Source organism: Caballeronia sp. LjRoot29, assembly GCF_964252755.1.
Classification (GTDB): domain Bacteria; phylum Pseudomonadota; class Gammaproteobacteria; order Burkholderiales; family Burkholderiaceae; genus Caballeronia.
Genome location: NZ_CAXUPU020000044.1, coordinates 1 through 55792, shown reverse-complemented (window position 1 = coordinate 55792; position 55792 = coordinate 1). Strand labels below are relative to the sequence as shown.

Genomic DNA, 55792 nt, shown 5'->3' with positions numbered 1-55792 from the left:
GGAAAAGGAGGGTGTTTGCCAACGCCGTCATCGGTCGGTTCCGCCGATATATACGGTCACGAATGACCGCGTCCCGGTAATTTTTGAGCGCCTGCATTCAAGCTTATTTAGTAAAGCAGCGGTGAAAAATAAGTCTTGAATTAGTGCCCTGTTGGCGTTATTGGTGCTGATTGGAGAAACGTGTATTTGTGATGTACATAAAGAATGATTAGTGGTCGAGGCACTGGTTTCATCACGTGAAGTGACAAAGCTACTCCTGTAGAGGCGATGGAGTTCGCACCCGCGAAGGGAAGGCGTCGTCCTTAAGCGAGCGCTGCCTCCCGGGGGTGTTGAACTCCGTAACCCGTTCATGGTGCCCGGCATGCTCAAGCGAATCGTCGCCGCTTCCACTTTTGTGTTGTCGCTGGGATTGCCATTCGCCGCGCGCGGCACTGAAGGTGCATTAGGCCGCCCTATCTCCGGCACGGGCATAACGCCCGACGCGGGGATCGTGCCGCCAGAACCAGGGTGGTTTGCGAATCTGGCTGAGATTTATTTCGATGGCTCGATCAGTTCAGGGCGTTCCGTACCTATTGGCGGAAAGACGACATTCGGCCTCGAGGGTCAAGTCTCTTTTACGCTGGCAACCTTGCTGAAGGTGTGGGATACCGGCACCGGACCGTGGAACTTCGCGTCGAGCTTCACGCTCCCGTATGCGTGGACAAGCGCGAACGCGGCACTTGGAATCGGCAACCGCGCAGGCAATGTCAAGCAGGACGCATCCGGCCTGTTCGACCTGACCTTTGCACCGCTGATCGTCGGTTACCATTTTTCGAAGACCGATCATATTTCCTTTAGCGTCAACATCTGGGCGCCTACTGGAAAGTACGACCCGGGCAGCATCGCGAACGTCAGCCTGAACAACTGGACGTTTATTCCCACGGTGTCCTACACGAAGCTGGTACCTTCAATTGGCATGGAATTCGACGTTACCGCCGGCGTTCAGTTTTACACCCGCAATTCCGCGACCGACTATCAGAACGCACCGTTGTTCACGCTGGACATGTTGGCCCTGAAGCGCTTTGCGAATGGCTTGGGTGCGGGTTTGGTCGTTGCCACCGTCCAGCAGATCGGCAACGATAGCGGCCCGACTGCAGACAAGCTAAACGGCTTTCGGGGCTTCGACTGGTCCGTCGGCCCGATCGTGACGTACGACACCAAGATCCACGGCAAAAACCCGCTTAGCCTGACATTGCGGTGGGTTCCCACGGTGACCAGCAAGAACCGGCTTTCGAGCACGGCGACCGTGATGGCAACCGCGACCATCGGCTTCTAAAGCCTTCCCATTTTCCGCAAAATCATCTTCTTGACGCTTGCCGTCGTGCAACGCCGTGCCTGGAGCCGCGTTACTATGTTGTGACTTTCCGCCGCTCGGTGCTACAGCCCTTGGAGGTCCTTCATGGTTCGACTGGTCATGATCCTTCTCGGCGTCGACTATCTGCGCACGCGCTGGAAGGCGCTGATGGCGGCGGGATGGCTCAGTGTCGCGCTGGGCGTTGAAGTGTTCATCGACATGATGGACGGGTCGCTTTACTTTCCACTCAAGCCCTTCGCTTTCCTGCTGCTGCTGGAAGGGCTCTCGACGCTGGCCGTCGCGTGGACCGGCATGGGCGGCCAGCGCAAGTTGCGCTACGTGAAAGGCGCGGCGTTCACGCTGGCGGCCGCATTGATCCTGATCGGCACGCTGCACGCCAACTTTATCCTCGCGATGATCTTCGGCACGCTCTTCTTCGCCGACGGAATTCTGCAGATCATTTCCGCGAGAATAGTGCGATTCCGGCGCTGGCGTCTTGCCATTGCGGGCGGCGTGTTCGAGATGGTGGTGGCGTTCATCTTCTACTTGCCCTATCCCGTGCAGTACGCGGGAACGATCCCTTACTGCGTGTCGCTCGGCCTGTTGTTCAGCGGCTGGAACATGATCCTGCTCGCCATGCGCGTGCGCCGGATGGAGCACAATCCCGCGGTGGCGGATTCCGTGCCGATGCCTGCCGCTGAGACTGAAACGGGCGGGGTCAGTTCGAGCGGTTCGAGCGGTTCTAGTATTACGGAATGGGACGGTCCGCCATCGGATGACGAACGCGCGCTCACCATTCACATCTGGACACCCGCCGCGACTGCCAAGGCCGAGGCGCAGCCACGTGTGATCGTGAATCGATATATTGCGGCCGTCGACCGGAACGGCGCGATATCCACTGGGCACGCGGCACTGGAGTCGCCCGAGGGCATCTATATCAGCTTGTATCCGGGCACGGATATCGATCGTTCACCTGAGGAATTCGCACGCATCCTTCGCGCGACGCGGGAGAACGACATTCCGGGGGTGTTCCAGCCCGACTATCGGACCGAAGCGAAAGCGTGGTGCGAGTCGACGGTGAAGGTGCGTATCCGCAACTATGATCCGCAACGCTTGCAACGGTTTTGGGAGGCATATCGGCAGGACACGACTTATAACCTGACGTATCGCAATTGTTCGAGCACCGTGGCGCGTGCGCTTGAAGCGGCGATTGAAGGTGCGTCGGCGAGGGTGTGGGCGAAGTCGGGCGGCTGGAAACCGCTGATGCGGGTGATGTCGACGCCTGAATTGTGGGTCGCCGCGCAAGTGCGAAAACGCGCGGCAACGATGGCATGGACACCCGGCCTGACCCTCGACTACGCTCGCGCGCTGAGTATGCTCGCCGATCCGAGGCCGCTCGGCTGGGTCAAGATGGCGCGGCTCGCGCTCAAGACGATGGTTCGCTCGCGTCGGCGATGGCAGGCCGAGGAGGCTGAGCAGGCGAATGTGTCGGATATGGGTGAGACGCCGGGGCAGGGTGGTGCTCGTACGGAAGCTTGATGGAATGGTTTTGGGTGGTGGTGCGTGGGGCCGATGGCGTTGGTATTGCGATCGACCGGCGTTGATCTGCGCTCGGGCCGTCCGTGCCGTCCGCTCTCGACCCGAAAGCGACGTACGCTCAGTCCGACCGAGCGGCCGGTATTCGCGTGACTACAGTCGCTCAAATAATCTGATCTCCCGTCTCATCGCTCTGCACAGACCCGCGCAACGACATAATTTCGACAATACTTGAAATGTCGAATTGAATGCTCTATCGTTCCGTCCATGGACTCCAATCTCGTTGTACGCGCCCTGAGCGCGCTCGCCCATGAATCGCGTCTCGCGATTTTCCGCATGCTGGTCGTCGCCGGGCCGGACGGCATGGCTGCTGGTGAAATCGCGAAGCAACTCGGCCTATCCCCTTCAAGCCTGTCATTTCACCTCAAGGATCTGTCACATGCAGACCTGGTGAAGCCTCGTCAAGAAAGCCGCTTCATCATCTACACCGCTAATTTTGACGCGATGACGGGCCTGGTCGGCTTCCTGACGGAGAACTGCTGCGCGGGCGCGACCTGTGCCGCGAGCGATCTTCCCAACTGCTGCGGAGATACACCATGAAGCGCATGCACATCCATGTCGCGGTCGAAGACCTCAACGACAGCATTCGGTTCTACAGCGCCATGTTCGGCAACAAGCAACCCACAGTTCTCACGAGCGATTACTGCAAATGGGAACTGACCGATCCGGCCGTCAATTTCGCGATTTCGCAGTGCGGCGCGAAACCGGGCGTCGATCACATCGGCATCCAGGTTGAAACCGACGCGGAGTTGGAAGAGATGAATGCACGCTTCACTGCGGCGAAGCTACCGGTACAGGAACAGACGGAGACAACCTGCTGTTACGCCAAGTCGGACAAGGCGTGGACGGTCGACCCGCAGGGCGTCGCTTGGGAGACGTTCAGAACCCTCGAAGCCGCACCGGTCTACGGTGAGTCTCGCGATCGAACACAAGCACAAGCCCAATCAACGGCCGCATGCTGCTCGCCTTCTGAATCCATCGTGACCATCCGGAGCCGCTCGTGAGCGATAAACCTTACTCGATTCTGATTCTCTGCACTGGCAATAGCTCGCGCAGCATCATGGCCGAGGCACTGTTCAACGTCTTGGGCAAAGGGAAGTTCCGGGCGCACAGCGCTGGTAGCCATCCCTCTGGTGCGGTCAATCCGTTTGCCATTGAACGATGTGAAGCGCTCGGCTACGACACTTCGGAGCTGCGCAGCAAGAGTTGGGATGAGTTCGCAACGCCTGATGCTCCCCACATGGATTTTGTGATCACGGTCTGCGATCAAGCGGCGGGCGAAGTCTGCCCGATTTGGCCGGGCAAACCGATGACGGCGCATTGGGGCTTTGAAGATCCAGCCGCGTTCGAGGGCAGCGATGAAGACAAGCGCAAGGTGTTCACCAAGGTATATCGACAAATCATGAGCCGGGTGAGCCAGTTCGTGAACCTACCCCTCCATGTGCTTGATAGCAACGCGATTCAGCGCGAAATGCGCGCCATCGGTGAAAGACCTGCAGAGGAATCAAATGAGCAGCACTGATACGGCGGTCGTCGGTGCACGGCCGGCGATCGGATTTTTCGAGCGCTACCTGACAGTCTGGGTCGCCCTTTGCATCTTGGGCGGCATCCTGCTCGGGCAGGTGCTTCCCCAGCTCTTTCAGGCAATCGGCCGCATGGAGGTGGCACAGGTTAATCTTCCGGTCGGTGTTCTCATCTGGGTGATGATCATCCCGATGCTTGTCAAGATTGACTTTGCCGCGATGACTCAGGTCAAGAGTCATTGGCTTGGTATTGGCGTCACGCTATTTGTGAACTGGCTCGTCAAACCGTTCTCGATGGCGTTGCTCGGCTGGATCTTCATCCGTCATGTGTTCGCGCCGTGGCTTCCCGCCGATCAGCTCGACAGCTACATCGCCGGTTTGATCCTGCTGGCCGCAGCCCCTTGCACAGCAATGGTGTTCGTCTGGTCGCAACTCTGCAAGGGCGATCCGTATTTCACGTTATCGCAGGTAGCGCTGAACGACTCCATCATGATCGTGGCCTTCGCGCCGCTCGTCGCTTTGTTGCTCGGTTTGTCGGCCATTACGGTGCCGTGGGATACGCTGATTATTTCGGTCGGTCTCTACATCATCATCCCGGTCATCCTTGCTCAACTGCTGCGCCGGATGCTGATGACGAAGGGTGAGGCGCATTTTCGGAAGACCGTTGCACACCTCGGCCCCTATTCGATCTGCGCGCTGCTCACGACGTTGGTGCTGCTCTTCGCCTTCCAAGGGCAGGCGATCATCAAGGAGCCACTCGTTATTGCGATGCTCGCAGTGCCGATCCTCATTCAGGTGTTTTTCAATTCCGGCCTCGCCTACTTGTTGAATCGGCGCCTCCGTGTCGCGCATTGCGTCGCGGGACCGTCCAGTCTGATTGGCGCGAGCAATTTCTTCGAGCTGGCGGTGGCCACGGCAATCAGCTTGTTCGGCTTTCACTCCGGTGCGGCGCTGGCCACCGTGGTCGGCGTGCTGATCGAGGTGCCGGTGATGCTGCTGGTTGTCGGTGTCGTCAATCGATCGCAGCATTGGTATGAAGCAAAACACAGCATCAAAGGACAACGGGTATGAGCGTCGCGATCTTTCACAATCCGGATTGCGGCACGTCGCGCAACACGCTGGCTATGATCCGCAATGGCGGCATCGAGCCAGTCATCATCGAATATCTGAAAACTCCGCCGAGCCGGGACGTTCTCAAAAATCTCATCGCACGCGCTGGCCTGACGGTGCGCGCCGTGTTGCGTGAAAAGGGGACGCCTTACGCCGATCTAGGTCTAGGCGATCCATCACTAGGCGATGAGCAATTGCTCGACGCGATGCGGGAGCATCCGATCCTCATCAATCGCCCGCTTATCGTCACACCGCTTGGCGTACGCCTGTGCAGGCCCTCTGAAGTCGTTCTCGACATCCTGCCCGCAGCGCAAAAAGGTGCTTTTGCCAAAGAGGACGGCGAAAAGGTCATCGATAGCGAAGGACGCAGGGTCCGCGAATGACACAGGATCGCTCCGATGACAGCAAAACGAAGTGACGGCGCTCGCGGCGCTATCGCGACATGGGCGCTCGCAGCCGCGCAACTCGTGTCATGGGGTTCGATCTATTACGCGTTCTCCCTGTTTGTCGTGCCGATGGAAAGTGCGCTGGGCTGGAGCCGGACCGCCACAAACGCAGCGCTCTCGATCGGTCTGCTGATCTCGGGACTCGCGGCCTATCCCATCGGAACTTGGATCGATCACGGTCACGGCCGGCGCGTCATGGTCTGCGGGTCTATCCTCGCTGCAGCGATGTTGGCGCTATGGTCGCAGGCTCATAGCCTCGCGATACTGTTCGTCGTCTGGGCCGGTCTCGGCGTTGCGATGGCTGCCACGCTCTACGATCCGGTCTTCGCGGTGGTCACACGCGATTTCCCTGAGAGCTTTCGCACCAGGATCACGCTGATCACTTTGGTAGCCGGTTTTGCCAGTACGGTTTTCATCCCGCTAACCCAAGGTCTCATCGAATGGTGCGGTTGGCGGGGCGCATTGCTCGTGCTGGCCGCGTTCAATCTGGCGATCTGCTTGCCGCTGCACATTTTCGCCATCGGCCGAGATGCACCCCGCGATGACGAATTAAATTACAGGGCGACGCAGAAAGCTGTCAATGCGACGGCTACACAGCGCGCACTTCACACGCCAACATTCTGGGCGCTCGCGGTGTGCTTCACAGCCTACTACGCGACATTCGCCGCGCTCACGTTCCATCTCGTACCACTGATGGCGGAGCGGCACGTATCGCCGGCACTGATCCTGACGACGATGGCTGTTATCGGCCCGGCACAGGTTCTGGCGCGCGTGCTGTGGTTCACGATAGGCCGCAACCTACGGCCGTCGATCGTGGGTATCGTGATTACAACCGCCTTCCCGGCTTCGGTCATCGTTCTGATGTGCGCCGGGACGTCGCCGGCGTTGCTTATCCTGTTTGCGATCGTCTACGGCGGCGCCAACGGCATGATGACGATCCTGCGCGGGACGATCGTGCAGGATCTGATGTGGACAGACGGCTATGGGGCCGTGAGCGGACTGCTCTCGATGCCCTCGAATATTGCCAAGGGCATTGCGCCGATTTCTGCCGCTGCGATCTGGACGGTCGGTGGAAACTATCTCCCGGTAGTTTGGACCGTGTTGCTGGTGTCGCTGGCTTCAGCGGTTGCGTTCATCCTGGCGACACGTCTCGCCTCCGATAAAAAGCTCGGCGGCCGCCAAGTCAATTTCGAGTGAGCATGCTGCTATGCAGATACGAATGGCCGATGAGGCAGATCTGTGCGAGATCCAAAGCCTTTTACGCGCGAATGACTTGCCTGTAGAAGATATTTCGAAAACGCTCATCAAAGGATTTCTGGTTGCGGAAGGTGCGAGCGCATCAGTTATCGGCGTTGGCGGACTTGAACAGCTCGGCGCTAGCGTGCTGTTGAGATCACTTGCTGTAGCACCGGACGCGCGCGGAATAGGAACCGCACGTGCACTGGTGGCACGCCTCGAAGACAACGCACGCTCCTGCGGGCGACAGGATGTTTGGCTACTGACAACGACGGCGGAGCGATTTTTCGAGCGGGCCGGTTACGAGCGGGTGAGCCGCGAAGACGTCCCGGCCGAAGTGCAGTTATGCAGACAATTCGTGGCGCTGTGTCCGTCGACGGCGTCCTGCATGCGAAAGCGGCTGCGCACCACATCTTCCGTACCCGTCGCCGAGCGGCCGGTATCGAACTGATGTCCGACGCTCGACGCCAGTTCGTCACCGACTCTTGTTGGCCGCTTCCCGCCTGACGGCGAGCATCAGCAGCTGACCGACAAGTGGCCAGCGGGGTGAGCAAATAAGCAAACTACTCCCAGAAATCGTAAATGCTTAGTAAGCTGCTGTTGTCGTGCTTAAGGAATGAGCGATTATGCGGACTCTAAAAACATGGTAGAACTCTGCCTTCTGTGACGTGCCGATTCGGACCAGTCCCACCCGAGTTTTTTTACACGGCTTGATGGGCAATTCGCCATGATCGACACCCCAAAATACGATCCCGACCTCGTCTCCGCTCATACAACCGCTGCCACCGCGTCTGTCGCCCGCTGGGTAGCGCTGCAACATGGCTTTCCAGTGCAGGAGTGCCATCTGATTCGCCGTGGTCTGAACGATAATTATGCACTGCGTGCAGTCGACGGAACTCGGTACGTGGCACGCCTATATTCGATCCGCCCGCGCGGTGGCTTCAACATCGATTTCGAAGCCGCACTACTGGCGCACCTGGCGACCAAAGGAGCAGGGGTGGCGACGCCAGTATCGGCCGCAGACGGGCGGACGCACATCCAACTGCAATTCCCCGAAGGTCCGCGCGCACTGGCTTTGTTCCGCCATGCAAACGGCACGACGCCCGACACGCTGGACGAATTCGAGTTGACCGGCAAAGCGTTGGCCTACATACACAATGCGGCGCGCGACTATGCTGGGCCGCCAAGTCGTTACACAATTGACGGTCATCACCTTGCTGGCAGGAGCTTGGTCTATTTGAAGGGGCACCCGGAACTAGATGCAGAGCTGTTTGAAACGTACCACCGGTTGGTATATCGCCTGCTTGCAGAATTAGCCGTGGTCGAGGGCGGCCTAACGCGGGTCATCTGCCACGGCGACACGCACGGCTTCAACAATCATGTGGCCATGAGCCGGGGCGACACTAAGAAAACAGTGTTCTTCGACTTCGACGATGCAGGCCCGGGCTTCCTCGCATACGACTTGAGCGTGCTGCCGTGGTCGTACTTGTTTCGTAAAAGTCTCAAGGAACCCGACGACGCGCTCCGCGAGCGTTGGACGCACTACTTGAGTGGCTACCGCGCCGGTCGAGGCGGGGTGAGCGAGCATGACCTAGCGGCGTTGCCGCTATTCATTCAGCTTCGGCATCTATGGAACCTTGGCGAGGCAGCCGGGCGGTTACATCACTGGGGGACGAGTTCTGTGTCTGCGGATTGGCTGCGAAAACAGGTCGAGATGTTCGAGGCATGGAAAGAGCTGGATTTACGCGCCTGACGAGCTACCGTTGGCCCCGCCGCTGCGGGGCAGACGCCCTACAACCCGACTGTCAGCAATTTAGATGTAGCCCTCGACCGTCGCTTTGTGGCCGGTGCTAGCCGCACATGGTCCGATACTGAACCGGCTCATTTGGAGCCTGCAACGACGCCTGACCAGGCATCCCGTGCAGGCCGCGAACCTCTGCGACGGGCCTATTTCAACGCCGGAGATCGGCGGATATCCCGATTTCTTCACGGTTGCCCGCTTCTGATCGAAGTTCGACTTCGAGTCGAATGCTTTTATAAATTGTTCGCGCGTGAGCGTGTCGGCATGATCACTCCCTGGCAAGCGGAGGGTAGAAATGATGTCGAACGTGTCGTGATCGAGCTTCGTCATGAACTGACTGCCGTTCGTCCAGACCACCCGCTTGCCATCCGTGTAAGTGCTCAGATCGTCACTCTGTTCCCACGCAATTCTTTCGCTCTGTGGAGGCCGCAAGCGCGGCGAGAGTTTCTCCAGGCACTTCGGTGACGGCTGTGCTCTCGTCGCCATTGACGCCACCGCCACGCAAAAAAACGCTTTCGAATCGATGTCACAGCGCCGCAGTCAGGCGCTCCACGGTTAGTTGGAGCGAGAGGCAGCGTTGCTGCGTCTGGAAGGCTTCATGCCGACCAATATATGGTTTATGACGGCGCATCTCGTTGAGCGCGATAGTCGCTGCGGGCAGCAACTTCGGGCCTTACACGCAGGCAGGGCAGTGGTGGCGTCTGTTGACGTCCGTGTTCATCCACGCGGGGTTTTTTCACCTGTTTTCAATATGCTTGTGCTCGTGCAAAGCGGACGCGTCGCCGAGAGGTTGTTCGGTACGGCGCGCTTCACCGTGCTCTACGTGTTCGCTGGTCTGACGGGCAGTCTCGCCAGTCTTCTGTGGCATCCAGGCGTCAACAGCGTGGGTGCATCGGGCGCGATCTTCGGTGTGCTTGGCGCCATCGTCGCGTATCTCCTGCGCCACGGCAGCGCTGTGCCGCGCGCGCTTTATCTGCGGCACCTGCGTCTCGCGCTGGCCTTCATTGTCTATACATTGCTAAGCGGCTTCAGGCATCAAGGCATCGACAACGGGGCGCATCTTGGCGGCCTGTTCGGTGGCTTGACGCTCGGGCTGCTGCTTGCACCGCCGCCCGATGAATCGACCGAAACGCGCGACCAGCGCACAATGGCGCTTGGCATTTCCACAGTGCTCGCGTGTGGTCTTATCGGCGGCATGATGTGGTCACTCGGTGATCTGGCGACGCGCCCATATCGTCAAGAAATAATGCAGTTCTCTAAAGTCATCGTGCAGTCGAGCGATCTGGAAAAGCGCGCAATCGCAGATGTGAATACGCTAAAGCGTTATCCGACGACAACCGACGGCGGGAGGGCTGTGGCCGGCCGGATTCGCGGCAAACTCGTGCCGGAATGGTAACGGCTCTACGACTCGACGGAAGCCGCGCAGGTGCCACCGGATTCCGCCGAATGGAGAACACGCAAGAGTCTGCTGACCTATTACGGCGATACGCTGAAGCAGCTTGAACTCACGGCGAACATGATCGAGGCGAAGCAGCTCGACGACAAGGTGTCGACAACGCTCGTCCAGTTGCTCGTGCAGAAAGTGGATCACGAACGGGCGGATGCTGAAGCGCGGCGTGACTTCCTAGCACGGCGGCTTTGCAATCAAACAGACGCGAAGACGCAGCGAGTGTCGTGACTTTCGGCTAGAGCGTTTGCGCCGCCGCACTCGCAGCGGAAAAGCCAGCTACTTGGGCGCTGCCGGCGAAGGATCGATCCTGGCCGAATTCCTGACGAACTGATCCGTCATCGCGGCCGCGACCGGGTTTGCGCCCGAGCCTGGCTTCGAGCTACGTTGGTCCGTGGCGGCGCGAGCGGCGGACATATTCGGCGGAGGTAACGATGGATCGAGCTTCGCCGATTCCCTGACCAGTTCATCCGTTTCCGGTGTCGCGCCTTGAGCGGCGGTAGCACGACGATCGAGACCGTCTCGTCCTCGCTGGCCGCGCTGCGCTGAGACGACCTTCGGCGCACCCGAGTCCTGCACATTCACCGACGCGACTGCCGTCGACGGCGCTTTCTTTGCTTGTGCTTCCGGTTTCGGTTGCCCGGTGACTTGCGCGGTCGCAGGACTGGACGCGAGTGCGGCCGTCTTGGGCACAGGTGCTACTGCCGGACCAGAAGGCGCCGGCGGCTGCACGATGCCTGTACTTTGCGTGATTGCGCCAGACGGCTGTGTTTGGCCGATGCTGCCTTCCGTCACGTGGTCGCCCGCGACCGGATCGGCGACGGGAGGGCGTGCGGATTGATCCATGGCGGCCGAAACGTCTGCCATTGCACGGCGGTCAGCCTGAAGGAACACCAGGTAAGTGGCCCCTGCTGCACCGATCAGGAGCGCGCCAATAATCATCAAAATCTTTCGGTTATTCATCATGCTCACCGATGGTCCTGCAACGATATGGACTAGCTATGGTAAACGAGTAATCGCGGATTTCGTCAGACCAATCCAGTGACACGGGACCTGCCAAGCAGGAAGGGGCGGGGCGGTATCCAGAGCATTTCAATCCGGACCAGTTATGGATTGAAGTAGTCCCAAGCGATTCGCGTGGTGACCTTTCACGTCGCAGGGGTCCCGACGCGCACGCTGGAGCTTAGCGCAACCATTTTCGCGATTGTTATGGTGAAGGAGATCCGTAGCGAGCCGAAGACGCACGCTCTCCTCGGAACATCTTCACACGCTCATGGCCTGCTCGCCGGTCATCAGCAAGCCGAAGGCATCGGCGCTCAAGGGCCTGCCGACGAGAAATCCCTGGATCTCGTCGCACATCATGCTTTGCAGCTTGCCCAGTTGCGTCGCGGTCTCCACTCCCTCGGCCACCACATCCATCTCGAGGGAATGAGCGAGCGCAATGATCGCCGATACGATCGCGCTACCCTCGTTGCCCGGTTCGTCCAGCCCGTTGGTGAAGAAGCGGTCGATCTTCAGTTGCTTGACCCGGAACCGCTGGAGGTAAGCGAGGCTGGAATAGCCGGTGCCGAAATCGTCGATGGCGATATCGAAACCGTTTTTCTGGAATTGGCGAATCATCTCGATCGTGCGCGGCGCGTCCTGCATCGCGACGGTTTCGGTGATCTCGAACATGATCTGCTCGCACGACACTTGTTCTTCCAGCACGATCGCCGTCAGCCGCTCGACCAGATCCGGTTGCGTCAATTGCCGCGGCGACAAATTGATCGCCACCTTGATCGGCGGCCGGCCCTCGAGCGCCCAGCGGCGGATCTGCCTGCATGCTTCTCGCAGCACCCAGGCGCCGATCGCGACAATCTGCCCGGATCGCTCGGAGATGGGGATGAACTCCATCGGCGGCAACGAACCAATCTGCGGATGGTTGAGCCGGATCAGGGCCTCGGCGCCGACGAGACCGCCGCTCTTGCCGTTGAATTTAGGCTGGAAATTGAGCGAGAAATAGCCGAGTTCCAGCGCGTCGTGCAGTGCCTGCTGGATCTGCAGCGTGCGCGTAGCGGCCTCGTTCATGCTCGCCTCGAAGAAACGATAACTGCCGCGGCCGCCACGCTTGGCCTCGTACATCGCGGCATCGGCGTTCATGAGCAGCGTCTCGACCGTCGTGCCGTCCTGCGGATAGAGCGAAATGCCGACGCTCGGCACGACCTGCAGCGGCTGGCCGTCGGACCACACGCCGTGGCGCATGCGCTCCAGCATGCTCGAGGCCATGGTCTCGGCATCCTTGGCCGACTGGATGTCCGTCAGCATCACCACGAATTCGTCACCGCCGAGCCTCGCGACCGTGTCGCCGCCACGCACGCAGCGCAGCAGCCGCTGCGAGAACGCCTTGAGCACCTCGTCGCCTACCGAATGGCCGAGTGAGTCGTTGATCATCTTGAAGCCGTCGAGATCGAGGAACAGGACGGCGAACAGGGTCTGGTTGCGGCTCGCGGTAGCGACGGCGACTTCCATGCGCTCGGTCAGCGTGCGCCGGTTTGGCAGGTCAGTCAGCGTATCGAAGGTGGCCATGCGCAGGACCTGGCCGTTCAGCGCCGAGACGGATCCGGCGAGAAGCATCGCCCGGGTGTCCAGGCGTGACAGCACGAGCGTCACGATCAGGATGGCGAAGGTAAAGATCGTCACGGTGGTTGCGAGCCACTGGGCGTTCACGCCGTTGGCCGCCGCGCAGATCGCGCCGAGCGGAAACGCGGCAGCGGCCATGCCGGTGTAATGCATGCCTGTGATCGCGATGCCCATCACCAGCGCCGCGCCGACGCGCTTCCCGATAACGTAGCGCTGCGAGCTGTCCGAGAGATTGCGTGCAATCCAGAGCGCGGCGATTGAGGCGACGATCGCAATGCCGATCGACGCAGCGAACAAGACCGGATCGTAAATGATGCCGGGCTCCATGCGCATCGCGGCCATGCCGGCGTAGTGCATGCCCGCGATGCCAAGCCCCATCAGGATGCCGCCCACCACGAGGCGGCGCGTCGACATGCTCCTGCCGGCGATGATGTTGAGCGCGAAATAGGAGACGACGATAGCGATCAGCAGCGACGCCCCGGTGATCTTCAAGTCATAGCCGAGCAGGATAGGCAGCGAAAACGCGATCATGCCGACGAAGTGCATCGACCAGATGCCGAGCCCCATGGCCCCTGCGCCGCCCGCGATCCATGCACGGCGCTGCCGATTCGTTTCGAGCAGGGAAATACGCGCTGATATGTCGAGGACGGTGTAAGACGCAAGTGCCGCGACGATCAGCGACAGTACGACCAGCCATGAATCATAAGCGCTTTGCATGCTCAATTCCGTAAGAGTCTTGTGTCCTTCTCTTAGCGGCATGCGTCAATAAAACTTAAGCAAACACATAGGGAAAGTGGAATTTTTCGCTCTGTTCAGGCTATGTTCACCGTTTATTTAGTTTCTGTTGGACAGGGAGCGGATGGAATCGCGCTGGTGGGCGGGTTGTCGATCAGTGATGGAGCTCACTTTGATGAGACGTGAGCTGACAACTCAGGTCCGCCAGCCCGGACCGTCAGGAAAGTCATATTGATCGAGCGAAGCCGCGTGCATTTCGATGCTATATCCCGGCCGCTGCGGCGGCATGTATCGGCCGTTTTGAATCACGACCGGATCGACGAAATGCTCGTGCAGATGATCGACGTATTCGAGCACCCGGTTTTCCAGCGACCCCGACACGCAGATATAGTCGAACAGCGAAATATGCTGGACGTACTCGCATAAACCAACGCCGCCCGCGTGCGGGCACACGGGCACGCCAAATTTGGCCGCCATCAGCAACACGATAATCACTTCATTCAGCCCGCCCAGGCGGCAGCTGTCGATCTGACAAAAATCGATTGCCTGCGCCTGCAGCAACTGCTTGAACATCACCCGGTTCTGGCAATGCTCGCCCGTCGCGACGCCGATCGGACGAATCCGTTCGCGGATGGTCGCATGGCCGAGAACGTCGTCGGGGCTCGTGGGTTCCTCGATCCACCACGGATCAAATTCCGCAAGACGCCGCATGTTCGAGACGGCTTCATCGACTTCCCACACCTGGTTTGCATCCATCATCAGCTTGCGGTCATCGCCAATTTCTTCGCGCAGGATGCGAGCCCGGCGCATATCTTCTTCGATATTGCCGCCCACCTTCTGCTTGAAATGCGTCCAGCCTTGCGCCACGCCTTCACGCGCTAACCGGCGGATCTTGTCGTCGTCGTAACCGAGCCAGCCGGCCGAAGTGGTGTAGGCCGGATAGCCCCGCGCCAGCATCTCCTTCTCGCGTTCGCCGCGGGTCTTCGCATGGCGGTGCAGGATGGCGATAGCTTCGTTCGGTGTGATTGCATCGGTGACATAGCGGAAATCGAGGCAACGCACGAGCGCTTCAGGGCTCATGTCGACGAGCAGTTTCCACACCGGCTTGCCTTCCGATTTGGCCCACAAGTCCCAAGCCGCGTTAACCACGGCGGCCGTCGCCAGATGGATCGCTCCCTTATCCGGGCCGATCCAGCGCAGTTGGCTATCGGAGGTGATGGCGCGCCAGAACTCACCCATGTTCGCGGCAATATCCTCAAGCGTCTTGCCGACAACAAGGGGACTAAGCGCCTTTACCGCAGTCACGCAAATCTCGTTGCCGCGCCCGATGGTGAACGTGAGGCCATGACCTGTGAGTCCCTGCGGTGAATCGGTTTCGAGCGTTACATAGGTGGCCGAGTAATCCGGCGCGGCATTCATCGCGTCGGAGCCGTCGAGTGAACGCGAGGTCGGAAACCGGATGTCCCGGACGGACAGCTTGGTAATCGTGGTCAATTGACTTTTCTCCTCAGTAAACAAGAAGGAGCAACGAGGGTCGCGGCGCCGGCCAAGCGCCGCGACCCTTCTTCCTCTCTCGTCGCGCTTTGAAAGCGACGGTTAATCGTAGAGAACGGCTGAGATCTTCGGATCGTTGATGTTGCTCTTGTCGTACCAGTAGAAGCCCGTGTCGACCTTCTTGGGCAGCGTCTCGCCCTTCAACGCCTTCACTGCGGAGTCGACCACGCATTTGCCGATGCCGATCGGGTTCTGCGTAATGGCGCCGTACATCAGGCCAGAATTGATGTCGTCCTTTTGCTCCTTGCCGGAGTCGTAACCGATCAGGATGAGCTTCTTCCCCGACTCCTTCACGCCGATAGCAGCACCTTCCGCCGAGCCTTCATTCGAGCCAAAAATACCCTTGAGGTTCGGATTGGCCTGGATCATCGTCTTGGCGATTTCAGCCGATTTCAAATGATCGCCGCCGCCATACTGGACCGAGACGATTTTGATGTTCGGATGCTTCGATTTCATCTCGTTGAGGAAACCATCGCGTCGATCAACGCCGGTGCGGCTGGTCTGGTCGTGCACGATCAAACCGACTTCGCCGGAATTGCCGACCGCTTCCGCCATCTTGTCGGCGGCGAGTGCGGCCGCGGCAACGTTGTCCGTTGCGCAAGTGGTCAGCGGAATGTCGCTGTCGACGCCGGAGTCGAAGGCGATGACCGGTATCTTGTTGGACTGTGCGCGCTTGAGAAGCGGAATGGCCGCTTTGCTATCGAGCGCGGCAATGCCGAGGGCTTGGGGCTTCTTCGCGAGCGCGGCCGAGAGCATGTCGATCTGCTTGTCGACCATGGCCTCGGTCTCCGGACCCTCGAAGGAGATCCGGACGTTCTGCGCCTTCGCCGACTGTTCCGCGCCGGCTTTGACGGCCTGCCAGAACTGGTGCTGGAAGCCTTTCGAAATAAGCGGAATATAAGGTTCGTCCGCGCGCACCACACTGGTCGCGCCAATGAGCGCACCCACGCCGACTACGACACCGATCAGTCTTCTTTTCAACATGGTGGTTCTCCTCCTAAGGTGGGCTATTAACCTTCAGCCGTTGGGGGAGCCTTGGCGCTCCCTTTTCTTGATTTTTGGGTTCTGTCCCGCGCGGCGTCAGCCTTTCTTGCGCCGCAAAATGTCGGCATAGACCGCGAGAATGATGATGAGGCCGGTGACCACGATCTGCCATTCCTGAGCGACCGACATGATGCGCAAGCCGTTGGTCAGCACGCTCATGATGAACGCGCCGATGATCGTGCCCAGGATCGTTCCCGACCCGCCGCTGAGCGATGTTCCGCCGATCACCACGGCGGCTATTGCTTCAAGTTCGTAACCTTGGCCGAGCGCCGGCTGCGCAGAATTCAGGCGCGACGCGATAAGCAATCCGGCGATGCCGCAAATGGCCCCGCTCAGGCCGTAGATAGCAATCTTCCACCTGTCGACATTCACCCCGGAAAGGCGCACGGCTTCCTCGTTGCTGCCGAGCGCAAAGGTATATCGGCCAAGCGCAGTACGGTTAAGCGTGATGGAACTCACGACCGCCAGGAAGAACAGGATCAGGACCGCATTTGGAACGGGCAGGCTCGGGAATACATAGCCGATCAACGAATCCTGGGAGATCCTGTAGAAGTTTTCGGTGTCGGTGAAATAGATGGGTTTGTCGGCCGAGACGACGAGCGAGAGTCCCTTCAGCAGCAACATCATGCCCAGGGTGGCAATGAATGGCGGGATCTTCATTTTCGCCGTGAGCGTGCCGGAGAGGGTCCCGCACAGCGCGCCGGTGACAATGGCAGCGATCACTCCGATCGACATCGGCAAGTGCCAATAGGTCAGGAATACGCCGCAAATAACGGCCGTAAAAGTCATCAACGTGCCGACGGACAAGTCGATGCCGCCCGTGATAATGACAAACGTGCAAGCGATCGCCAGAACGCCGTTGACCGCCGTCGCCTGCAGAATCCCGAGCATGTTGTCCATCTGCATGAACGCGGGCGAGGCGAAGCTGAAAAACGCCAACAGCAACACGAGGCTCCCGAAGGCGAGCAGCTTTTGCAGGGCGGTCGGCGAGAAGAGGCGGGCTCTCAGCGCGGACGCCCGTCCTTGATTACCCAGCGCCGAAGTATCCGATGGCAGTGTCATAAAACGGACCGCTCCTCTAAAGACTTATGCCGCTTTCAAGGTTTCACGCTGCGTCGCCAATTGCATGATGCGCTCCTGCGTCGCCTCCGTGGCTGAGAGTTCGCCGGTAATGCGGCCCTCGCACATCACGACAATACGGTCGCTCATGCGCAGGACTTCCGGCAGTTCCGATGAAATCATGACGATCGCCTTGCCCTGGTCCGCGAGCGAGCGCAGCAGCTTGTAGATTTCGCTCTTGGCGCCGACGTCGATGCCGCGCGTCGGTTCATCGAAGAAGAGCACATCGCAGTCGCGCTCAAGCCATTTGGCGATGACAATTTTCTGCTGATTGCCGCCCGACAGCAGCCGCACTTCCTGGGTTGCGGAGGGCGTGCGAATGGCGAGCAGATTGATGAAGTGGGCGGCTGTCCGGCGTATCTGGTTGCGGCGCAAGAAAACGTTGAGCGACAGGAACTTGCCGAGATTGGACATGACAATATTCGATTCGACGTCCATTCCCGTTGCAAGGCCGAAGCGCTTGCGGTCTTCCGAAAGATAGCCAATGCCGCGCGCCACCGCGTCGGCCGGCGTCCTGATCGTCGCCTTTGCGCCTTTCACGACAATTTCGCCGGACTCGATCGGATCGGCGCCGAACACCGCGCGGGCGACCTCGGTTCGACCGGCGCCCATCAGTCCCGCAAAGCCCAATATCTCGCCTTTGCGCAGCACGAAGCTCACGTCCCTGACCAGCGGGCCGGCGTTCAGGTTCTTGACTTCGAGGGCGACCTCGCCTGCGCCTGCGATGCTTTGAGAAGGCGCGGCGTCGGTCAGCGCTCGCCCGACCATCATGCCGATAATCGATTCGACGCTGGTGTCGCGAGCGTTGACCGTGGCCACGTATTCGCCATCGCGCAACACGGTGACGCGGTCGGAAATCTGCTTCAGCTCGTCCATCTTGTGCGAGATATAGATGATGCCCACGCCCCGGCTCTTGAGCTCCCGGATGATGCGAAACAGCTCGGCAATCTCGGTGTCGTTGAGCGCCGAGGTAGGTTCGTCCATGATCAGGACACGTGAATCGAAGGACAGGGCCTTGGCGATCTCGACCATCTGCTGGCTGGCGACGGTGAGAGTGCCAACAAGGGCACGCGGGTCGAGATTCACGTGCATGCGGGCGATGATGTCGCGCGCTTGTGCGTTAAGTTTGTCTTCGTCGAGGAACAGGCCGAGGCGTCCGCGCGGCTCCCGGCCGATGAACATGTTCTGGGCGACGGTCAGATGATTCATCAGCTGGAGTTCCTGATGAATGATGCAGACACCCATGGCCTGCGCCTCGCCCGGGCTTGTGAAGTCGACGGGCTGGCCGTCATAGAGCATTTCGCCGGAATCCCGGGTGTAGACGCCGGCCAGGATTTTCATCAGCGTCGACTTGCCGGCACCGTTTTCGCCCATGACCGTGTGGACTTCACCCGCCATGAGTTCGAACTGGATTTCGTGAAGCGCCCGCACGCCGGGAAAGCTCTTGTTGAGCCTCTTGACGGAAATGAGCGGGGTCATGGAGCGGATTTGATGACAATTTCGCGAAGGCCGCGGGCCTGATCGCGAGAAGCGGGGCGGAAAAGCGCCAGGCGTTGATACCCCGGGCGTAGCGAGGTATTGCAGTGAAAACTGCTTGTGAAATCGCAACGAGAAGCCAGACGCATTGCTAAGCCCCCAAACCGATGTGCCCCGATTCTACGATGCCGGACGGCAGCGGCTCAACGGTAGGCATTCCCTAGTGTCTGACGTAAACGGCTCTAACGTCGCGCTTTCACTTTCGCCCTGACTGTTCGCCGAACGCCGGATCAAGGCAGTCCTAAGCATTGAATTCGCGAAGATGGCGACATTGTTGAACGTGGGTAAGCCGACCGATGCGATCGAAGAATCCTGATCCATCGCGGTGACCCCGCCCTTTCGTTTGCACGCATCTCCTCCGATATTTCTTTCCTCTTTCCCCACCAGCCCCGGAATAAATACGAATCGAAATCCGTTTAGCACTGCATTCCGGAATGCTAATGCGAATGATTGGCATTGTCATGTGCGTAAACGAGCGGCGATCGTAATTAAAAAATAGGGAATATGTAAACATCATGAAAGTGAATCAGAAATACTTGAGAACGGGATTGCTCCTTCTGGCTGGTGCGGCGCAAATAGATCGCGCTATCGCGCAGCATATTCAAGACGCGTCTCAACCGGCAACCTTGCCGCCCATTCAGGTTCATGGCGCTGCGCTGTCGAGCTACAGTCCTTTCAATGGCGACGACACCATCAATGACCCGAAGCAGGTCAGCGCGGCCAGCAAGACCGGCACAAAACTGGAGGACCTGCCGTCCAACGCGCAGGTCATCCCGCGCGCGGTGCTCTCCCAGCAGGGCGCGACCATGTTGCGCGAAGGTTTGAATAACGCGAGCGGGGTCAACGTAGGCGGTCAGGACACGAAGGGCTATTACGATCACTTCCTGATCCGCGGCCTGAACGCCCAGATCTACAGCGATGGCTACTCCGATGGCGACCTTCTCGGCGGTATCTCGCACTCGCTCAATGGCGTCCAGCGCGTCGAAGTCCTGGAAGGGCCTGGGTCGGCACTCTTCGGCAGCGGGCCGCCTGGAGGCACGATCAACATCGTGCATTACACACCTTCGCCGGAGCTGCACTATGGCGCAAGCGTGCAAGCCGGGTCGTTCGGCACTGTCTCGAACAATGACTACATCACGGGCCCGACGGGCATTGCGGGTCTTAATTATCGGGTCGATGCCACCTTCTCGCATTCGGACGGGTTTCGCGACCTGAGCAGTCACGACTATGAGGTGAGACCCGCGCTGCAGTGGGAACTGGATAATCACACGATCGATTTCGCACTGGACCTGCGCGAGATCCATGAAACGCCCGACTCCTATGGACTGATCTATCTGAACGGCACGCCGATTAACAACGTGTCGATCGATTCGAAATACTCCACGCCCTTTGCCTTCGCTCACGGAAACTACATCCGTCCGACGCTTTCAGATAAGTGGCGGATCAATGATTTCCTTACTATCAACAACCGGTTCTCGTACCTGCATCGCTCGCTCGACGTGCTGGGAAATGGCGACAGTACGAGCACGAAAGTGAGCAATGGCGAGGTGGTAGGGCGTCAATTGCGCCAGCAGGATGATTCGGACAATACCTTCGACTACCAACTCGAGCCAGTCTGGCGCTTTGGAACTGGCAGCGTCGCTCACACGTTGCTGACGGGCTTCGAATACCAGCACCAGACAATCGACACGAAGCGCTCGACCGCTGACCTTCCCAACATTGCCGATGCCTTCGCGCCGGTTCCGCCGGAAACCGCCGTCGGCAACCTGACATTCCTCTGCGACGCGAAGCATTCCTGCGACGACGATCATCTCACCGCGAACTATTACAGCATCTACGCGACCGATCAGATCGATGTAACGGACAAGTTCAAGGTGCGTGCAGGGGTGCGCAAGGACTGGTGGGACACGTCGCTGACGCCGCTGATCTCCGTGCCCGGGCGCTTCGGGACCGGCGGCCAGCCGCTCCTCGCCGGCGTCACGGACAGCCGCGACGATGCCCCGGTGAGCTGGAATATTGGGGCGCTGTATAAACTGCTGCCGTGGATGTCTCCGTATGTTGGCGTATCGAAGAGCCATCTCGCCAACTTCAATTCCGAAAATACTCAGAACGGCATTGGTGCACCCGAGTCCGCGCTGCAATATGAGGCGGGCATCAAGTTCGCGTTCCTCGACGATCGCCTGATCCTCAACACGGCGCTCTTCGATGTTTCGCGAGACAACGTCGCCTCGCTCGTCACCCTTAACGGCGCGGAATCCGTCGTGTTCGACAGCCAGAAGACGAAAGGCGGCGAAGTGTCTCTGGATGCCGCCATCACGGACCGCTGGCATGTGTCGGCGAACGTGACGGCTCAGCACGCGGTTATTACCGACAATCCTCAGGGCATCACGTCGGTGGGAAATCATCCGCAAGGTGCGCCGGCGTATATGGCAAACCTGTGGACTACGTATGATTTTGCAATCGCCGGAATTTCAGGGTTCCACGTGGGTGCGGGCTTGAACTATCTGGGCAAGAGTTATAGCGATATCACCAACGTTAACTCGATCCCTTCCTACGTGATCGCCAATGCCGCGTTCGGCTTTGAGGCGCGTCATTGGGGTGTAGACCTTAACGTGCACAACATCACTGACCGTCGATATTTCATTGCCGCCAACGCCGCGGGTGCGTATGTGGGTCAACCGCTAAGCGCTTTTGTCACTGTTCATTCGGATTTTTAGTCTAACGGGACCTTTAATTCGCAACACACGCGAATGGCCGTTTGCTTTGCTCAGGCGAACGGCCTCTTGAGCTGGCTCATTGCATGAAGTACGTCGAACGTCTCGCACACGAGAGGCATCGATTCATCCACGACACGGCCGATCCGAAGACACTCACTAGAGAAGAAACGCCAGTGCTCCTTCTGCCAATACGATAAGGACAGATCCCCTTCACCTTCACTTGCCGCAAATTCGGCCGATACGCGCGCAAAGGGGGTGATCTCTACCGTCGCTGTCTGCAGAACTAGCGCTGGCTGACCATGCCAATCAAGAACAATTTCGATATCTCCAGCCTTCGGTAAAGCGTCGCCCTCGAATTCCCACGACCACAGCAAACTACACGTCGCTCGCTTGATGCCTCCCGCGATAAGCAAAATGAGCGCCTTAGAAAGCGCCTCGGAATCGCCAAAACTGCCAATCCGAACGTCGCCATCCGGCAGGCGGATACCCTGTTCGTGCAATGCATCCACGTGCCGTTCGACGATCGGGTTCATGCCTTCACAATTTCAGGTCGCGGTGCCGGAACTGCGACTTGGCAGCGAATCATTCGAGCCTGAAGAGGGACGAGAACGAAGGTCATCGATCGCCAGAAGCATCCGTCTTGACGCTTGACCGCCACGGCGCCATCGCTTCAAAAACACCGTCACGTCGCACCAGCGCGTGCAATAACGCGGCCGCCAGATGAAGCAGGATTAGTGCAAAGAAGCACAGCGCGAGCACCCTGTGTGCATTCCAGAGCAGCGTGTGTAGCGCGTTGCTATGCGGCAGGATGGCAGGCAAATGGATGCCCAACACCACGACAGGATAGTCCGCGGCCGAGAGCATGCCCCATCCGATTAGCGGAAGCCCGATCATCAATAAGTAAAACGCAAGATGCGATAAGCGGGCGGCGAGTTTCATCGGTTCCGGCATTGACGCCGGCAGCGGCGGCGCGCCGCGCGTCAACCTCACCACCAGACGAATCAGCGCGAGCACAAGAATAATCACACCCAGCGGCTTGTGGATGGACACGAGCGTCAGGTAATCCGGGCGAACGGTGGACACCATTCCCACGCCAATGAACAGCATCGCCAGAATGCAAATCGCCATGAGCCAGTGAAGCGCGCGCTGCAGCGGTGTAAAGCGATTGTGGATCGGGGTCATTGCGTGGCTCCTCCCGCCGGATGGCGCGGATAGTCCTTATCCTCAGCGGTCCGCCGATCGAATGAGACGGCATACGCGGCCGAACGCGCGGCGGGAAACGGATCGTCGGAGACGTGCATGCCGGGCGGCAGGACAGTAGGATCGAAGTTGATGTCCCGGCACGGCCCGTCATCCTCGGGTTCGATGGCGCTGACCACCAACGTTCCCGCCTCCACCTTGCGTCGGTCATCGGGCCACGCTTTGGTTGGGTCGGCGGTCGGGTCGCCGGGATTGGCGACCGTGAGAACCAGCGTCCATTGTTGCGGTGCGGCTTGCACGCGCTGCGTGATGTCGGCGGCGAGGAAGTCGGCGGCGCGCGCCTTCAGCTGATCAGCGGGGACGGCTTCCGGCTTCGCGGCCGGCACGAAGGACCAGCGCACGGCCTCGTCCTGTCCTGCAGCATTGGTGAAGATGAAGCTGTTGAGGCCGTTATATTGCTCCTGCGCGTAGGAGGCTGTCCACGGCGCGCTGCCGGCCCAGGCCGCAAAATGACCGAGTTCCGGGTGTGCGGCGGCAAAATTCTTCATCGCGTCCGGATCACTCGTGTTGGCCGATGCCTGCAGCAGTCCGTAGAAGGCCTGCGGCGTGGCGACGGCGAAGAATGGCGCGTTGATCATCGCCGTGCGCCATTCGCTGCCATCGGCGGCGACGATGCGCAGACTCAGGCCACGGACGCGAACGGTGGCGTCGGGCGCCTTGGGGTCCGCCGTAGCCAGGTTGAAACGTCCCGTGACTGGATACGAGCCAGACGCGAATACCGGCGCCTTGGACAGGGCCACGGCCGCGCCATTCGATTCGAAGTTGCCGGTAAAGCAGACGCCCTTGGCGTGATTGCGCCGAAAGCCTAGTGCCGGGCCGCCCGGCGGCGCCAGAGCGTTGACGATCTTCGTGGGCGTCAGGCGCGCCGGCGAAAGCCAGCCGGCTGTAAAAGCGAATGCGGCGACCAGCACGAGCACGACGACAGCAATCAGCAACAGCGAACGCACTGTGGATGTGTTGGAAGTCGGTCTGTCGACCATCGATTTCTCCCGGTGGGGAATGCCGGGTACGTGTGCCCGGCACAAGTGAGAAAAAGGGACGTCACCTGACGCCCATGCAGTCTACGTAAAAAGCGGGTCTTCAGACAATCAAAAATCGTTCTTCTTATATTCCACAGTGGAATACCGGGTCGCGACGCCAATCGTCGCGGCGATGGTATCGGAATATTGTCTCTAAGGCAGGGAGCCCGTGAAGAGGCATGGGGAAGTGGCTAGCGACAGCGCGTTTTATCCATCGCTTAGCATGGCGAATAAATAAATCGGAGCGGCTCGCGGGGACTTCAAGGATCGAAAAGCCGCGCCTGTTAAATCACCGGTCAGTGTTGGATGACCTCGGCGCGCGTTCATCCGCGGTGAGTTTGCGCACGATCGCAATGGTCTCGGCATCGGCGGGGAACAGCATTTCAAGCGCCAGCTCGGAAAGCGTGACGTCGGTAGGCGTACCAAAGACCGTGGTGGTATTGAGGAACGACAGAACACCCTGATCCGTCGCGATCCTGAGCTGCGTCGCAAAACGCCGCGAGCCTTAGCCGGCATCGGCAACCGCTTCCGCTTCCACCTGCGGATAAGCGAGGATCTCCGCGAGCAGCGCCTGGACGCCGGGATCCGCCCTGGCTTCGATCTGTTGACGCAGCACGGTGATCACATGTGCGCGCCACTCGGAAAGATTGACGATCCGCGGGGCCATCGCCCGCGGATGCAACATGAGACGCACTGCGTTGACCGGCGGCCGAAGAAACTCCTCTGCAACATCGACGTACAACTGTGGCAGCACAGCGTTCGACAACACGATGTTCCAATGACGGTCGACCGCGAAGGCTGGATAAGGTTTGTGCGCCTGTATGACTTGCTCGATCGCTTGCCGCGCGGCGGCGAGTTCCTCGAACGACCGCTCCTGATAGGCCGGCGCGAAACCGGCCGACAGGAGCAGGAGGTTGCGCTCGCGAAGCGGCACATCGAGGTGTTCGGCAAGACGGATGACCATCGGCATGCATTACGTGGGAGCCCGGGAAGTCCGGGGCTACGATGCGCTGGAGCAGCGCGTCACCGGCTCGCATGAGAAGAACGTTCGCGATGGCGGTTATCGTTTCAAGGTGAGCGCCGTGCACGCCTTGCAGGACGCAGTCATGGTGGACTGGAGCATGGTCCCGCGCACGGGGGACGCCATTGTCGCCGCTGGCCGCGACATCTTTATAGTCGATGCGAATCATCGTATTCTCATCGACTATCAGTTCATCGTTGGCTAGGGCGATCACGCGCGATGACTGTCATCTCTCCCGCGTCCAGAGGGCGGCGTGCCAAGGCGAAAAAGCTGTGCCGGAGTAGCCCGCGATCTCGCCTCGATTGTTGATCGAGGTCGCCACGCTGCTGTTGCCACCGGGGAGCATGCCCAAGTCGGTCATCACGCCATGCTCGTACAGAAAGGCGCGAAAATTCCCGCTTGCATCGGTCGACTCGCCGACTACCTGACCGCGATCGTTGATCCCGAGAGCAACACTGATGGTGCCGCCCGGGAGGGTGCCCAGGTCGGTCATCACGCCGTGTTCATACAGGAAGGCGTGCTCGTAGCCGTTTGCGATGGCCGCCTGGCCGACCACCTGGCCGCGATTGTTAAGCGCGAAAGCGGTGCTGCTGTTGCCGCCGGGGAGCCAGCCGAGGTTGGTCATCTCGCCGTGCTCGTATAGAAAGGCCTGGTCGGCGCCCGAGGTTGCACTGGTGGACGAGCCGACCACGTCGCCGCGTTCGTTGATCCCGTAAGCGGCGCTGAAGTAGCCGCCGGATAACGTGCCCAGGTCGATCACCTTGCCCTTTTCAAACAGAACGGCGTGGGTCGCCGTGAGTGCGTTGACCGCCCAGCCGACCACCTGACCGCGCTCGTTGATTGCGTTAGCGACACTGATATTGCCATTGGGAAGTGTACCCAGGTCGGTCATTTCGCCGTGTTCAAACAGAAACGCTTGCTCGTTCAGAGAGGCCTGCTCATTGCCGCCGATTGCCGACCAGCCGACAATCTGGCCGCGCTCGTTGATGCCGTTAGCGGTGGCATGGGTGCCACCGGTCAGCGTGCCGAGATCGATCACCCTCCCGTCTTCATACAGGGTAGCGTGCTGATCCCCGTTCGCGACGTTCGAGAAACCGACCGCTCGGCCGCGCTCGCTGATCGCGCTAGCCTGGCTGGTGTTGCCTGGGAGTGTACCGAGATCCTTGATGACATAAATTGGGGCCTCGGGATGATGGCGTGCGCTTTGGGCTGCGGCAGGCTGGAGTGCAGCCGCCGAGAGTAGGGCGACAGCAATCAATACGTGGTGAACAGAGTACGGGTGGCGAATTCTCTTGCAGGCAAATTCCATAGTGATCCCCTTTATGATCCCGCTACTGAAACATGACCTGAATCGCCATCGCCGATCGGGCCGCAGGCGTGCCACATGTGCTTTGACATGTAAATCGACAAGGACGCAACCGATAAATAGGACGCCATGCTAACGGTCCCATCAGGGACAGGCAGGCGCTAAATGCCTTTTCAAAATTCGCTGAATTTTTGACAACTCACTTCATGACCGCCGAGCAGATATGCACCATTCCCGGTCATCGACTGAGGCACGACTTCTATTCATTCGCAGCGCAAAGCGTTAGGACTTGAGTCTCTACGTTGGTGGGAGGGCGACTGGACTTAGCGTTGTTTTATAACTTAAGGGAATCCATTATTTTTGTCTTCCAATGTGTCCGTACTGCATTGGTCAAGTTCCGGTGTCCTGCACCGAAAGAGGAGATGATCTCATTTGAAAATGTACGCAGACAGAGGCTATGGATCAGTCTAGTCTAAGGAATAGTTTTTTCAACCTGTTAACTGGTGAGGCAGATTAATGACAATGCAAATCGCGATTACCTGCTTTTGTCCAATATCGATTTTCCCAAGGTCTATAGAGGTCTGTCGCGCTCACTGACTTGCGGTCGCCAACGCGTTCGCTGCAGCATGACCTTCCCTAAGCGCAGTCTGCAGTGCCGTCGCATCGCGTTTCGGAGACGTGCCGAACATGCGAGCGTACTCACGGCTGAATTGCGAGGGGCTCTCATAGCCGACTTCAAAAGACGCCGTCTCAACATTGGCGGCGCAGGAAATCATCAGCCGCCGTGCTTCGAGCAAGCGCAGTTGCTTCTGATACTGCAACGGCGTTAGCGAAGTCAGCGCCTTGAACTGACGATGAAAAGCCGAAGTGCTCATCTGCGCAACATCGGCCAGGTCCTCTATACGGACCGTTTCCCTGAAGCGGCTGCGCAAGCTGTGCATGGCGCTGATTACACGTTGCGAGGGTCCGTTCGCCAGTGCCAGTCTGGCGACATCATCGCCATGTGGACCGGTGAGAAGCCAATAGCAAATCTCGCGCAGGATCAGCGGGTGAAGCATGGGAATTGCCTTGGGCGTATCAAGCAGGCGCACCAGACGTAGCGCGCAATCCGCCAGCGGACCCTGAAAGTCGGTGACGAAGATGCCGCGGCTTGGTTCCTCGCTCGCGATGGGCGGTGCATCCAGTTCGTCCGCGACGCTTCGCATGATTGCAAGATCCAGCTCGAACGCAAGAACGAGACAAGGCTCGCCGGGACTTGCCTCCACGACACGGCCTATTGACGGCGCCTCGACACCGATCAGCAGCGCCTGCCCAGCACGGTAGACGAGCCGGCTGCCGCCGAACGTCGCCCACTTCGCACCCTGCGCCACAACGCACAGAGCCGGCCTGGAGATCATGTGCGTGGGTTGCTTGGGGTGGTTTGATCGAAGAATGGCCAAGCCGTCGATCGCCGTCATGAAGGGGCTTTCTCCGGGCTGGCGATTCGTATAGCGCAGAAGCGCTTCAGCTAATTCATCCGGCATCACGGGACTCCTTTCACGCTGATTCTGCACCCCGCGCTGGCAGGCCGGGCATTCATAGCCGCGCACAGCCAGGAATAGGCAGGAAATCGAATGGTTTCGGCATTCTCGCGCCAGTATGCCGTCGACATAATAAGCCCATACGTCGGCAGCAAATGACGGAGTCTAAAAGGAAATTAACCTATGTCAGCCAGCAAAGTAGCGATCGTTACCGGCGGTAGCCGCGGGATCGGCCGCAACGCTGTATTGCGCCTCGCCAAGCAAGGCGTGCATGCCATCTTTACCTACAGGTCCAATCGGACGGAAGCCGATAATGTTGTCGCGCTTACCGCCGAGTCAGGCGCACAGGCCATCGCGCTACCGCTCGATACAGGCGATTCGCGCACGTTCGACGGCTTCGCCGGAGAGGTCCGCAAAGCGCTTGCCGAGCTGGGTGTCAAGCGTTTCGATTTCCTCGTGAACAATGCGGGCATGTCGTCCAGCGCGAGCCTCGAAACGATCACCGAAGCGGAGATGGACGCACTCTATGACGTCCACTTCAAGGGCGTGTTGTTCCTGACGCAGAAGCTGCTTCCGCTCATGAAGGACGGCGGCCGTATCGTCAATATATCGTCGGGACTTGCTCGGTTTGCGATGCCAAATCGAATCGGCTACGGGCCAATCAAGGCGGCTGTGGAAGCGTTGACGCGCTACCTGGCCGTAGAGTTGGCGCCGCGCCGGATCACCGCCAATGTCGTTGCACCAGGGGCCATTGCCACGGACTTCAGCGGCGGTATCGTGCGCGACAATCCGCAGGTCAACAAGATGGTCGCAGATCATACGGCGCTAGGCCGGGTCGGTGTCCCGGAGGATGTTGGACCGGTCATCGCTGCACTGCTCTCCGATGATTTCGGCTGGGTGAACGCGCAGCGGATCGAAGTCGCCGGTGGCATGCATATCTAGGGGGTGAGATGTCGAGAGAGAGGTTGCACGCTGGTCGAACCAGGCGGGGCGCGAACGAACTTTCGATATCAAAGCGCGCAGCCATCGCCAAAGCTCGATGCCTACGATGTGTCGCCGGCGCGCATGGCGCATCGGATGATCGAGGAAGGGACAAACATGCCGGTTGGAGACCCGGCGAAGGTGGCGGCGATCATTATTGCAAGCGCCGACCATAACTCTGTTCCTAAGCGGATAGCCTTGGGTAGCGATGCTTACGGCGTCATGTGCGAGCAATTAAGCGAGCGTCTCGCTGCGCTGGAAGCGCTCGCATTTTCAACCGATTTTCCAACGGAAACGTAGGAATACGTATTAATTGCCGCGTGACATAGCCGAAGCTTCGCCCACGAGACGCGACCATAAAAATGTTTCGTGATGAACTGGGCGCTACTCATGACGCACGATGGCATGGGCCATAGTGGTCGGTCTAACTAACGCTTCCCAGCCGCAAAAACAGGGTGGGTCGGAGTGACTCTTGCGTCCCATCTCCATCGAGGTGCTGGTCAATCCTTGCACTTATTCGCGGCTGGTTGTCATCTTTACAAGCGTTATTGACCGGCCGGTGACTTTACGCTCGGGGTTGCCAGTGTATTGTTGCTCGGCGGAGCGGCGGTGGTGCTATTCGTGCTGCTCGGCAGGCCGGAGTTCGGCTTGCCCATTCCGCTGTCCGAACCGGGGGTACCCGGCGTGCCGTAGCCGCCCGTTGTGCCATTCATCTGGTTCCCCGGATTCACCTGGTTTGCGGGGCTGGCCGTGCTGCCCGACGAACTACCGCCGGCTGAGCCTCCACCTGCGCCTCCAGCCGATTGTGCATAAGCGCCACCCGACAGTGCGAGGGCGGCGACGGCCGCGATTACTGTGCTGGTTACCTTAATCATGATGCGTGCCTCCTTGGTTGGAATGAGATAAAGACGCAGACGGTCGCCGCCTGCTCGCCTACGAATAAAGCAGTTACCGTGCCGCGTCGGTCCTATTCGTCATAAGAACTGGGTATGTCGCAGGACGATGTGAGCCTGGTCAATCTTCTCAGTCCGGATGGTGTAAATCCCTTACGCAACCGCTTCAAAAATCCCTCGAACCCACTGCGCAAATACCCGGACTCTCGCCGATAACTGCCGGTTCTGCGGATACAAAACTGAAACCGGCATGGGCGGCGGCGGAAACGCACCGAGCACGACCTTCAGTTTCCCCGCCGATAATTCCCCCATCACCCGATACCGCGGCACCTGCACCAGCCCCAATCCCGCCACCGCGGATCCCGTATATAAATCCGCGCCTGTGACGGAAACCACCGCGGCGAGTTGAATCTCGATCACGTGGCCATCGACGGTAAATTCCATCGGCAAGACCCGCCCCGATCCGCTCGACAGGTAATTCACCGCCCGATGCGTACCCAGCGCTTCGAGCGTCTCCGGCTCCCCAAACTGCTCGATATAAGCGGGGCTCGCCACCGTCACCTGCTCCATTAACGCGACGCGGCGACCGACCATCGATGAATCCTGCAGCGTCCCCGCCCGCAGCACGCAGTCGATACCCTCGCGCACCAGATCCACCAAGCGGTCGTCTTCGCCAATCTGCAATTCGATGTCCGGATACTGCGCGACGAACTCAGGCAGTGCCGGCACGACGAAATGCCGGGCGAGCGTCCCTTGCAAATTCACGCGTAGCAAGCCCTTCGGCGCGACATTGCGAAACGACCCCTCCGCTTCCTCCATGTCCGCGACCAGCCTCACGCAGCGGCGATAGAACGCCTCGCCGTCGTGCGTCAGCCGCACCGTGCGCGTAGTGCGCTCAAGCAGCCGCGTCCCGAGCCGCTCCTCCATGCGCTTCAGCAGGTTCGTGACCGTGGCGCGCGGTATCTGCAAGTCGTCGGCGGCTTGCGTAAAGCTGCTGCGCTCAGCGATACGGATAAAAACCTGCATTTCTTGAAACCGGTCCATGGGCGACTCGCGGGTCTGGATTGTTAAAGTAAATGGAATGATATTACTAAATTTCCACTAATTATCATTCGATGTGAATGATCGATACTTCAATCACGCACTTCACCACCTCAAAAGGAGCGAATCATGAACACGGTCAAGAACAGCCAGGTAGCGATTGTCACGGGCGCATCGCGCGGTATTGGCGCAGCAGTGGCGCGTCGTCTCGCCAACGATGGTTTCGCGGTAGCCATCAACTACGCATCGAGCTCGAAAGAAGCCGACGCGCTCGTGGTGGAGCTCGCCGCGCAGGGCGCGAAAGCCGTCGCGATCAAAGCCGATGTGGCAAACCCCGACGATGTCCGCGCCTTGTTCGACGCGACCGAGCAGCAACTCGGCAAGGTCGGCGTGCTGGTGAATAACGCCGGCGTGCTGAAGACGTTGCCGCTGGCGGAGACCTCCGACGCGCTCTACGACCAGACCTTCGGTATCAACGTTCGCGGCACCTTCAACACGCTGCGCGAAGCGGCGGCGCGGATGAACGACGGTGGCCGCATCGTCAATTTCTCGAGCACGACGCTCGCCCTGAACATGCCCGGCTATGCCATTTACAACGCGACGAAAGCAGCTGTCGAAGCGTTCACGCATGTGTTCGCGAAGGAATTGCGCGGCCGCAATATCACGGTGAACGCGGTCGCTCCTGGTCCGGTCGCCACCTCGCTATTCCTCGATGGCAAGACCGAAGAACAGATCCAGGCCTTCGCGAAAATGCCGCCGCTGCAACGCCTCGGCCAGCCTGAAGATATTGCATCGGTCGTATCGTTCCTCGCCGGTCCGGATGCGGCCTGGGTCAACGGCCAGATCCTGCGCGCGAATGGCGGCGTCGCCTGATAAAGCATAGACCTTAGTTTAACTGAACATTTCGGAGAAGCATCATGAAGTCAGTCATCTTGATAACGGGCGCAGGAACCGGCATTGGCAAGTTGAGCGCATTGGCGCTGGCCGAAGCGGGGCACATTGTGTACGCGAGCATGCGCGATGTGGAAGGCCGCAATTGCGCACGGGCCGAGGAATTGCGGGCTATATCGGCACAGAAGGGCATTGCGTTGATGCCGCTGGAACTCGACGTCCTCTCGCAGGATTCCGCCGATGCCGCTGCCGCAACCATCGTCCGTGAGCAGGGCAGGATTGACGTCGTGATGCAGAACGCGGGGCATCTGGTGGTTGGCCCGTCGGAAGCGTTCACGCCGGAAGAAATGATGAAGGTATTCGACACCAATCTGTTCGGCGCGCAGCGCGTCAACCGCGCGGTGCTGCCTTATATGCGCAAGCAGGAATCCGGGCTTGTCCTGTGGATCAGCAGCACGACGACCAAGGGTGGTTTCCCGCCGTTCATGGGACCTTACGGCGCAGCCAAGGCCGCGATGGATTCGCTTGCCGTCACATTGGCGTATGAACTGGCGCGCTTTGGCGTGGAGACATCCATTGTGGTCCCGGGCGCATTCACCAGCGGCACCGACCACTTCCCGAGCGCGGGCAAACCAGCCGACTCGGCGCGCGCTGCAGCCTATGCCCGATACGACGGCGTGATGGACAAGATCGGCGAGCGCCTGAGCGCACTGACGCCGCCTGACGCCGATCCGAAGGCGGTCGCCGATGAGGTGGTGCGCATCGTCGGGATGGAGAAGGGCACGCGGCCGATGCGCTCGGTGATTGATTTCGTCGGCGATGGCGCGGCGCAGGTGCTGCAGGTATCGGAGCGGGTGCGGATTGATTTTGCGAAACGCATCGGCATGGGCGACTTGCTTGAAGCGAAGGTCTCACGATGAAAGCCGCCAGGCGTATCGTTCGCGGCGCCTGGCTTGGCCTTCTTATGTTGACCGCCGCATGCGGTCAGCAGGGTTGCGCGCAGCAGGAGGGCAAGACCATGAAAGCATCGACGACGTATTTATATCTGCTCAGGAAGACGCCGTTTTTTACCGCACTCGATACCGGGCAGTTGCGCTGGACCATAGGTCACTCGCGCGAGTGGGAAGCGCAGGCGGGCACGGTGGTCACGAATTGTTCGGCGACGGATAAGAGCGATGACTTCTGGATCCTGCTCGATGGCCGCTGGCAAGTGGAACATGATGGCCACGCGTACCCGGCCGGTCATGCCGATGCGGGCAAGTGGTTCAGCGCATCGGAGGTTTCAGGGGACTGCCGGCTGGTCACGACCGAGCATAGCTACGTGATGAAAATCACGCGCGCCGATATGAACGACATGCTCAGTGGTGGATTCGGTTTTGAATCGCACATGCGCGAAGGGCGGGCTTATTATCGGACGATGTTTGCGGCGGTGCCGGAGAAAACCACCGTAATCCCCTAAACCCGAAACACCGCCACCGCGACGTCCAGCTTCTCCGCTTGCTGCTCAAGCGACGCCGCAGCCGCAGCTGCTTCTTCCACCAGCGCTGCGTTCTGCTGCGTTACCTCATCCATCTGCGCGACCGCGCGATTGATCTGTTCGATACCACCGGTCTGCTCGTTCGATGCCGCGCTGATCTCGCCAATGATGTCCGACACGCGCTTCACCGCCGCGACCACTTCGCTCATCGTCTGGCCCGCTTGCCCCGCCAGCACGTTGCCGGCTTGCACCTTGCCCGCCGATGCATTGATCAACTCCTTGATCTCTTTCGCGGCCCCGGCGCTGCGTTGCGCGAGGTTGCGCACTTCGCCCGCGACTACTGCAAAACCACGTCCTTGTTCGCCCGCCCGCGCGGCTTCCACCGCTGCGTTCAGCGCAAGAATATTCGTCTGGAATGCGATCCCTTCGATTACGCCAATGATGTCCGCGATCCGCGTCGAACTCGTCGCGATATCGTCCATCGTATGAACGACCTTGCCCACCACGGTGCCACCACGTACGGCCGTTGCCGATGCATCGATAGCCAGTTCGCTCGCTTGCCGCGCGTTGTCGGCGTTCTGGCGGACGGTCGCCGTCAACTGCTCCATGCTCGACGCTGTCTGCTGCAACGAAGCCGCCTGTTCTTCCGTGCGTTGCGACAAATCGATGTTGCCCGCCGCAATCTCACGCGCACCATGCGAGATCGCGCCCGTGCCGCCGCGCACTTGTTGGACCGTTCCCACCAGCCCTTGCTGCATCTTGCCGAGCGCTGCAAACAAGCGGCCCATTTCGTTGTCCCGCGAGGCGTCGATACTCGCCGTCAGGTCGCCCGCCGCAATCTGTTCGAAGTGGTGAATCGCCGACTCGATCGGCTTCATCACGGCAGCGCTCAGCGCCGCCCGTGCGATGAACCCGAGCACCAGCGCCAACGCCGCGACAATCACGGCGGCCGTCGCCATCGTGTGGAACTGAGTCTGTGCCTGCGCATAACGGTCTTGCTGATGCGCGATCTGGAATGCTTCCAGCGCGGACATCGCGTGATCGTAGGTCGCGTATAAACCGTCCGCCGTCTGAACCTGGAGCGTGCGGAAAGTCGTGAAGTCGTTCTGCGCGAGGGCATCGAATTCAAGGTTGAGCGCCTTCGCAATCAACGCGTCGCGCGCCGATTTGGCGGCTTGCACAAGCGGCTCTTCTTGCGGATCGCGCGGTTTGGCAAGGTACGCATCGAACTCGCTATCGCTTGCTTTCAGCGTCTTGCGCGCGTTGGGCAGCAAGTCATCGCCCGCCTTGCCGAGCATGAACAATGTCTCGAAGCTGCCGAGCGCAAGGCGCACTTGCAACAGCCGCTGCGAACTGGTCTTGAGATGCGTGATGGCGACGGTATCGGTGGCGACCATCTGTTCGAGCGCCTGGTTGCTCTGGCGCAGGCACAAAGCGGCTGCAAGCAGAACCGCGACGAGCGCGAGCGTGTAACCGGCGATGGTAATCGTGAGTCCGCGACGAATAGTAAAGTTCTTGAGCATGGTCTGGATCGCGGCAAACACGGCACGCGTGGGGTTTCCTCGGTTGGGTCTCTGGCCGGTATCGTTTAGTTTTCGAGAATAAACAGCGAACGATGCCGGTCGCGGCTCAGGCGAGCCAGGCTGACCGCCAGAATGGCAGGCTAGTCGACAGGGCTCGTTACGCGATTCTCAAGCACGTGACGCAATAGCGACATCGGGAAATGTGCGCCTTCAGATTCGCGTGTTCGTGCCGATAAACGGGGGATGCTGCGGGCAAACCGCAATAGCGCTTGTGCAATGTCCGCTCAGCTGACCCGTGTCGTGAATGCGTAACCGTTCTTGCCGTTGCGCTTCACCTGGTACATGGATTCGTCGGCGGCGGCGACGAGCTGATGGTAGTCGCTGACAGGATGTGGAAAGCTCGCTATGCCGATGCTGGCGTGCACGAAACCAACGCCCATCTGCTCGCCTGTCTCGACCACGCAGTCGATCAGGCGCTGCGCAATCGCCTCTAATTCAGCTCTCGTCGAAAATTCTCGGATGAGTACGACAAACTCGTCGCCGCCGAAGCGGGCGACCACATCGGCCAGACGCACGGTCTTGCGAAATCGCTTTGAAACCGCAATCAGGAATTCATCGCCCACTCGATGGCCGAGTGAATCGTTGACTTGTTTGAAGCCGTCCAGGTCAACGTAAATCACGGCGATTTTATGCGGCCTTGCACCGTCCGATGAACTCGCGGCCGTTTCCGCCAGCGTAGCGAACAATTTGCGTCGGTTGGGCAGGCCCGTCATGGCGTCGTGAAGCGCGGCATGCTCGAACTTGTGCGACTCGCCCGCCAGTTGGCGCGTGCGCTTTGCATACATGCCGAGGGCGGTTATCAGCGCACCGAATACACATGCCGACAGCACGATCAACGTGCTCGCCACGCGCGTTATGCGGGTGCGTGCGTCGGCGCCGTCATGGCTGCGCTGCGCACGCCAGTACACGGATTCGACGGCGAGCAGCGCGTCGGTATCGTCGAGACTGGTGCTGGGCGACAGAGCGGATTGAGGGATACGCGGCGCGGCCGACGGGCTTGCGTTCACCAGCGCCGCGAGCGACGCGAGGCGGTCGGCGAGGTCGATTCGTGCTTGCCGATAGTCGCCGGATGGTGGAGATCGTCCCGCTTGTCCTGATTGCCCCGATCTCGCGACGCTGTTATCGGCCTGCGGCTGCCAAACGCGGACCAGGTTGCGAGCGCTCTCCGCCCGTTCGATTCCTTCGAGAACGAGTCCGCTGTATTCCTGCTTCAACTGGTCGGAAAAAATTGTCCGGATTTCGAATGCGAGCGACAGCAGGCCTATTAGCAGGCAGAGGAAAGAAATGCAGGCGATCGTAGCCGGACCTGGCCTGTAACGCATCGGACGGACAGGTTTGAGGGCGCGCGGCCGCTCACGGATGGGCGTAGATATCTCGCTGGCTTTCAGTTCCATGCTGCCGGTAGCTTACGCGATGAAAAAATGAACCCATGCGGGTGAACAAGTTGCCGCTCGTCTTGACGCGCGGCGCCGGGCGGCGGCGTTCAACGCTCGTGGAACAACTTGCTCGAACAGGACGAATGACGACGAGTTTGGGCGCGGCCGAATTGGGTGGCGCTGCGCGAGAATCCAGTTGAGCGGAAGACACGGGGTCGTTCAGATCGGCGCTGGCGAGGGCGACAGGACGAGCCGGAGCCACGGGCGCCGCGATGTTATCGGACAAGGCCGTTTGTTGCACGGTCGGCGCCGTAACTGGTTCTGCGGCCGCCGGCGCCGGCGCCGGCGCTGCAAGCCAGAGCGTCTGCCGTGCGTGCTCCATGGCTTCGGCGTAAGCATGCTGGTCCTGATTGAACCAGACGCCATACCCGACCGTTCCCATGACGCCAATTGTCAGTGCACTCGCCGAGGCAATCCAAAGCGCAAGCCGTCCGAATCTGACGGGCGTTGGCGGAAAGGAAAGGTCGGCGTCAGGATCTGTATCGGTTCCGTCGGTCTCCGATGGCAACTGGTTACGATTGGACATGACAACATTCTCCGATCATTTCGTCTGATATTTCGACGAAATTGGTTCATACGGTTGAGCGAAATTTGGAAGTGGGGAACTGCAAAAAGAATGTACCCCGCAAAGAGCGGAGGTAACGTGATCAAGCAGCAGTTAACGTGCCTGCGTTGTGCGAAAAGGCGCTAAGCACTCAAGCCCCCAATTTTGAATCAGCGCGAGATTTCATGCATGCGACAAGCGGAGCGGTGCGCGCTGGTATCGATCTGAAGGTCGAAGTTCGAATATGTCTGGTCGACGTCGGGAAACGGCGGACTAAGCTAAGGGCAAGATAGTAGGAATACTGATTAATAATTCCATTCTTTTTCCAATCTGTTGCCCGGCTGCGTTGGGCTCGTAATAGCCCTTGGGGTTGTTCGATGCGGCGTTGAATCGTTCGGACCCCGTGCGCTTATCGTTCGATCCGATCATGCGAGATCCCCGCACCACCGCCACGCGCAGGAAACAATTGCGCTCCAAGGAAGTCGATAAACACGCGCATCTTCGCCGTGAAATGTTTGCCTGAAGGCCACATGATGCGAAACGCGGAGCCGGCTTCCGAGCACGAGGTCAGCACATGGATCAACCTGCCGTCGTTTAGATGTTGTGCGATTGCAAAGTCCGGCAAATAGGCGATCCCTAGTCCGGACAACGCGAAAAAAATCCGCGTTTCAAGGTTGTTGCAGACAATCGATGTCGGCAGCAGCGATGACAAGATTGCCCGCGCGCTTGCACTCGGTGCCCGTCACGGGATCAATCGAAACAGGACGCCCGAGTGGCAGCACGAGGTGCTGGCGTTGACCGATGGCCGCGGCGCCGAGCACATCCTGGAAATGACAGGCGGCAAAAACGTCGAACGCTCCTTGCAGGCTGTGGTGCAAGGAGGACGCATCTCGGTCATCGGCCTGCTGGATTCAGACACGCTCAGCTTGCCTATTCTTCCGCTGCTTGGCAGCCGTGCATCGATTGTCGGTATCGCCGTCGGACCGCGCCGCGCGCTCGAGGATCTGGTGCGCACGATCGACCTGCTCGGCATCAAGCCGGTGATTGACGCCACGTATCCGTTCTCACAGGTGCCGCAAGCGTTCGCCCATTTGCAACGCGGCGCGTTTGGCAAAGTGGTCGTCCAGGTGAGCGAAGCATGAAAGCCTCCATAAACAAGGCTAAGACCATGCGGCGTCCACTCCACTCGCCGGAAGGACGACGTCGATGAGCCCGCTCAAGTCCGCTGCGGCGATGCCCGCGATCATGCTGGGTCTGTTTGGTTTGTACACGCTTGAATTCGGCGTAGTGGGCATTCTCCCGGTGATCGTGGAACGCTTTGGCGTCACGGTATCCCAAGCCGGTTTGTTGATGGGTTTGTTCGCGTTGATCGTTGCGATCTTCGGTCCGTTCCTCGTGCTGGTTTCTTCACGCCACAACCGCAAAAAGGTCCTGGTTTTTGCACTGGCGGGGTTTTCGGTGTGCAGCGCGCTGTCGGCCTTCGCGCCGAATTTCTCGAGCTTGATGGCGTTGCGCATCGTTCCAGCACTGTTGCATCCGATCTTCTTCTCAGCGGCATTCACAGCGGTAGCTTCGCTGCATCCGAAGGAACGCGCGGCACACGCCATGGCGCAGGCGTTCGTTGGAACAACGCTCGGACTCGTGCTCGGCGTTCCCGCAACAACCTGGTTCGCCGCACACTTTTCCTACGAGGCGTCTTTCCTCTTCTGCTCCGCTGTGACGGCGATCGCCGGAATCGGTTTGCTCCTGATGTTGCCGGCGCAGGGCCGCCCGGTGGCGATGAGTTTTGCGCATCAGCTTGGCGTGCTGCGCAAGCCTGCGCTTTGGTTGAACATCGTGGCGACTGTGCTCGTCTTTACCGCCATGTTCTCGGTGTACAGCTACGCCGCCGAGTACCTTAAGAGCCAGACGGGCATGGATGGCAGCACGATCAGCATGATGCTGGTGATATTCGGAGTAGGCGGGGTGTCGGGTAATTTGCTGGCGGGTCGGCTGTTGGGGAAGCACCTGTTCAAGACGACACTCCTGCATCCCGTCGCGCTTGCGGGGGCCTACCTCGTGCTCTATGTACTTGGTAGTGCCAACATTGCAAGTATGGCAATCATCACCTTGCTATGGGGAGCCACGCACACCAGCGGCATGGTCATTACGCAGGTGTGGCTGACCTCGGTAGCATCGGAAGCACCCGAATTCGCGACCAGCCTTTTCGTGTCCGCCGGGAACGCCGGCGTGGTTCTGGGCTCGGCGGTCGGTGGTCTTTTTATCAACAGCCTTGGGATGCCCGGCGTAATTCTTTGCGGGCTTATATTCGCCGGGCTGTCGGTGCTTGCTATTGGTGCGAAGGCATTGATCTATCGTGGGCAAGCGGGGCGCGTCGAGAGGATTAGCGCGGCGCATTGAGCAGGCCGGGCGTGGCCGTCGCCGCTCGGCACTCCACGCCGGCTCACCATGCGTCACGGCTGCAACCCTGTAGTAAACACCGTGCGTGCCTGGTTCTCATTGGTCCAGTGATCCTCGACTTGAGACAAGGGCACCACGTTCGTCGCGATCTCGAAGCCGCCGGGGACTGTCGCATTCAACAAGTGTTCGATTGCACCGAGGAGACGCGGCATGGGAATACTGCCAATACCACTGCCCATGAGTTCGATTGCCGACGACCGAAGCGCTGCACTTGGAAGCGTGATGTTCGCTGCGCTCATGGCGCCAATCTGCACAAACCGGAGCGCCACGCCGTCCGGCGAAGCTTTAGCGCCGGCCGCCAGCAGCAACTCTGCGCTTTGCCCCCAGAGATAGTCGAGCACGACGCCAACACCTTGCTCAAACTGCTGCTGAAACGCGCTTTCGAGTGCATCGTTATCCTGCGTGAGAATAATGGTCTCGTCAGCGCCGAGCGCTTGCAGGGACTTCAGCGTTTCCGCATTCCGCCCCGTCGCAATGACCTTGCCGGCGCCCAAATACTTGGCAATCTGCACGGCGAGACGACCCGATACGCCGGTTGCACCATTGATCAATACGGTCTCGCCTTTCACCAGCTTCGCACGTTCGGTCAACGCCGCCCACGACGACATGCCCGGAATGGCGATGGCCGCCGCGGTCACTTCATCCAGCCCCGCAGGCAAAGGAATGCAACGCGCCTTCTTGACGATGGAGTACTCCGCCATCCCACCGAAGGGCGCTTCAGGCAGCACGAAATAGACACGCGTGCCATCGTCAAGGACACCGGTGCCGTCGATCCCAGGCACGAAAGGGAGCTTCGCCGAAGCGCTATAGTGTTTGCCCGATGCCCGGCTCTTGGTGACGTGACTCAGCGCAGAGGCTACAACCGCAACGCGGACTACGCCTTCGGTGACCGCCGGCTCGGTGAAGTCGGCATAAACCGGCGTCGCGCCGGCTTGCTGAACGAGTGCTGCTTTCATGGATGCTCTCCCTCTAAGGATCCGAGCGTACGCTTTATCTCGGATCGGATTATCGAATATATGTGTACTATACACATATATCGGACATTGACAAGGATCGAATGGCGATGGGCAACGAAATACGCGAGTTGCGGGAAGCACTCCTGGACCTGACGGGTGTGCTCAACCGCCCGCAACCGGACGCCGCCCTTATTGAAGCGGCAGGCGTCGACCTGGATCGTGCGCTTTTCCCGCTTCTCGCAAGAGTAGAACGGATGGGGCCGCTTGGTATTGTCGAACTTGCTGAACTGGCGGGGCGCGATTACACGACGGTCAGCAGGCAGATCGCCAAGCTGGAAAGCCTGGGTCTGGTCGCACGATGTCCAAGCCCAACCGATGGCCGGGTTCGCGCGGCTGTCATTACGGATCAGGGGCAGGTCATGACGGACGCGCTGGACGCGGCACGTCAGAAAATCATCGAAGAATTGCTTGCCGGATGGGAAGCAAAAGAGGTGAGTGAGCTTGCGCGATTGCTTCGAAAGTTTGCGGATGGTGCGCTTGGCTGGGTCAAGACCCCGTGAGTCATATTCACGCTGCGGTTCAGTGGTGAGATCAGGTCAATACGTCCAAAAGACGTTTTGAAGTTCACGCGTGCGCTGCTCTCCGGTGAGCGCCAGCATCATCAGGACGCGCGCCTTGTGCGGAACCTGATCGTCCGTTACCAGCCAGTCGTAGCGGTCATCGGGCTGCGCGGCATTACGGATGACCACGCCGCTTCCCGTGCGCGAACCTCGGACGACATGAATGCCACGCTCCCTTGTCTGAACCAGCGAGGCCACCACCGATGCCGCCACATTGCCGTTGCCAGTCGCAGCATAGATGATCGCCTTTACACTTGAGTTGAGCACGGCGTGGACCATCGCGTCGTTCATGCCACCGTGCGCGTAGAGAATGCCGACTGTGGGCAACTCGTCGATCTCGTCAATCGACCATTCGCTTTGTACTGTATGTGCACGCGCAGGCAGTCGATAAAAAGCCGGCTTGCCTTCGACGATATATCCCAAGGGACCATACGGAGAACTGAACGCTTCTTGCTTGAACGTATTGGTCTTCACAACATCACGCGCGGTATGAATCTCTTCGTTTGCGACGACTAGCGTGCCTTTGCCGTGGGCCGCCTGACTTGCCGCCACGACGATCGCGTTGTAGAGGTTAAGCGGTCCATCCGAACTCAGCGCGGAAGGTGGACGCATTGCGCCCACGACGACTACCGGCTTAGTGCTTTTGAGCGTCAGATGCAGGAAGTACGCGGTTTCATCGATGGTATCGGTGCCGTGCGTAACAACAACGCCGTCTACGTCGTCGCGTTTCAGCAGTAGCGAAATACGCTTGCCCAACTGCAGCAGTTGTTCGCTGCCGAAATTCTCGGAACCGCACTGAAACAACTGCTCGGCGCTGATGTCGGCAACCGCTGCCGCGGCGGGCAGACCAGCAAGAATCTGGTCGACGGACAATACCGAGCAATCATATGCCGACGTGTTGACCGGCGACGCACCGCGGCCTGCAATCGTGCCGCCTGTGCCGATCAGTACAATCCGCGCTTTCGGCGGGGAGTCCACGCCGACTACGCCCGCGCCAGGAACAAGGACGTTCATGTGCTCTACATCTTCACGACGGTGAGCAGCGTCTGCTTACCGCGTTTGTAGTCATACAGCGAGATTGCACCTTGCTTCAGATCGCCGTGTGCGTCGAATTGCGTGCGGCCCAGCACACCGACGAAATTTGCGCTCGGCATCGCGGCAAGGATGTTCTCGGGCTTCGTCGAGTTGGCCCGCTTCATAGCGTCCACGATGATGTACACCGCGTCATAAGCGAACGGAGCATTGAGCTGCACATGCTGATGAAAACGCGCTTCGTAGCGTTGTTCGAAAGCGGGGCCGTTCGGCATTTCTTGCAGTGGCATGCCGGCGATCGAACACACTACGTTATCCGCTGCCTCGCCGGCCAGTTTGGCGAGCGAATCGGCGCACAGGCCGTCGCCTCCCAACACACGCGCGGCAATGGCGAGTTGTTGCGCTTGCTTGGCGAACGGACCGCCTGTGGCGTCCATTCCCCCGTACATGATGATGTCCGGATGCTCACCCTTGATCTTCGTGAGAATTGAACGGAAGTCGACTGCCTTGTCGTTGGTTGCATCGTGTGAGAGCACGGTCAACCCGTCCGCCTTCGCCTGCTTCTCGAACTCATTCGCGAGCCCTTGGCCGTATGCTGTTGCGTCATCCACGATTGCCACCGACTTTGCACCGAGCGTTTTCTTCGCATAGTCGGCCAGCGCGGGACCCTGCTGCGCGTCGGTGGCGACAACCCGGTAAGCGGTCTTGAAACCTTGCTGCGTATAAACCGGATTAGTCGCTGAAGGAGAAACCTCGACAACACCGGCATCGCTATAGATCTTCGATGCAGGAATCGTGGTCCCCGAATTCATGTGGCCGACCACGGCTACAACTTTGTCGTCGACCAGCTTCTGTGCCACCTGCGTGCCTTGACGCGGGTCCGATGCGTCGTCTTGTGCGTCAAGTTCCAGCGTTACCTTCTTGCCGCCGATCACGAGACCCTTCGCATTGATTTCCTCTACCGCCAGGCGCGCGCCATTTTCGGTGTCCTTTCCCCACTCGGCATTCGCGCCCGTCAACGGCGCGGCATGTCCAATTTTGACAACTTCGTCCGCGAACGCGCCGGTCGAGCCGAGCACGATCAGGCTTACTCCGATATTGGCGCATAGCGCGCCGTGAAATTTAGCCGACATGAGACTCTCCTGTTATGCAGCTTGCTGGACGATGGCGGACTGACGCTTGCCGGTGATCGATAGAGGCGGGTGACAGAAGTGACTTTAGGGACGACAAAATGCCCGGCATTGCACCGACTCGTAAAAAAATAGAAGAAACACGACATGTCGTGCAAGCGCATTTTTTGGGCTTATATACTTGGACTAACCAAGGTCTAGTGGGAACGTCATGGCACGCGAAAAAGCACTACCCGATGTTCGGGAGCCGGCTCTTGGCCGCGATCTGGTGGATCGCCTCGATCGCGCCAGCGTCAAGCGCGAGTGCAATGCGTCACGCTCGGGCGCCGAGCTCAACATTGGCTTTCTTCTTTGGCCGAGTTTTCCTCTGCTTTCGCTAGCGGGTTTCTGCGATGCGTTGCGCCATGCAGCCGATCTCGGCGACCAGAGCCGTCCGCTGCGTTGCGCGTGGATGCTGCTTGGGATGGCCGACGAAACCGTGGAAGCGAGCTGCGGCGTGGCCGTGCCGGTGCATGCAATACAGGGATCGCCGCGGCAATTCGATTATCTCGTCGTGATTGGTGGCCTGCTGCCTAAACTTGAACGAGTCGACCGTCGCTACTGGGACTACCTGCGCGAGGCCGAAGCCGAAGGCGTACCGCTGATCGGCATGTGCACCGGCAGTTTCGTATTGGCAAAAGCGGGCTTGATGCGAGACCGTGTTGCTTGCGTTCACGCATTTCATCTGGAGGACTACAAGTCGATGTTCCCGGACTTGCGGGTCATCGCCAATTCAGATTATTTGATCGATGGCAACCGCATCACGTGCGCGGGCGGCGTGTCCGTTCTCGAGTTGGCGACGCGTTTGATCAGCCTGCATTGCGGCTCGGACAGGGCGTCCAAGGTGATTCATCAAATGACAGTCAGCCGACACGGCAATGCGTCGTTCGTGGAGCGCCGCAAGGCGCTCGGCTATCTGGCAGTCGGTGATTTGCTGGTACGGCACGCTATTGTGTTGATGGAAGAAAACCTGGAGGCGCCACTCAACATCACGGTGATCGCGAAGATGACCGGTACGAGCGTGAGGCAACTCGAACGTAACTTCCTGACTGAAATGGGGGTGTCGCCCAAAGAGTTTTACCGGACCATGCGGCTTCGATACGCGCGCTGGCTGCTGCTCAACACGGAAAAGCGCATCACGGTAATCGCCTACGAATGCGGCTTTGCTGACTCCGCGCATTTCATCCGCGGCTTCAAGGAAGTCTACGGCGTGACGCCCGGCAGGCTGAGGATCTCACTGGGGGAACGTCTGTCTTGATGCGTGGAGCGCGTTGTTGCGCAATGGACTTGCAACGAGAAAATGTCTCGGGATGATCGGCCTTCACTGACCGGAAAGATCGAAATACTTCCTCAGGACCAGCAGCGAAATAAGTTTTTCCCGGCGCGTATCGAGGAACTGCATGGCGTACTGATTGGCGTTCTTGATGATCGCCATCGCCTTCTCTGTATGCTTGGTGTAATAATTTATCTTGTCTTCGAGATCGGAAAAATCATCGTCCAGAAGAACGTAGTGGTGGTTGGGAATCAACGAGCCTTCCATGAACCAGCTTTCCACCCTCGGTTTGCGCATGAAGCAAACGGAATTCGAAAGCATGATCCATTTCAGGTTGGTCGCAACGTCGTTACCTTCCAGACTGATTACGAACTTGAACTTCAGCTGGTCTGCAATGCTCATGAACGGCCGATGACCGTGGCGACCTTTTTGCGCGTCATCAGTGTCACCAATATCGGCCATTGCCGAACTGTAATATCTGGCGACAAATGCTTTTCGATGCTGCTGGTAGCACGCACCTCGAAAGACGGCCATGTTGATTTTGCTTTCAAATGAGCGCGTATCTTCAATGAAGTTGAAGTGCCTCATCTTGTCCAGCTTCAATATGACTGAATTTTCATTCGATTCGGTGAGCGGCCTGGTCTTAAGAAGCGTTGGCTCATTTACGGCTTCCCGGATGTCCTTGAAAACATAATTGAATTTTAAGGAGCGCGCGAAGTATCGGGATATCTCTTTGAAATCATAGTAGTAGGCGCTAGGGTTGCCGCGCAAAGGCAACGCGCTGCTGCGACTCGCCGTTTCGTTCAGCACAAATTGCTGTTCAAGCTTGTTGTAATAATTGGCGCGGGAACGAATATAAGACCACTGATGTTCGTCCAGATTCCTGAACATGCGGTCATATCTTTTTTCGAAAATCAGCGATGGAAAAAGATTGGCGATGACATTTTTTGCGTAAAACTTAAGTTTTCTGGCATGCATAAATCTGACTCAATCTTTAATAGAAACTTATCGCCTTCGGGCTACGCCGATATGCGCTGCAGCACGTGCATCGCAGTGATTGGATTGCAGCAGTGGCATGCGTCGATCACGTACAAAAGCGGATTGCCAGACAGTACTAAATTGAACGGGCGGAACGGCTGTTGCATGGAACGGAACACACGGGCTGCGCTAGTGTACCCGTTATCGTTTTTTCGACAATATAGTCAACGCGTTTTGAGCATCTGAAGGTGGAGTTCGAGCCCTTGCTGCACAGGCCGTGGTGCATAAAGGTTACCGTTGCGAATCACGATAAATGCTCAGCGATACTAATTATTTGCCTCAATGGAACTCCGATCATCGATACCAGTTGATGGTAACGCCACGAGCCGTCCATCGTGCGCTTCGATGAACGGAGGCTGAGGACGCCCGGGAAATTTTCAGTGGGGTTGACGAACTACGGTCGAACGACTCAACCCGGGAATCGCTCGCCGAACATCGGCTGGCCGCTGGCGGAAGTTTCGGCGGTCGCTTCATCCTGCAGTACGTCCCAGTGCTCGACGAGTATCCCGTTCTCTAGCCGCACAATATCGACCGCAATGAGCGCCGCCGGGCCGCCGTTGCGCGAGAAGCGTCCATGCACCATGACGAAGTCACCTTCGGCCATGATGACGCCGTGCTCATAGACCAGCGTGTCAGGCAGATTCCGGGTGAGTTCGAAAAGACCTTCGCGGCCTGGAGCAATGTGCGCGCTATGTTGAATGTACTGAGGAGACCAGAAGTTCTCGGCGGCCGCATAGTCGCGCCGGTTAAAGAGCGTGTCGAATGCTTCCAGCACGATGCGCTTGTTCTTCTCTTGAGTGCTCATGGCGTTTCCTTTGGGTTACGTTTGGTTAAGCTTCACTGAGCGAGTATTCGTCGGCGCGAGCGCATTTTTGAACTACACCGTTAGCGCCGGATAATCCGTGAAACCATGCGCGTCGCCGGCGTAGGCGGTCGCCCGATCGAACTGGTTCAGCGCCGCGCTTGCTCGAATGCGCTCAGGCAAGTCCGGGTTGGCAATGAACATCCGTCCGAACGCAACGGCGTCGGCGAGCCCGGACTCGATCATATGGGCGGCGGTCTCGGGGTTGTAGCCGCCGGCGGTAATCAACGGTCCATCGAATATTGGACGGAACAGTGCTGCGTTGTTCGCGCTGTCCACACTCGCGTTATCGCCTAAACCCGCCGATGATGCGCGCGGCTCAATCAAGTGGAGATAAGCAAGTTTGCGTTGGCCGAGTTCGCGAATCACGTGGGTGAAATGAGGCACGGTGTTGCTGTCATGTAGACCGCCCAGGTTGCCGTGCGGCGACAGGCGCACAGCGGTGCGATCGGAGCCAATAACATCGGTGATTGCGTCGACCACTTCAAGCAATAGCCGCGTCCTGTTCTCGATCGATCCACCGTACTCGTCGGTGCGAAGATTGCTACCATCCTGCAGGAACTGGTCTAGCAGGAAACCATTCGCTCCGTGGATCTCGACGCCATCGAAACCGGCATCGAGCGCATTCCTCGCTGCGCTCCAGAACGCCACCACTATCTCCGATATTTCAAGCGTGTCCAGCGCGCGCGGTGTCTCGTAGGGCACCTGCTGAAACGCCGGCGTGTACGCGAGGCCCGGCGGTGCTATAGGTGACGGCGCAACGGGCAAGCTGCCGTCGGGGTTGTAGCTCGAATGTGACCAGCGCCCGTGGTGCACGATCTGGAGCATCATCCGGCCGCCCCTTGCATGAACAGCGTCCGTGACCGCGCGCCAACCGGCAACCTGCTCCGGCGAATAAATGCCGGGCATCTGCGGATAACCGTGACCGTTGACGCTGATTGCCGTCGCTTCGCTAATGATCAAACCCGCCGTGGCTCGCTGTGCATAGTACTCGGCACTTATGGGCAAGGGCACTCCGCCAGGGCCGGCGCGCATGCGGGTAAGAGCCGGCATCACAATACGATTCGGCAACGACAGCGCGCCCAATTGCAGCGGCACGAAAAGCGGGGCGGTAGACATGGTGAGATTTCCCAATCGAATGCGGTATGGAGCCGAAGATTTAGTGGCAGCTTAACTAAAGCTCAACTGACCGAAGTCGAGGGAAACGAGCAGCGGCTCAGGCACCTTCTGCATGTGTTCGTCATAAGCGTAGATGCGCCGCTTGGTCGGCATCTTGATACCCTGGAATTCGGCATAGTCGCTGACATAGTTGGCGCCGCTTGCGCCGCCCAGGATGTCGACGGTGTAGTCGTGGCGCCGCATCAATCCGTCCGGGCCGAAATGAGTAATCTGCGTCCGCGTGTGACTGTGGATATCCGCAGGAAACGTCACTTTCAGCCGGCGCCATTTTTCGCCGTTTTCGTACCACGGTTCGATCTCTTCGCTCTCAAACCCGGGATACGTGTAGAGGAAGGGCGAAGTGAGGTAGGTCCACAACGCTTCGCTTGCGAAGTAGGTGACATGGAATTTGTCCCACGGTGTTTCCTGCGCATGACCTGCGTAAGCGGCCTCGGGGTCGTCACGACTTTCTAGCACCGCGCCGTCCAGCGTTTCGATCGATACACGACCCGGAACAAACACGCTGCGCTGACCGTAGGCGAGGAAGGGGGTGATTGTCAGGCGCTGCTTATGCGTGTCGAGTTCGAAGATCTTGTTATTGAGCAGACCGGGTTGCTGCTTCAGGTGCCAGATCGCGCCGTCAATCGATAGCTCGGCCTTGAGTCGGCTGAACGTATTCCAACGGTCCAGGCCGCCGTGGGCGTCAACGGCAAAAGCGAGCAGGTCATTCATGGTCAAATCTCCGGTGGTGAAAAGAAACGACGCGTAAGACGGGGTGAACTCGCGTTGTCGATGAACACAGGTTAAAGCGACCGCCCTCTAGCCGGTAGCCGGTCATTTCAGCTATGACTTATGTGGATTACGCATGGGTTTAATGCAAGAACGTCTAAGGATTGTTCAGTCAACGTTATGATTAGCACCAGCGTCGCTGGCGCTTGAGGTCAAAGGGTTATATGCATTGCGCCCGATGGTTTTGCCGGGTATGCAAGCAAGAAGAACCAGACGTCTACTAATTTCGGTTATCTTTTATGTCTTGCGCGCATTAATTGCCTTAGCTGAAAGGCTGGCGCTGGCGCAAACTATTTCGCTCCCCGGGAACCTTGATGAAAGACATATTCGCGCTCAAGCTCTATACCCGCGTCGCCCGGCTAGGCAGCTTCTCAGCCGCGGCGCGCGAATGCGGACTTTCGCAGTCACAGGCCTCACGCATCATTGCCGAGCTGGAAGCGGGTCTCGGCGCCCGATTGCTCTCACGCACCACACGCGCCGTCGTGCCAACGGATGCGGGTTCCGAATTCCTCGCCCGGATGGAGCCGATCCTTATGGCTCTCGACGAAGCGGAACATAGCGTGCGCGAAGGCAGCGAGTTGCGCGGGTCACTGCGTATGAGCATGCCGACCAGCGTGGCAATTCGAGAAGTCATCCCGCGCCTTACGACGTTTACTGTCAGGCATCCCAATCTGCAAATCCAGCTTCTCCTGGAGGATCGAAGGCAGGATCTGGTTCGCGACGCCGTCGATGTCGCGATTCGCCTCGGCCCGCTGGCGGATTCGGGTGCGACGGCGAAACTTATCGCAACGATCCCTCGCATGATCCTCGCGGCACCGAGCTATCTTGAGCGCGCGGGTACCCCAATGAAGCCTGCTGATCTCGTTTCGCACCGGATAGTGGCAGGACCTGCCACGTCGGTTCCGTGGGCATGGAAGTTCGAGCGTGATGGGGAGACGGTGGAGGCGGAAGTCTCGTCGCATTTCACGACTAACGAGAACGAGGGCACTGTTGCTGCCGCGGTGGCGGGTTTTGGCATCACGTCGACGACTGGATGGGCATGCCGCCGTGAACTCGAAGACGGGTCGCTCGTCGCGCTGCTCACGGACTGGAAAACTGTTGATGTTCCCGTGCACGCCTATTTCCCGCTAGGCCGCGCTACACGTGCGGCCGGTCGCGCGGTGATCGAGCACCTGATTGCAGACCTTCGGATGACAAATGAACCCTTGCGCTCAATTTCCTGACGCGCAAAAAGGACAGGACTTGCACACAAGATTGCGATTGCACGGGAGGCCCGGCGCTCGCTTGTGCATTCGCCAGAACCATGTCAATCTATTTCCCGTTCGCCGTGCATTGCCCGCATTAAAAAATCGATTCCCAGCGATCCCGCAGAAGCCTGCAATCCGGCGAGCCGCGCCACGCGAAACGTTCGTTCCCAAGATCAATACAAGAATTAAAAAGGGCACTTAGGACGAGGTTGCTGTTTCACTAAGCTGCTTCATTAATAGACGGAGTCAGCCATGTCTATTGTTGCCATTGATGGTGTGCGTTGGACCAATGATCGTGTCACTCATGTGCGTTGGGGAAACATCGACGAATTGACGGCCAACTGGACGTCGGCACCCAAAGTCGTCGATGTGGATCACGTCGTGAAGATCCTCGAAAAAGGGGAGATGGTGCGCACGGTGTTCAAGCTCGGCGGGCGAAGCTATCTGGGTCCCCAGGTTAGTTCGATCCCTTACGCTAATGGGCACATTGGCATTGAAACCTCGTTTGAAGAGGGTCGGATTGAAAAAACGCTCGAAGATCTGCCAAGCGTTTAATCGATTCGCCTAGTCGGTTTCATACGGTTTTGCGGCGAAGGGACGCGCTTGAGGGCGGGCGATTGCGCGTCGCCGGAATTGGCTCGTTGCAATCATTCGTCCAGGAACAATTGCTCCATTTCGTCGGAATAAACGTCTGCCAGCAGCGCACGCAACTTCATTGCCTTGGCAGTGCCATAGGCATTTTCGAAGCGTCTTTGCGCTTCATTCCAAAGAACTTTGGACTCGGCCAGTTTGTTTCTTCCAGCCGGCGTCAAGGCAACGAGGCGCCCGCGTTTATCGGTTTCATCGGGAAGCAATTCGATAAACCCATCGCGTTCTAGCGGCTTGAGATTGTGCGAAAGTGCGGAGCGGTCAAGCACCATGTCTCTAGCCAGATCGCTCATGTTCGGCGTGCCTGCCCGATCGATATGCGCAAGCGTTGAATGCTGCGACAGCTTGAGGCCGCACGGCGCGAGCACGGTGTCATAAAGCTGTGAAAGCCTGCGTGTGGCTTTGCGCAATGCGGCCCCATTGCATAGAGAGACTGCGGCGGACGAGTGCTTCTTATTCGAAGTGTTCATGGCTCTGCATAACTACGGTGAAAGTAACGGTTCGGAAGTTCGTCCGGCAATCTTAGTCTATTGACACATCCAGGCGCATGGCGGACTGCCGATCCTGATGAGGCGCGGTTTCCTCGGCGCTTATCAACAGCCAGCACACCGCACTCGCCGCGAATGCAACAACAGAAGCCGCGAGCAGCACACCTTCGTATCCGTAACCAAGGCTCGCTCGCGCAATCGATCCAAGCCCTTGATGCGATGAAATAAGCGAGGCCGCGGAAGCGATGTTCCCATTCGCGATAGAGCGCGTGATCTCGAGCTTGTCGTGGGCGCCGATTAAAGGCAATTCTCTTTCAATGCTCGCCTGGATTCGATAAAACAACAACGCGCCCAGTGCCGCGAACCCCACCACGATGCCGCTGAACCGCATGGTCCCCGATACCCCTGACGCCATGCCTGCCCGTTCGACGGGAATCACAGTCATGCTGACCTTGGCGATCTGACCGTTGAGAATTCCCGCCCCGGTGGAGGCAACGAGCATGGGGAGAAAGATCGCGCTATAGGTGAACGACTGGATTTCCATCGCGGTTCCGAACAAGCCAACCGCGACCAGCAACAGGCCGCAAACGAGCAGCATGCGTCCTGACATCCGATGATCGAGGTACACGGACACAATGCGCGGTACGCCGAACAAAGGCACGGCAAGCGGCAGCATCAGCAGGCCCGCATTGAGCGGAGAATAGCCGAGCGCGCTTTGGAAGAAGAAGGGCAGATAGGTCAGCATGGTCAGGAACGCAACCGCATAAGACACGCCGGCGAGACTCGCGCCCAAATAGGTTCGCTTGATGAAATAGCCCAGCTCGACCATGGGTCGTGCCTGCTTAAGCTCGACGATCACGAACGCAATAAGGAAAATGATTGAGCCCGCTAACCGCGCTCTGACGGACGTGCTGAGCCAGCCTTCGCGATTGCCTGAAATCAGCGCCCAGGTCAGCAGTCCGAGGAACGCGCTGAACGTCAGAACGCCCCAGATATCGATGGCGATTGCGTGCGGATCTTTGGATTCATCGACTACGAAATACGTCATGGCAATCATGATTGCGCCGACGGGCAGGTTCACGTAGAAAGCCCATTGCCAGCCTAGCGACTGGGTGATCAATCCGCCTGCCACAGGCCCAAGCATGATGGCCACGCCGATCACCGAACCCCAGAACGCGAACGCCTTGGCGCGCTCCTTCCCTTGGAATCCATGCGCGAGAACTGCGAGTGCCGCGCTAAGCTGCAACGCGGCACCCACGCCTTGCAGCGCGCGTGCGGCGTTCAACACAACCGTTGATGTAGCGGCGCCGCAGAAGAAGGACGCGGTAGTGAAGACAAGCAAGCCAATGATCAACAAGCGCTTTCTGCCGAAGCGGTCGGCGAGTGCGCCGGCAGGCATCACCAACGTTGCAAATGCCAGCGTGTAAGCCGAGATCACCCATTCAATGGCGACGAAATCCGCATGCAGCGATCGCGCAATCGACGAGAGCGACACCGCCACAATATTGGCGTCGAGGTTGATCATGAACGACGGTACGGATACGCATAACAACAACAGAAATCTTTTCTGCATACCTTTGCCTTGATGGGATGACGGGCGGCCCGGCTGGGGCGCATCGACCCGTTGCAAGACCATTTAAAGTAGTTGCATATGCCAATATATTATCCGGTGCAGCGATTTAGGCAAGCAAATTCTGTTGCGTCCCCATGCGCGATAAGACTTGGCTTGGTGGAAATGAAGACGCACGGATGCCCGTGCGTGTGTGTTCCGGATGAGTGCGGAGGGGGGCGAGGGGTTCTACAAGGCGAGCTTATAACCTTCGTGGTTGGCCTTGAAGCCGAGCTTTTCGTAGAACCGGTGAGCGTCGGTACGGCTCTTGTCGGTCGTGAGTTGGACCAGACTGCACCCCCTCGACTTGCATTCGGAGATCGCCCATTCGAACATCTTCTGCCCCAGCCCGGAATCGCGGCGATGCGTGGCGATTCGCACCGCTTCGATTTGGCCTCTCCACGATCCCATGCGCGCAATGCCAGGGATAAACGAAAGTTGAAGCGTGCCGATTATCTCGCCGCCGTCGGCAACTACCACTAATCGCTGGTTCGCATCGGCTTCTATTGCCCGGAATGCATCGACGTATCTTTGGTCAATCGGCGTGCCGGTGATTTCTCTCTTGCTCCCGAGTTCGTCATCGGCTAGCAATGCGACGATCGCGGGGACATCGGCTAAGAGAGCAGACCGGAAAACAATGTGTTCCATGATGGAACCTCAGAGGGTCGGTGGTTGTTGGATGCGAAATCGGCCGGACCACGGGCGACGCTATTCATCGTCACTCAGAAGCGTGCGCAGCATGCGTTCGGGGTTGGCCAGGAATGCTCGCATGACCTGGAAGTGTTCGGTCTCTTCGTAAGTGACGCGCGTTACCCCTTCCGTCGTGAACTCATAGATCCACGCGTCCGGATACGCCATCAGAATGGGCGAGTGAGTGGCGATGATGAACTGGGATTCATCGCGGACCAGGTCATGAAGTCTCGCCAGTGCGGTGAGTTGCCGTTGTGGCGACAACGCGGCTTCCGGTTCGTCGAGGAGGTAAAGGCCCTTGCCGCCGAAGCGGTTCATCAGCAGCGCCAAAAAGGACTCGCCATGTGAACGCTCGTGCAGGGAACTGCCGCCGTAGGAGTTAATGACGGGAGGGCCAAAGGAAGGTTCAGAATCGAGATTTTCGATTTCGGTGGCCACGTTAAAGAAGCTTTCTGCGCGCAGAAAGAAGCCATCTCTCGGCCGTTTCACGCCTTTGGCAATACGCAGATATTCATCGAGCACCGAGTGCGATGCGCGGGTGCCGAAGTTGAAGTTCTTCGTGCCGCCTTCGGGATTGAATCCCATCGATACGGCGATGGCTTCGAGGAGCGTCGACTTCCCGGAGCCGTTTTCGCCGACGAAGAAAGTAATCTTGGGATGCAGTTCAAGCGTGTCCAGCGACCGGACTGCCGGCAGCGAAAACGGATAGCGATCGAATGACTCGACCTTGTCGCGCTGCAAGCTGATCCGGCTGATGTACTGGGTAGAGATCATGAGGTAAGCATCACGCTTTCACGGACGCATGGATACTATGGGAGGCCGCACCTATGAACTGACGCTGCGTTGACGAAAGCGGTATCTTACCCCGGCGGGTCACCGTGAAAACGAAGCGAGCGGAGACCGGCAAGACGCCTGTCATTTACAATGCTCGAAATTTTTCGCGCTGCCTGAATGCAATTCAGGCGTTCCCAATCGAGGTCTTCATGATCGTCAAACCACGCGTGCGCGGCTTCATTTGCGTGACTACTCATCCGGTTGGCTGCGAAGCTAACGTCGAGCAACAGATCGGCTACGTGACGGCGCAAGGTCCTATTGCTGAGGGACCCAAAAAAGTCCTGGTGATTGGCGCATCGACCGGCTATGGGCTTGCTGCCCGGATCACGGCGGCATTTGGTTGCGGCGCCGATACCCTCGGTGTTTTCTTCGAACGCGCGGGCGAAGAAAACAAACCCGGCTCGCCCGGCTGGTACAACAGTGCGGCATTCACCAAATTCTCGACCGCGAAAGGACTTTACGCAAAGAGCATCAACGGTGATGCTTTTTCCGATGAGATCAAGCAGAAGACAATCGATGTCATCAAGCGGGATCTTGGGCAGATCGATCTGGTCGTGTATAGCCTCGCGTCACCGCGACGGACACATCCGAAGACGGGCGAGGTTTTTACTTCGACACTGAAACCGGTCGGCAAGTCCATTACGCTACGCGGCCTCGATACCGACAAGGAAGTGGTCAAGGAAAGCAGTCTGGAACCGGCGACGCAAAGCGAGATCGACAACACCGTTGCCGTGATGGGCGGTGAGGACTGGCAGATGTGGATTGATGCCTTGCTTGCCGCGGGTGTTCTGGCGGAGGGCGCGAAGACTACTGCGTTCACGTATCTCGGCGAGAAGATAACGCACGACATCTATTGGAATGGTTCGATCGGCGCGGCCAAGAAAGACCTGGATCAGAAGGTCCTTGCGATTCGCGACAGCCTGTCCGGGCATGGGGGTGACGCGCGCGTATCGGTATTGAAAGCGGTTGTTACGCAGGCTAGCTCAGCGATTCCCATGATGCCGTTGTACTTGTCCTTGCTCTTCAAGGTCATGAAAGAAGAGGGTACGCACGAGGGTTGTATCGAACAGGTTTATGGTCTCTACAAAGACAGTTTGTATGGCGGATCGCCGGAGATGGATCAGGAGGGCCGGTTGCGTGCGGACGCTAAAGAACTTAGTCCGGCGGTGCAGGGTCGCGTGCAGCAACTGTGGGATCAGGTGACTAGCGACAACCTCTATGAGCTCACCGATTTCGCAGGTTATAAGAGTGAATTTCTGAGGTTGTTCGGGTTCGGGATTGATGGCGTTGATTATGATGCTGATGTTGATCTTAAGGTCGACATTTCTGGCATCGAGCAGGGTTAGCTTCTCATCCGCCGAAGCCGCTTTGAGGTCGATGCGAAGTTGGTTTTCGTTCGCATTTGGGGTTGGGCGGAAGGGGGGCGGGGTTGATGCCGGGTTGCACGGGTTCCGGCGTTAGCGGTCGGATTCATTGCCGGGTTGCTGCTTTGCAGGTCTTCGCGGATTTTATTCTGATTGATCTCTTTAGCTCTATTAGCCACTGCGCGTGGCGGCGCGTCATTTCTTTGTCCAAAGCGACAAAGAAACGAAGCAAAGAAAACGCTTTCACCGCACTACCCTAAGTGTCCACAGCGTGCAGTTTCTATTCATTGGTGCCCCAAAAGCACGGTGCTCGCCAGAGCTACGGATGTGTGAACTCCTCTTTCTCCGAACACGGATACCCCACGCTTCGCCACCAGTGATTGAACCTGCCAAAGAGCACCCCGCGCTATCCGCGGAAACCTTCCGCCGAATTTGTACGCATACTGAATAATTACGCCAACAGACTGATAAACGAGGCGGCAGAATGCGCGCGGCCTAACCCTCAAAAATAGCAGCGCAAACCGAGCAGCTAACCCGCGACAAAGTGCAGCGGCAAATACTCGTGAGACCGTGCAGGTTCTTTGGCAAGGGTGCTAGCCCGAGAGCGTACGGGGCGAAGCGTTTTACTGTCAGGACTCGCGAGAAGGAGGGTTTCACACATCCGTGGCTCTTGCGAGCACCGTGCTTTTGGGGCACCCATGAATGGGACTGCACGCTGTGGACACTTAGGGTAGAGAGGTGAAAGCGTTTTCTTTGCTTCGTTTCTT

At 58.8% G+C, this 55792-nt stretch carries 56 protein-coding genes; 26 read left to right on the top strand and 30 right to left on the bottom strand.

Annotation, left to right across the window (positions count from 1 at the left end):
- The first annotated feature begins 361 nt into the window (after window positions 1-361).
- The 10 genes from ACSQ83_RS31845 (at window position 362) to ACSQ83_RS31800 (ending at window position 8997) form a co-directional block, all read left to right on the top strand.
- Window positions 362-1315, top strand: a complete 954-nt coding sequence (locus tag ACSQ83_RS31845; RefSeq protein WP_436230853.1) for a SphA family protein — start codon at window positions 362-364, stop codon at window positions 1313-1315.
- 123 nt (window positions 1316-1438) lie between these two features.
- Window positions 1439-2872 carry an HdeD family acid-resistance protein gene (locus ACSQ83_RS31840; RefSeq protein ID WP_414954183.1) on the top strand — a complete coding sequence of 478 codons (1434 nt, stop codon included), beginning with the start codon at window positions 1439-1441 and terminating at the stop codon, window positions 2870-2872.
- Between the two features lie 264 nt (window positions 2873-3136).
- Complete coding sequence (locus tag ACSQ83_RS31835) at window positions 3137-3469, top strand: ArsR/SmtB family transcription factor (protein ID WP_414954182.1); 333 nt, start codon at window positions 3137-3139, stop codon at window positions 3467-3469.
- Window positions 3466-3933, top strand: a complete 468-nt coding sequence (locus ACSQ83_RS31830) for an ArsI/CadI family heavy metal resistance metalloenzyme (RefSeq protein ID WP_436230852.1) — start codon at window positions 3466-3468, stop codon at window positions 3931-3933. Before ACSQ83_RS31835 ends, ACSQ83_RS31830 begins: the two co-directional genes overlap by 4 nt.
- Window positions 3930-4451: an arsenate reductase ArsC gene (locus ACSQ83_RS31825; RefSeq protein ID WP_436230851.1), complete on the top strand. Its 522-nt coding sequence runs from the start codon at window positions 3930-3932 to the stop codon at window positions 4449-4451. Before ACSQ83_RS31830 ends, ACSQ83_RS31825 begins: the two co-directional genes overlap by 4 nt.
- The gene (gene arsB, locus ACSQ83_RS31820; RefSeq protein WP_436230850.1) at window positions 4438-5523 is read left to right on the top strand and encodes an ACR3 family arsenite efflux transporter; all 1086 of its coding nucleotides are present in this window, start codon (window positions 4438-4440) and stop codon (window positions 5521-5523) included. The genes ACSQ83_RS31825 and arsB overlap by 14 nt, the downstream gene beginning before the upstream one ends.
- A complete protein-coding gene (gene arsC, locus ACSQ83_RS31815) occupies window positions 5520-5945 on the top strand; it encodes an arsenate reductase (glutaredoxin) (RefSeq protein ID WP_414954178.1) in 426 nt (141 codons plus the stop codon). The genes arsB and arsC overlap by 4 nt, the downstream gene beginning before the upstream one ends.
- A 15-nt stretch (window positions 5946-5960) precedes the next feature.
- On the top strand, window positions 5961-7205 hold the full coding sequence (locus ACSQ83_RS31810) for an MFS transporter (protein ID WP_436230849.1): 1245 nt from the start codon (window positions 5961-5963) through the stop codon (window positions 7203-7205).
- A gap of 22 nt (window positions 7206-7227) precedes the next feature.
- Entirely contained in the window at window positions 7228-7695 is a 468-nt protein-coding gene (gene arsN2 / locus ACSQ83_RS31805) for an arsenic resistance N-acetyltransferase ArsN2 (RefSeq protein WP_414954176.1), read from the top strand.
- A gap of 276 nt (window positions 7696-7971) precedes the next feature.
- Window positions 7972-8997: a phosphotransferase enzyme family protein gene (locus ACSQ83_RS31800; RefSeq protein ID WP_414969658.1), complete on the top strand. Its 1026-nt coding sequence runs from the start codon at window positions 7972-7974 to the stop codon at window positions 8995-8997.
- A gap of 60 nt (window positions 8998-9057) precedes the next feature.
- On the opposite strand, the gene ACSQ83_RS31795 is transcribed toward ACSQ83_RS31800, so the two are convergent.
- On the bottom strand, window positions 9058-9375 hold the full coding sequence (locus tag ACSQ83_RS31795; protein ID WP_436230848.1) for a hypothetical protein: 318 nt from the start codon (window positions 9373-9375) through the stop codon (window positions 9058-9060).
- Between the two features lie 268 nt (window positions 9376-9643).
- Here ACSQ83_RS31795 and ACSQ83_RS31790 point away from each other — a divergent pair, with 268 nt between their 5' ends.
- Window positions 9644-10441, top strand: a complete 798-nt coding sequence (locus ACSQ83_RS31790; protein ID WP_436230847.1) for a rhomboid family intramembrane serine protease — start codon at window positions 9644-9646, stop codon at window positions 10439-10441.
- 30 nt (window positions 10442-10471) lie between these two features.
- On the top strand, window positions 10472-10723 hold the full coding sequence (locus ACSQ83_RS31785) for a hypothetical protein (protein WP_436230846.1): 252 nt from the start codon (window positions 10472-10474) through the stop codon (window positions 10721-10723).
- Window positions 10724-10771: 48 nt separating this feature from the next.
- Here the strand turns inward: ACSQ83_RS31785 and ACSQ83_RS31780 are convergent, their stop codons facing one another.
- The 6 genes from ACSQ83_RS31780 to ACSQ83_RS31755 all read right to left on the bottom strand — a co-directional run bounded on the left by ACSQ83_RS31780 (window position 10772) and on the right by ACSQ83_RS31755 (window position 19042).
- Window positions 10772-11458, bottom strand: coding sequence for a hypothetical protein (locus tag ACSQ83_RS31780; protein WP_436230845.1), 687 nt, complete (start codon window positions 11456-11458; stop codon window positions 10772-10774).
- A 297-nt stretch (window positions 11459-11755) separates the two neighbouring features.
- Entirely contained in the window at window positions 11756-13828 is a 2073-nt protein-coding gene (locus tag ACSQ83_RS31775; protein WP_436230844.1) for a putative bifunctional diguanylate cyclase/phosphodiesterase, read from the bottom strand.
- Window positions 13829-14041: 213 nt separating this feature from the next.
- Window positions 14042-15340 carry an L-fuconate dehydratase gene (locus ACSQ83_RS31770; protein ID WP_414954445.1) on the bottom strand — a complete coding sequence of 433 codons (1299 nt, stop codon included), beginning with the start codon at window positions 15338-15340 and terminating at the stop codon, window positions 14042-14044.
- A 102-nt stretch (window positions 15341-15442) separates the two neighbouring features.
- On the bottom strand, window positions 15443-16384 hold the full coding sequence (locus ACSQ83_RS31765; protein ID WP_414954446.1) for an ABC transporter substrate-binding protein: 942 nt from the start codon (window positions 16382-16384) through the stop codon (window positions 15443-15445).
- Between the two features lie 96 nt (window positions 16385-16480).
- Complete coding sequence (locus ACSQ83_RS31760; protein ID WP_414954447.1) at window positions 16481-17506, bottom strand: ABC transporter permease; 1026 nt, start codon at window positions 17504-17506, stop codon at window positions 16481-16483.
- A gap of 24 nt (window positions 17507-17530) precedes the next feature.
- Window positions 17531-19042, bottom strand: a complete 1512-nt coding sequence (locus tag ACSQ83_RS31755) for a sugar ABC transporter ATP-binding protein (protein ID WP_414954448.1) — start codon at window positions 19040-19042, stop codon at window positions 17531-17533.
- 572 nt (window positions 19043-19614) lie between these two features.
- On the opposite strand from ACSQ83_RS31755, the gene ACSQ83_RS31750 reads away from it, so the two are divergent.
- Window positions 19615-21816 (top strand): TonB-dependent receptor, encoded by a 2202-nt coding sequence (locus ACSQ83_RS31750; protein ID WP_436230843.1) that lies wholly within the window; start codon window positions 19615-19617, stop codon window positions 21814-21816.
- A gap of 50 nt (window positions 21817-21866) precedes the next feature.
- Here ACSQ83_RS31750 and ACSQ83_RS31745 read toward each other — a convergent pair whose 3' ends face one another.
- The 4 genes from ACSQ83_RS31745 to ACSQ83_RS31730 all read right to left on the bottom strand — a co-directional run bounded on the left by ACSQ83_RS31745 (window position 21867) and on the right by ACSQ83_RS31730 (window position 25059).
- Window positions 21867-22349 (bottom strand): ASCH domain-containing protein, encoded by a 483-nt coding sequence (locus ACSQ83_RS31745; protein WP_414954450.1) that lies wholly within the window; start codon window positions 22347-22349, stop codon window positions 21867-21869.
- An 82-nt stretch (window positions 22350-22431) separates the two neighbouring features.
- On the bottom strand, window positions 22432-22998 hold the full coding sequence (locus ACSQ83_RS31740; protein ID WP_414954451.1) for a cytochrome b: 567 nt from the start codon (window positions 22996-22998) through the stop codon (window positions 22432-22434).
- Complete coding sequence (locus ACSQ83_RS31735; RefSeq protein ID WP_436230842.1) at window positions 22995-24056, bottom strand: catalase family peroxidase; 1062 nt, start codon at window positions 24054-24056, stop codon at window positions 22995-22997. Before ACSQ83_RS31735 ends, ACSQ83_RS31740 begins: the two co-directional genes overlap by 4 nt.
- 544 nt (window positions 24057-24600) lie before the next feature.
- Window positions 24601-25059: an MmyB family transcriptional regulator gene (locus tag ACSQ83_RS31730; protein ID WP_436230841.1), complete on the bottom strand. Its 459-nt coding sequence runs from the start codon at window positions 25057-25059 to the stop codon at window positions 24601-24603.
- Here ACSQ83_RS31730 and ACSQ83_RS31725 point away from each other — a divergent pair.
- Window positions 25052-25321 carry a hypothetical protein gene (locus ACSQ83_RS31725; protein ID WP_436230840.1) on the top strand — a complete coding sequence of 90 codons (270 nt, stop codon included), beginning with the start codon at window positions 25052-25054 and terminating at the stop codon, window positions 25319-25321. The genes ACSQ83_RS31730 and ACSQ83_RS31725 overlap by 8 nt on opposite strands.
- 21 nt (window positions 25322-25342) lie before the next feature.
- Here ACSQ83_RS31725 and ACSQ83_RS31720 read toward each other — a convergent pair whose 3' ends face one another.
- Window positions 25343-26425 carry a DUF3466 family protein gene (locus tag ACSQ83_RS31720; RefSeq protein WP_436230839.1) on the bottom strand — a complete coding sequence of 361 codons (1083 nt, stop codon included), beginning with the start codon at window positions 26423-26425 and terminating at the stop codon, window positions 25343-25345.
- 587 nt (window positions 26426-27012) lie between these two features.
- Window positions 27013-27945 (bottom strand): AraC family transcriptional regulator, encoded by a 933-nt coding sequence (locus ACSQ83_RS31715; RefSeq protein ID WP_414954456.1) that lies wholly within the window; start codon window positions 27943-27945, stop codon window positions 27013-27015.
- Between the two features lie 180 nt (window positions 27946-28125).
- Between ACSQ83_RS31715 and ACSQ83_RS31710 the strand changes: the two genes are divergently transcribed.
- Both ACSQ83_RS31710 and ACSQ83_RS31705 read left to right on the top strand, forming a co-directional pair.
- The gene (locus ACSQ83_RS31710; protein ID WP_436230838.1) at window positions 28126-28884 is read left to right on the top strand and encodes an SDR family NAD(P)-dependent oxidoreductase; all 759 of its coding nucleotides are present in this window, start codon (window positions 28126-28128) and stop codon (window positions 28882-28884) included.
- A gap of 135 nt (window positions 28885-29019) precedes the next feature.
- Window positions 29020-29223, top strand: a complete 204-nt coding sequence (locus ACSQ83_RS31705) for a hypothetical protein (RefSeq protein ID WP_436230837.1) — start codon at window positions 29020-29022, stop codon at window positions 29221-29223.
- 245 nt (window positions 29224-29468) lie between these two features.
- On the opposite strand, the gene ACSQ83_RS31700 is transcribed toward ACSQ83_RS31705, so the two are convergent.
- Both ACSQ83_RS31700 and ACSQ83_RS31695 read right to left on the bottom strand, forming a co-directional pair.
- Entirely contained in the window at window positions 29469-29798 is a 330-nt protein-coding gene (locus ACSQ83_RS31700) for a hypothetical protein (protein ID WP_414954459.1), read from the bottom strand.
- Window positions 29799-29969: 171 nt separating this feature from the next.
- Window positions 29970-30860, bottom strand: a complete 891-nt coding sequence (locus ACSQ83_RS31695) for a LysR family transcriptional regulator (protein WP_414954460.1) — start codon at window positions 30858-30860, stop codon at window positions 29970-29972.
- Window positions 30861-30986: 126 nt separating this feature from the next.
- Here ACSQ83_RS31695 and ACSQ83_RS31690 point away from each other — a divergent pair, with 126 nt between their 5' ends.
- The 3 genes from ACSQ83_RS31690 to ACSQ83_RS31680 all read left to right on the top strand — a co-directional run bounded on the left by ACSQ83_RS31690 (window position 30987) and on the right by ACSQ83_RS31680 (window position 33207).
- Window positions 30987-31730 (top strand): SDR family oxidoreductase, encoded by a 744-nt coding sequence (locus ACSQ83_RS31690; protein WP_414969641.1) that lies wholly within the window; start codon window positions 30987-30989, stop codon window positions 31728-31730.
- Window positions 31731-31774: 44 nt separating this feature from the next.
- Complete coding sequence (locus ACSQ83_RS31685; RefSeq protein ID WP_414954462.1) at window positions 31775-32668, top strand: SDR family oxidoreductase; 894 nt, start codon at window positions 31775-31777, stop codon at window positions 32666-32668.
- Window positions 32669-32766: 98 nt separating this feature from the next.
- Complete coding sequence (locus ACSQ83_RS31680) at window positions 32767-33207, top strand: hypothetical protein (RefSeq protein ID WP_436230836.1); 441 nt, start codon at window positions 32767-32769, stop codon at window positions 33205-33207.
- On the opposite strand, the gene ACSQ83_RS31675 is transcribed toward ACSQ83_RS31680, so the two are convergent.
- The 4 genes from ACSQ83_RS31675 to ACSQ83_RS31660 form a co-directional block, all read right to left on the bottom strand.
- Window positions 33204-34748 carry a methyl-accepting chemotaxis protein gene (locus ACSQ83_RS31675; protein ID WP_436230835.1) on the bottom strand — a complete coding sequence of 515 codons (1545 nt, stop codon included), beginning with the start codon at window positions 34746-34748 and terminating at the stop codon, window positions 33204-33206. The two genes, ACSQ83_RS31680 and ACSQ83_RS31675, sit on opposite strands and share 4 nt — an antisense overlap.
- A 284-nt stretch (window positions 34749-35032) precedes the next feature.
- Entirely contained in the window at window positions 35033-36202 is a 1170-nt protein-coding gene (locus tag ACSQ83_RS31670) for a diguanylate cyclase (RefSeq protein ID WP_436230834.1), read from the bottom strand.
- Window positions 36162-36770, bottom strand: coding sequence for a hypothetical protein (locus ACSQ83_RS31665; RefSeq protein ID WP_436230833.1), 609 nt, complete (start codon window positions 36768-36770; stop codon window positions 36162-36164). The genes ACSQ83_RS31670 and ACSQ83_RS31665 overlap by 41 nt, the downstream gene beginning before the upstream one ends.
- 427 nt (window positions 36771-37197) lie before the next feature.
- Complete coding sequence (locus ACSQ83_RS31660; RefSeq protein ID WP_436230832.1) at window positions 37198-37437, bottom strand: LysR substrate-binding domain-containing protein; 240 nt, start codon at window positions 37435-37437, stop codon at window positions 37198-37200.
- A gap of 25 nt (window positions 37438-37462) precedes the next feature.
- Here ACSQ83_RS31660 and ACSQ83_RS31655 point away from each other — a divergent pair, with 25 nt between their 5' ends.
- Both ACSQ83_RS31655 and ACSQ83_RS31650 read left to right on the top strand, forming a co-directional pair.
- Window positions 37463-37930 (top strand): zinc-binding dehydrogenase, encoded by a 468-nt coding sequence (locus tag ACSQ83_RS31655; RefSeq protein ID WP_436230831.1) that lies wholly within the window; start codon window positions 37463-37465, stop codon window positions 37928-37930.
- Window positions 37931-37994: 64 nt separating this feature from the next.
- Window positions 37995-39188, top strand: a complete 1194-nt coding sequence (locus tag ACSQ83_RS31650) for an MFS transporter (protein ID WP_414954468.1) — start codon at window positions 37995-37997, stop codon at window positions 39186-39188.
- 53 nt (window positions 39189-39241) lie between these two features.
- Here ACSQ83_RS31650 and ACSQ83_RS31645 read toward each other — a convergent pair whose 3' ends face one another.
- Window positions 39242-40204 carry a quinone oxidoreductase family protein gene (locus ACSQ83_RS31645; protein ID WP_436230830.1) on the bottom strand — a complete coding sequence of 321 codons (963 nt, stop codon included), beginning with the start codon at window positions 40202-40204 and terminating at the stop codon, window positions 39242-39244.
- A 107-nt stretch (window positions 40205-40311) separates the two neighbouring features.
- Here ACSQ83_RS31645 and ACSQ83_RS31640 point away from each other — a divergent pair, with 107 nt between their 5' ends.
- Window positions 40312-40764, top strand: coding sequence for a MarR family winged helix-turn-helix transcriptional regulator (locus ACSQ83_RS31640; RefSeq protein ID WP_436230829.1), 453 nt, complete (start codon window positions 40312-40314; stop codon window positions 40762-40764).
- A gap of 36 nt (window positions 40765-40800) precedes the next feature.
- On the opposite strand, the gene ACSQ83_RS31635 is transcribed toward ACSQ83_RS31640, so the two are convergent.
- Together ACSQ83_RS31635 and ACSQ83_RS31630 are read right to left on the bottom strand one after the other, a co-directional pair.
- Window positions 40801-41838 (bottom strand): asparaginase, encoded by a 1038-nt coding sequence (locus ACSQ83_RS31635; RefSeq protein WP_436230828.1) that lies wholly within the window; start codon window positions 41836-41838, stop codon window positions 40801-40803.
- Between the two features lie 5 nt (window positions 41839-41843).
- Complete coding sequence (locus tag ACSQ83_RS31630) at window positions 41844-42989, bottom strand: branched-chain amino acid ABC transporter substrate-binding protein (RefSeq protein WP_436230827.1); 1146 nt, start codon at window positions 42987-42989, stop codon at window positions 41844-41846.
- A 208-nt stretch (window positions 42990-43197) separates the two neighbouring features.
- Here ACSQ83_RS31630 and ACSQ83_RS31625 point away from each other — a divergent pair, with 208 nt between their 5' ends.
- Window positions 43198-44283, top strand: a complete 1086-nt coding sequence (locus tag ACSQ83_RS31625) for a GlxA family transcriptional regulator (protein WP_436230826.1) — start codon at window positions 43198-43200, stop codon at window positions 44281-44283.
- A gap of 63 nt (window positions 44284-44346) precedes the next feature.
- Here the strand turns inward: ACSQ83_RS31625 and ACSQ83_RS31620 are convergent, their stop codons facing one another.
- The 4 genes from ACSQ83_RS31620 to ACSQ83_RS31605 form a co-directional block, all read right to left on the bottom strand.
- Window positions 44347-45276: a glycosyl transferase family 90 gene (locus ACSQ83_RS31620; protein WP_414954474.1), complete on the bottom strand. Its 930-nt coding sequence runs from the start codon at window positions 45274-45276 to the stop codon at window positions 44347-44349.
- A 469-nt stretch (window positions 45277-45745) separates the two neighbouring features.
- On the bottom strand, window positions 45746-46141 hold the full coding sequence (locus tag ACSQ83_RS31615; protein ID WP_436230825.1) for a nuclear transport factor 2 family protein: 396 nt from the start codon (window positions 46139-46141) through the stop codon (window positions 45746-45748).
- 72 nt (window positions 46142-46213) lie between these two features.
- A complete protein-coding gene (locus ACSQ83_RS31610; RefSeq protein WP_436230824.1) occupies window positions 46214-47317 on the bottom strand; it encodes an alkene reductase in 1104 nt (367 codons plus the stop codon).
- A gap of 51 nt (window positions 47318-47368) precedes the next feature.
- A complete protein-coding gene (locus ACSQ83_RS31605) occupies window positions 47369-48088 on the bottom strand; it encodes a hypothetical protein (protein ID WP_436230823.1) in 720 nt (239 codons plus the stop codon).
- Window positions 48089-48459: 371 nt separating this feature from the next.
- Between ACSQ83_RS31605 and ACSQ83_RS31600 the strand changes: the two genes are divergently transcribed.
- Window positions 48460-49368, top strand: coding sequence for a LysR family transcriptional regulator (locus ACSQ83_RS31600; RefSeq protein ID WP_436230822.1), 909 nt, complete (start codon window positions 48460-48462; stop codon window positions 49366-49368).
- Window positions 49369-49644: 276 nt separating this feature from the next.
- On the top strand, window positions 49645-49947 hold the full coding sequence (locus tag ACSQ83_RS31595) for a hypothetical protein (RefSeq protein WP_414954479.1): 303 nt from the start codon (window positions 49645-49647) through the stop codon (window positions 49945-49947).
- Window positions 49948-50039: 92 nt separating this feature from the next.
- On the opposite strand, the gene ACSQ83_RS31590 is transcribed toward ACSQ83_RS31595, so the two are convergent.
- The 4 genes from ACSQ83_RS31590 to ACSQ83_RS31575 all read right to left on the bottom strand — a co-directional run bounded on the left by ACSQ83_RS31590 (window position 50040) and on the right by ACSQ83_RS31575 (window position 53601).
- On the bottom strand, window positions 50040-50510 hold the full coding sequence (locus ACSQ83_RS31590; RefSeq protein WP_414969631.1) for a MarR family winged helix-turn-helix transcriptional regulator: 471 nt from the start codon (window positions 50508-50510) through the stop codon (window positions 50040-50042).
- 52 nt (window positions 50511-50562) lie between these two features.
- On the bottom strand, window positions 50563-52101 hold the full coding sequence (locus ACSQ83_RS31585; RefSeq protein WP_436230821.1) for an MFS transporter: 1539 nt from the start codon (window positions 52099-52101) through the stop codon (window positions 50563-50565).
- Between the two features lie 225 nt (window positions 52102-52326).
- Window positions 52327-52788, bottom strand: a complete 462-nt coding sequence (locus tag ACSQ83_RS31580; protein WP_436230857.1) for an N-acetyltransferase family protein — start codon at window positions 52786-52788, stop codon at window positions 52327-52329.
- A gap of 57 nt (window positions 52789-52845) precedes the next feature.
- A complete protein-coding gene (locus tag ACSQ83_RS31575) occupies window positions 52846-53601 on the bottom strand; it encodes an AAA family ATPase (protein WP_436230820.1) in 756 nt (251 codons plus the stop codon).
- Window positions 53602-53810: 209 nt separating this feature from the next.
- Here ACSQ83_RS31575 and fabV point away from each other — a divergent pair, with 209 nt between their 5' ends.
- Window positions 53811-55007 carry an enoyl-ACP reductase FabV gene (gene fabV / locus ACSQ83_RS31570; RefSeq protein ID WP_436230819.1) on the top strand — a complete coding sequence of 399 codons (1197 nt, stop codon included), beginning with the start codon at window positions 53811-53813 and terminating at the stop codon, window positions 55005-55007.
- Window positions 55008-55792 lie beyond the last annotated feature (785 nt).

Excerpts from the sequence above, each read along its gene's own strand:
- ACSQ83_RS31845 (WP_436230853.1), top strand. The coding sequence starts at position 362 with ATGCTCAAGCGAATCGTCGCCGCTTCCACTTTTGTGTTGTCGCTGGGA.
- ACSQ83_RS31840 (WP_414954183.1), top strand. The coding sequence starts at position 1,439 with ATGGTTCGACTGGTCATGATCCTTCTCGGCGTCGACTATCTGCGCACG.
- ACSQ83_RS31835 (WP_414954182.1), top strand. The coding sequence starts at position 3,137 with ATGGACTCCAATCTCGTTGTACGCGCCCTGAGCGCGCTCGCCCATGAA.
- ACSQ83_RS31830 (WP_436230852.1), top strand. The coding sequence starts at position 3,466 with ATGAAGCGCATGCACATCCATGTCGCGGTCGAAGACCTCAACGACAGC.
- arsB (WP_436230850.1), top strand. The coding sequence starts at position 4,438 with ATGAGCAGCACTGATACGGCGGTCGTCGGTGCACGGCCGGCGATCGGA.
- arsC (WP_414954178.1), top strand. The coding sequence starts at position 5,520 with ATGAGCGTCGCGATCTTTCACAATCCGGATTGCGGCACGTCGCGCAAC.
- ACSQ83_RS31810 (WP_436230849.1), top strand. The coding sequence starts at position 5,961 with ATGACAGCAAAACGAAGTGACGGCGCTCGCGGCGCTATCGCGACATGG.
- arsN2 (WP_414954176.1), top strand. The coding sequence starts at position 7,228 with ATGGCCGATGAGGCAGATCTGTGCGAGATCCAAAGCCTTTTACGCGCG.
- ACSQ83_RS31800 (WP_414969658.1), top strand. The coding sequence starts at position 7,972 with ATGATCGACACCCCAAAATACGATCCCGACCTCGTCTCCGCTCATACA.
- ACSQ83_RS31795 (WP_436230848.1), bottom strand. The coding sequence starts at position 9,375 with ATGACGAAGCTCGATCACGACACGTTCGACATCATTTCTACCCTCCGC.
- ACSQ83_RS31790 (WP_436230847.1), top strand. The coding sequence starts at position 9,644 with ATGCCGACCAATATATGGTTTATGACGGCGCATCTCGTTGAGCGCGAT.
- ACSQ83_RS31780 (WP_436230845.1), bottom strand. The coding sequence starts at position 11,458 with ATGATGAATAACCGAAAGATTTTGATGATTATTGGCGCGCTCCTGATC.
- ACSQ83_RS31775 (WP_436230844.1), bottom strand. The coding sequence starts at position 13,828 with ATGCAAAGCGCTTATGATTCATGGCTGGTCGTACTGTCGCTGATCGTC.
- ACSQ83_RS31765 (WP_414954446.1), bottom strand. The coding sequence starts at position 16,384 with ATGTTGAAAAGAAGACTGATCGGTGTCGTAGTCGGCGTGGGTGCGCTC.
- ACSQ83_RS31760 (WP_414954447.1), bottom strand. The coding sequence starts at position 17,506 with ATGACACTGCCATCGGATACTTCGGCGCTGGGTAATCAAGGACGGGCG.
- ACSQ83_RS31755 (WP_414954448.1), bottom strand. The coding sequence starts at position 19,042 with ATGACCCCGCTCATTTCCGTCAAGAGGCTCAACAAGAGCTTTCCCGGC.
- ACSQ83_RS31750 (WP_436230843.1), top strand. The coding sequence starts at position 19,615 with ATGAAAGTGAATCAGAAATACTTGAGAACGGGATTGCTCCTTCTGGCT.
- ACSQ83_RS31745 (WP_414954450.1), bottom strand. The coding sequence starts at position 22,349 with ATGAACCCGATCGTCGAACGGCACGTGGATGCATTGCACGAACAGGGT.
- ACSQ83_RS31740 (WP_414954451.1), bottom strand. The coding sequence starts at position 22,998 with ATGACCCCGATCCACAATCGCTTTACACCGCTGCAGCGCGCGCTTCAC.
- ACSQ83_RS31735 (WP_436230842.1), bottom strand. The coding sequence starts at position 24,056 with ATGGTCGACAGACCGACTTCCAACACATCCACAGTGCGTTCGCTGTTG.
- ACSQ83_RS31725 (WP_436230840.1), top strand. The coding sequence starts at position 25,052 with ATGACCATCGGCATGCATTACGTGGGAGCCCGGGAAGTCCGGGGCTAC.
- ACSQ83_RS31730 (WP_436230841.1), bottom strand. The coding sequence starts at position 25,059 with ATGGTCATCCGTCTTGCCGAACACCTCGATGTGCCGCTTCGCGAGCGC.
- ACSQ83_RS31720 (WP_436230839.1), bottom strand. The coding sequence starts at position 26,425 with ATGGAATTTGCCTGCAAGAGAATTCGCCACCCGTACTCTGTTCACCAC.
- ACSQ83_RS31715 (WP_414954456.1), bottom strand. The coding sequence starts at position 27,945 with ATGCCGGATGAATTAGCTGAAGCGCTTCTGCGCTATACGAATCGCCAG.
- ACSQ83_RS31710 (WP_436230838.1), top strand. The coding sequence starts at position 28,126 with ATGTCAGCCAGCAAAGTAGCGATCGTTACCGGCGGTAGCCGCGGGATC.
- ACSQ83_RS31705 (WP_436230837.1), top strand. The coding sequence starts at position 29,020 with ATGATCGAGGAAGGGACAAACATGCCGGTTGGAGACCCGGCGAAGGTG.
- ACSQ83_RS31700 (WP_414954459.1), bottom strand. The coding sequence starts at position 29,798 with ATGATTAAGGTAACCAGCACAGTAATCGCGGCCGTCGCCGCCCTCGCA.
- ACSQ83_RS31695 (WP_414954460.1), bottom strand. The coding sequence starts at position 30,860 with ATGGACCGGTTTCAAGAAATGCAGGTTTTTATCCGTATCGCTGAGCGC.
- ACSQ83_RS31690 (WP_414969641.1), top strand. The coding sequence starts at position 30,987 with ATGAACACGGTCAAGAACAGCCAGGTAGCGATTGTCACGGGCGCATCG.
- ACSQ83_RS31685 (WP_414954462.1), top strand. The coding sequence starts at position 31,775 with ATGAAGTCAGTCATCTTGATAACGGGCGCAGGAACCGGCATTGGCAAG.
- ACSQ83_RS31680 (WP_436230836.1), top strand. The coding sequence starts at position 32,767 with ATGAAAGCATCGACGACGTATTTATATCTGCTCAGGAAGACGCCGTTT.
- ACSQ83_RS31675 (WP_436230835.1), bottom strand. The coding sequence starts at position 34,748 with ATGCTCAAGAACTTTACTATTCGTCGCGGACTCACGATTACCATCGCC.
- ACSQ83_RS31670 (WP_436230834.1), bottom strand. The coding sequence starts at position 36,202 with ATGGAACTGAAAGCCAGCGAGATATCTACGCCCATCCGTGAGCGGCCG.
- ACSQ83_RS31665 (WP_436230833.1), bottom strand. The coding sequence starts at position 36,770 with ATGTCCAATCGTAACCAGTTGCCATCGGAGACCGACGGAACCGATACA.
- ACSQ83_RS31650 (WP_414954468.1), top strand. The coding sequence starts at position 37,995 with ATGAGCCCGCTCAAGTCCGCTGCGGCGATGCCCGCGATCATGCTGGGT.
- ACSQ83_RS31645 (WP_436230830.1), bottom strand. The coding sequence starts at position 40,204 with ATGAAAGCAGCACTCGTTCAGCAAGCCGGCGCGACGCCGGTTTATGCC.
- ACSQ83_RS31640 (WP_436230829.1), top strand. The coding sequence starts at position 40,312 with ATGGGCAACGAAATACGCGAGTTGCGGGAAGCACTCCTGGACCTGACG.
- ACSQ83_RS31635 (WP_436230828.1), bottom strand. The coding sequence starts at position 41,838 with ATGAACGTCCTTGTTCCTGGCGCGGGCGTAGTCGGCGTGGACTCCCCG.
- ACSQ83_RS31630 (WP_436230827.1), bottom strand. The coding sequence starts at position 42,989 with ATGTCGGCTAAATTTCACGGCGCGCTATGCGCCAATATCGGAGTAAGC.
- ACSQ83_RS31625 (WP_436230826.1), top strand. The coding sequence starts at position 43,198 with ATGGCACGCGAAAAAGCACTACCCGATGTTCGGGAGCCGGCTCTTGGC.
- ACSQ83_RS31620 (WP_414954474.1), bottom strand. The coding sequence starts at position 45,276 with ATGCATGCCAGAAAACTTAAGTTTTACGCAAAAAATGTCATCGCCAAT.
- ACSQ83_RS31615 (WP_436230825.1), bottom strand. The coding sequence starts at position 46,141 with ATGAGCACTCAAGAGAAGAACAAGCGCATCGTGCTGGAAGCATTCGAC.
- ACSQ83_RS31610 (WP_436230824.1), bottom strand. The coding sequence starts at position 47,317 with ATGTCTACCGCCCCGCTTTTCGTGCCGCTGCAATTGGGCGCGCTGTCG.
- ACSQ83_RS31605 (WP_436230823.1), bottom strand. The coding sequence starts at position 48,088 with ATGAATGACCTGCTCGCTTTTGCCGTTGACGCCCACGGCGGCCTGGAC.
- ACSQ83_RS31600 (WP_436230822.1), top strand. The coding sequence starts at position 48,460 with ATGAAAGACATATTCGCGCTCAAGCTCTATACCCGCGTCGCCCGGCTA.
- ACSQ83_RS31595 (WP_414954479.1), top strand. The coding sequence starts at position 49,645 with ATGTCTATTGTTGCCATTGATGGTGTGCGTTGGACCAATGATCGTGTC.
- ACSQ83_RS31590 (WP_414969631.1), bottom strand. The coding sequence starts at position 50,510 with ATGAACACTTCGAATAAGAAGCACTCGTCCGCCGCAGTCTCTCTATGC.
- ACSQ83_RS31585 (WP_436230821.1), bottom strand. The coding sequence starts at position 52,101 with ATGCAGAAAAGATTTCTGTTGTTGTTATGCGTATCCGTACCGTCGTTC.
- ACSQ83_RS31575 (WP_436230820.1), bottom strand. The coding sequence starts at position 53,601 with ATGATCTCTACCCAGTACATCAGCCGGATCAGCTTGCAGCGCGACAAG.
- fabV (WP_436230819.1), top strand. The coding sequence starts at position 53,811 with ATGATCGTCAAACCACGCGTGCGCGGCTTCATTTGCGTGACTACTCAT.